The organism is Allobosea minatitlanensis (assembly GCF_964020775.1).
The window spans coordinates 2,961,925-3,016,915 of record NZ_OZ224509.1 but is presented as its reverse complement, the minus strand read 5'-3'; the positions used below and the strand labels follow the sequence as shown (position 1 = coordinate 3,016,915).

The following is a 54,991-nucleotide window of genomic DNA, read 5'->3' as shown; positions in this document are numbered from 1 at the left end:
GGTGTTGCTTTTCCCGGGGCGATGCTGCGATGCTGCGGCAGCGGTCGCAGACAGGGTGACGGATCGACGGTGGAAGAGGCATTCGACGCATCATCGGCCCCGGGCGAGGTGCCGGTCGCGGACGCGAAGGTCCGGGCCGCGTGGCTCTATTACGTCGAGGGGCTGACGCAGGAGCAGATCGCCGAAGCCCTGGGCCTCAGCCGCGTGAAGGTGGTCAGGATGCTGGCGGCCGCGCGCAGCGAGGGGCTGGTCAAGATCAGGATCGATGCGCGCTCGGCGCGGCAGGCCGGGCTCGAGCGCGGGCTGGTCACGCGCTTCGGCCTCGAGGAGGCCGTGGTGGTTCCGGCGGCGCGCGATGCGGCGAGCGTGTCGTCCCTGGTCGGCTATGCCGCCGGGCTCTGGCTCTCGGACAAGATGAGCGACGGCGTCTCGCTCGCCGTCGGCTGGGGCCAGACGCTGAGCCAGGCGCTCCGGGGCATTCCGCCGCGCCAGATCGAATCGATGTCGGTGGTCTCCCTGCTCGGCGGGCTGACCCATTCGCGCAGCATCAATCCTTCCGCGGTGGCGCGTCGCGTCGCGGACCTCTTCGGGGCCGACTGTTTCCAGCTCACGGCGCCGGTATTCGTGTCGAATGGCGAACTTAGGGACGCGCTCTGGCGCGAGCCGGCCTTGCGGGAGCTGCGCCAGCGCGCGCGGAATGCGGATATCGCCCTGGTGAGTGTGGGCGACGTCGTGGCGGGCTCGACCTTGTTCCGCGAAGGGCTGCTGCCGCAGTCGGACCTGGCCTCGCTGAAGAAGGCGGGGGCCGTCGGCGACCTGGTCTGCCATTTCATCGACGCCGCGGGGGAGCTGGTGGACCATCCGGTCAACCGGCGCGTCATGGCGGTCAGCCCCGCGGATCTGAAGGATATCCGGCTGGTCGCCATCGCCGCCGGAGGTGCCGACAAGGAGCTGGCGATCCGCGCGGCCTTGCGCGCGAGCGACGCCAAGGTCCTGATCACGGATGAAAGCGCAGCCGAGGCCCTGCTCAATGGCGGCCTTTCGGAACGCCGTTCGGAAGAGCGGCTGCGCGCATAACGGAGCCGGGAACGACATGGCCAATAATTTCGAGCAATTCGCGCGCAACTCCCTCCAGTTTCGCCCGTCCGATATCCGCCTCATGCTGGAGCGGGTGCATTCCCATGTGGTCAAGCCGCGCATGTCGGCCGAGGAGCTGCTCGAGGTCGTGCGCGGCCTCGGCTTCCAGACGGTCGAGGCCTTCGGCGATCAGATCGGCATCGAGCGGCGAACCGCCGAGAGCTGGGCCCGCTACGGGCTGTCGCGCGATGCGGCGCAGCTTCTGCTCGCGCTGCTGAACTACCGGCGGCGCCTGCTGGATGCGATGGACGATTTCGAGAAGACGACCCAGATTCCGCTCGACGGCTTTTTCGAGAACCAGCACCTTCCCTAGAACCCGCTGATCTTGCGCGGAAACAAGGAGGTCATCCCGGGTCAAGCCCGCGGTGACCCGCGGCGCCACGAAGATGCAGCAGGCTCTGGACCGGGTGTTCCGGTCCCGGAACCGGCATCGCCGGGGCCGCGGCTCAGTCGGGCAGGAGAGCGCGGATCTCCCGCCAGCTCTCCGCATCGGGCGCGCAGAGCAGCCCGGCCGGGCGTTCGGCAGGCGTGTAGGGCCGGCCGTCGAGCAGCCGCGCATGGCCGCCGGCCTCGCGGTGGAGCAGCACGCCCGGCGCATGGTCCCAGGGATTGAGCACGCCGTAGAGCAGGAATTGCAGGCGGCCCGCCGCCGCCAGCCGGTATTCCTGCCCGCAGCAGCGCAGCGAGCCGACTTCGAGGAAAGCCGGGAAGCGGCCGGGGATGGAGCTGCGCAGCGGCTCGGGGAAATACTGCCAGCCCGCCATGCCGTTCATGAGATGCGGCGCGACGGCGGGCGCCACGCGCAGATCCCGCTCCGAACCGTCGGCCTGGCGCAGCCCGGCGCCTTCGCCGCGCAGCGCCATCGCGCTGTCCGCGGCGACGGGATCGTGGATCACGGCCGCGACGGTCTCGCCCCTGACGATGACGGCCGCCATCACCGCAAAGAGCGGGAGGTCGCTGGCATAGTTCAGCGTGCCGTCGATCGGGTCGATGACGAAGGCGAGATCGGCCTGCGCGAGCGCGCCGAGCCGGGAGGGGTCCCTGGTGACGGCTTCCTCGCCGATCAGCGCGGCACCCGGAAAGGCTTTCGCCAGCGCGGCGCAGATGAAGCGCTCGGCCGCCTCGTCGGCCTCGGTGACGACATCGACCGGGTTCTGCTTGGCGCGGATATCGCCGGCCGCCAGGCGCCGGAAACGCGGCATCACCTCGCGGCGGGCGGCCTCGCGCAGGATGGCGTCGAGCCGCTCATGGTCTTGCCGGGTGAAGATCATCCGAGATCGAATTCGACGAGGATCGGCTGATGGTCCGAGGCCCGCGTCTCGATATCGTAGGTGATCGAGCGCGCCCGCGCGGCGAGGTCCAGGGTCGCCAGCACATAGTCGAGGCAGCCCGGCGGCCCGTAGGTCTGGTCGCAGATGAAGGCCGAGGGCGGATGCGGCTCGGTGCCCTTCAGCACCGGCCAGAGATCGACCAGCGGCGGCACGCCGTCCGGGAAGGGCGCGAGCAATTGCGCCAGCCCGGCATCGTCGGGCCGCATGTTGAAGTCGCCGGTCAGAATCGCGCTCGCCGTGTTCGGCGTCGGCGCATAGGTGTGCGGGCCGGGCGCACGCGGCGTCGCCTGCCGCGCGGCGGCCATGCGATGCAGGTGCCGGATGCCCTCGATCTGGGCCGCACGCAGCGCGGGCGAGGAGTATTCCAGATGGGTCGTCATCAGCCGGATCGGGCCGAACGGCGTCTCGACCATCGCCTCGACGAGCACGCGCGGCATGTTGCGCGTCGCCGCCGCCTCCCAGGGCAGGACATGGCGCAGCGCCTGCGCCACCGGCAACCGGGTCAGGATCAGGTTGCCGAAGCGCTTGCGGCCGCCTTCGCCATCCGGAATGTCGACGCCGATCGCCTCGATGGCGGTGAAGCCGGGCAGGAGTTCGCCGAACAGGGCAAACTGGTCGGTGCGGTCGTTGCCGTCCAGATCGGGGAAATTGGCCGCGACCTCCTGCAGGCAGAGCACGTCGAAATCCGCCATCTGCCGGGCGTGGCGGATGATGCGATGCGGATCGACACGCTCGTCGGTGCCGCGAGCCCATTGGATGTTCCAGGTGATCAGCTTCATCGGAATGCCGCTACTTGATGCCTGCGCGCATGAAGCTCTGCACGAACTGGCGCTGGAACAGCAGGAAGCCGACGAGCAGCGGCGCCGAGGTCATCAGGGTCGCGGCGCAGATCACCGCCCAGTCGATGCCCTGGTCGGCCGAGGAGAAGACCTGCAGGCCGACCGTCAGCGGACGCGATTCGACCGAGTTGGTGACCAGCAGCGGCCAGAGGAAGTTGTTCCAGTGATAGCTGACCGAGACGAGGCCGTAGGCGATGTAGGTCGGCTTCGCCAGCGGCACATAGACCCGCATCAGCACCTGCAGCGGGCTCGCCCCCTCGACGCGGGCGGCGTCGTCGAGCTCCTTCGGCACGGTCTTGAAGGTCTGGCGGAGCAGGAAGATGCCGAAGGCCGAGGCGATATAGGGCAGGGCGATGGCGGGGATGGTGTCGATCAGGTTGACCTTGGCGAGGGTGCGGTAGTTCTCGACGATCAGCGCGTCCGGCATGATCATGAGCTGCGCCAGGATCAGCACGAAGGCGATGTCGCGGCCCCAGAAATCCTGCCGCGCCAGCGCATAGGCCGCGAGCGTCCCCAGCACGATCTGGAAGACGAGGATCATGGTGACGAGGATGAAGGTGTTGAGGAAATAGCGCGCGAAGGGGGCGGCCGCCCAGGCGCGCGTGAAATTGTCCAGCGTCAGCGGCGCGGTCAGCACGAAGCGCGTGGTGTACTCGGCCGGATGGACCGCGGCCCAGACGGCATAGGCGAGCGGCAGCACCCATAGGAGCGCGAGCAGGATCGCGCCGGTCGATTCCAGCGTGAGCGCGAGGCCTTTCGGGGCGTAAGGATCGGCGCGCGTCGCGGTCGGGGCGGGGGGCGTCGGGGCGCTCATTGGTAGTGCGTCCTGCGTTCGAGCCAGCCATACTGGACGAAGGCGACCAGCGCCAGCAGCACCAGCAGCACGCAGGTCAGCGTCGCCGCATAGGCCGTGTCCCAGAAGCCGAAGCCGACCTGGTAGATGTAGTAGAGCAGCAGCGTCGTGGCATTGTCCGGCCCGCCGCGCGTCATCACCACGATATGGTCGACCATGCGGAAGGCGTTGATGACGGCGTTGATCAGCACGAACAGGGTCGTCGGCATCAGCAGCGGGAACTGGATGCGGCGGAAGAAGGTCCAGCGCGAGGCGCCCTCGATCGCCGCCGCCTCGCCGAGGCTGGGCGGGATCGCCTGCAGCGCCGCGAGGTAGAAGATCATGAAGAAGCCGGCTTCCTTCCAGATCGCGACGATGGTGATGGCATAGAGCGCGGTGTCCTGCGAGCCCAGCCAGTTGGTCGAGCGCGCGCCGAACAGGCCGGTGATCTGCTCCAGCAGCCCGTATTGCGGCGTGTAGAAGAACAGCCAGATATTGGCGACGGCGATCATCGGCAGGATCGTCGGCGTGAAATAGGCCATGCGCACGAGCGTGCGCCCGGCGATCCGGTCGTTGACCCAGACCGCCATCAGCAGCGCCAGCGCGATCGAGGTCGGGATCGTGCCGAGCGCGAACCAGAGATTGTTGCTCAGCGCCTTCCAGAAGATCGGGTCGGCCAGCATCTGCTCGTAATTGTCGAGGCCGATGAAGCGCGCCGGGCGGCGCGCCTTCGGTGTCGAGTAGAAGCTCTCGATGAAGCTCGCGAGCGCGGGCCAGTGCGTGAACAGGGCCAGGCACGCCATGGCCGGCAGCAGCAGCAGCCAGCCATGGATCGTCGCGGTCGCGCGGTTCGTCATCGGGCGTGCTGCGCTCAGCGATAGGGCTTCAGGATGCGCTCGGCCTCGGCCTGCGCCTCCTCCATCGCCTTCTGCGGCGTCTTGGTGCCGGTCAGGGCCGCCTGCAACCCGTCGTTCAGCGCCTTGGTGACGCGCTGGTTCTCATGGGTCGAGAGCTCGGCCACGGCGCTGGAGAGCTGGTCGCGCGCGACGATCGCCTGCGGGAAACCGGCGACATATGTCTTCATCGCCTCGGTCTCGTAGGAGGCCGGCGTCACGCCGACATAGCCGGTGTCGATGCTCCACTGGGCGGCGCGCTCGGGCGTGGTGATCCAGCGCACGAACTTGAAGGCGGCTTCCTGCTCGGCCCTGGTCGCCTTCTTCGACAGATAGAAATTGCCGCCTCCGGTCGGGCTGCCCGGCTTCTTGCCGGCCGGCAGAACGCCGACGCCGAAGGGGAACTTGGCGTTGGCGCGGACATTGGTGAGGTTGCCGGTGGTGGTCCACATCATCGCGACCTTCTTCTCGAAGAAGTCGCGCGGCGTGGTGCCCCATTCGACGATGCCGGGCGGATGGACCTTGTATTTCTGGGAGAGGTCGACCCAGTACTGCAGCGCCTCGATCACGGCCGGATTGGCGTAGTCGGTCTTGTCGCCGGCGCTGTTGGCGAGGATCGCGCCGGCCTGCGTCGTCAGCCCCTGGAACAGCCAGTAGGGGAAGCCGGAGGAGGGGATCTGGATACCCCATTGCGTGACGTTGCCGGAGGCGTCGCGCTTGGTCAGCTTCTGCGCGAACTCGACCTGCTCGGCCCAGTCCTTCGGCGGCTTCTCGGGGTCGAGCCCGGCCTCCTTGAACAGCTCCTTGTTCCAGTAGAGCACGACCGTGGAGCGCTGGAACGGGATGCCCCAGGTCTTGCCGCCGGTCTGGCTGTTCTCCATGAAGCCGGGATAGAAGCCGGCGAGCCACTTCCTGTCCTCGTCGGTCTTGATGAAGTCGTCGAAGGGCACGATCGCCTCTTCGTCGATCAGCGTGAACATGTCGGTCGAGAGCAGCACCGAGAGCACTGGCGGCGTGCCGCTCTTATGCGCCGTCAGCGCCTTGACGATCGTCTCCTGATAGGTGCCGGCATAGATCGGCTTCACCTTGACGCCGGCATTGTCCTTCTCGAAGCCGGTGGCATAGGCGTCGATCAGCTTGGTGATCGGGCCGCCGACCGCGACCGGATAGAAGAAGGAAAGCTCGGCGCCCTGCGCGCGGGCGATGCCCGGCAGCGCCGTGGCGCCTGCGAGCGCCGCCGCGCCGCCCAAGAATTCACGTCTGTCCATGATGTCCTCTCTCCCTTGCTGGGATGGTTCGAGCGTCCGACTCTCGCGGCCGGTTCAGTTGCGAACCACCTTCCGTTCCGACGCCTGGTCGAACCAATGCAGCGCCGCCTGTGACAATCTGATGTAGACCGTCTCGCCCGCCGTCGCACGGATCTTGCCGGGGCGCTTGACGATGAAGGAATGGCCGTCGACGCGCGTCTCGATCAAAGTGTCGGCGCCAAGATATTCGGCGGTCACCACCTCGGCCGCGATGCCATTCTCGCCGATTTCCGTCATTTCGGGGCGGATGCCGACAGCGAGCCCGGCCGGATCGAGCCCCGGCGGCGCGGCGAGCGTGCCGCCGCGCGCCTGCACGGAAGCGAGCGGCAGCACGTTCATCGGCGGCGTGCCGACGAAGCGGGCGGCGAAGATCGTCTCCGGGTTCTCGTAGAGGGCGTCCGGCGCGGCGTCCTGCTCGATCTTGCCGTTGCGCATCAGCACGACCTGGTCGGCCATCGTCATCGCCTCGACCTGGTCATGCGTGACATAGACCATGGTCATGCCGAGACGCTGCTGCAATTCGCGGATCTCGCGCCGCATCTCGACGCGCAACTGGGCGTCGAGATTGGAGAGCGGTTCGTCCATCAGGCAGACCGGCGCCTCGGCGACGATGGCGCGGCCGAGCGCGACGCGCTGCTGCTGCCCGCCGGAAAGCTGCGAGGGCTTGCGGTCGAGCAATTTGGCCAGCCCGAGGATCGAGGCGGCGCGGGCGAGGCGGGCGTCGCGCTCGGCGCGCGACACTTTCCGCACCTTCAGCCCGAACAGGATGTTCTCGGCGACGCTCAGATGCGGAAACAGCGCGTAGTTCTGGAAGACCATGGCGATGCCGCGCTTGGAGGGCGGGGCACGGGTGACGTCGCGCCCGCCGATGGCGATCGTGCCGGCGCTGGTGTCCTCCAGCCCGGCGATCAGCCGGAGCGTGGTGGACTTGCCGCAGCCGGAAGGGCCGAGCAGGGCGACGAGCCGCCCTCCCTCCACCGTGAAGCCGATGCCGTCGACGGCGGCCGCACCGCCCCAGCTCTTCGACACGTCCTTGAGCTCTACCGAAACCATTCGCGACCCGGCCGTTCCAGAGATCTATCCTGAGCCGGCGCAAGGATGTGCGGCTGCCGGCTCTTCGCGGGGCGGAGCTTGACGGCAAAACCGGCGCGGAGACAAGAGCGGGCCCGGCGCCGGACGGCCGTCCGGCAGGTGAGGCGGTCTGTCGCAGGCTGCCGGCCATGCCGGCTTCCGCCGCGAGCGCGGCAGGCGCAACGCGGGCGCCCGCGCCGGCGCGAGGCTCCGCGAAGTGGCTTCCGGGGCGGAACACCCTACTTTCACCCGGGGCCGTGGCGGTGTAGGTCGAAGCCGCAGCGGCCCAGACCGGCGATCCCCGAAAGCGAGTTCGATCATGGAGATGAAGGCTTCCGCGTTTCCGCCCGCTCAGGGCAGCCTGGCGGCGAAGGCCCTTTCGCTGGCCGGAGGCGCCGCTTTCGCAGCCGGCGAAGGCGATCTGTTCGATCTCGACGGCGTCACCTTCGCCGTGCCCGGCCGCACGCTGCTGGAGCCGCTGAGCCTTACCCTGCCGGCGCGGCGGGTGGTCGGGCTGATCGGGCACAACGGTTCGGGCAAGTCGACGCTGCTCAAGCTGCTCGCCCGCCAGCAGGCGGCCACCGGCGGCACGGTCCGCTTCGAAGGCAAGGCGCTCGAGGCCTGGAACGGCCGGGCCTTCGCGCGCAAGGTCGCCTATCTGCCGCAGCAGACGCCGGCCTCGTCGGGGCTGCTGGTCAAGGAGCTGGTCGCGCTCGGCCGCTACCCCTGGCACGGCGCGCTCGGCCGCTTCGGCGCGAAGGATCGCGAGAAGGTCGCCGAGGCGATGGCGCTCACCGATGTCGAGCCGTTCGCCGAGCGGCTGGTCGACACGCTCTCGGGCGGCGAGCGCCAGCGCGCCTGGCTGGCGATGCTGGTGGCGCAGGACGCCGAATGCCTGCTGCTCGACGAGCCGACCTCGGCGCTCGACATCGCCCACCAGATCGAGGTGCTCTCGCTGGTGCGCCGCCTGTCCGCCGAGCGGGGGCTCGGCGTCGTCGTCGTCCTGCACGACGTCAACATGGCGGCCCGGTTCTGCGACGAGATCGTCGCGCTGCATTCCGGCAGGATGATCGCACGCGGCGCGCCGGACGAGATCATGACCTCGCAGCAGCTCGCCCGCATCTACGGCGTGGCGATGAGCGTGATCGCCCACCCCCAGACACAGCGCCCGATCGCGCTCCCAGCCTGAGCGCGGTCGCCGCGGAGACGGATATGGATCTGATCAAGCGGTTCGCCGCCTATTACCGGCCGCATCGCGGCCTCTTCATGCTCGATTTCGGCAGCGCGGTCGCTGCCGGCCTGCTCGAACTGGCCTTCCCCGTCGCGGTCACCCTCTTCATCGACCGGCTGCTGCCGACCGGCGAGATCGGCCTGATCGCGCTCGCCGTCGCCGGGCTCTTCGTCGCCTATCTGATCAGCGCGGGGCTGCAGGTCGTCGTGACCTATTGGGGCCACAAGCTCGGCATCGGCATCGAGACCGAGATGCGGGCCAGGGCCTTCGACCATCTGCAGAAGCTCTCCTTCGGCTTCTTCGACAACCAGAAGACCGGCCATCTCGTGGCGCGGCTGACCAAGGACCTGGAGGAGATCGGCGAGGTCGCGCATCACGGGCCGGAGGACCTGTTCATCGCGATCATGACCCTGATCGGCGCCTTCGCGCTGATGCTGTGGGTGCATGTGCCGCTCGCCATCGTCACGGCGCTGGTGGTGCCGCTGACCGCCTTCGTCACCATCCGCTACGGCAGCCGGATGACCCAGAACTGGCATGCGCTCTACGGGCGGGTCGGCGATTTCAACGCCCGCATCGAGGAGAATGTCGGCGGCATCCGCGTCGTCCAAGCCTTCGCCAACGAGGAGCATGAGCGCCGGCTCTTCGCCGAGAGCAACCGCCGCTACCGCGACACCAAGCTCGCCGCCTACAAGCTGATGGCCGCCTCGACCTCGCTGTCCTATCTCTCGATGCGCTTCGTGCAGGTCGTGGTGATGCTGGCGGGCGGCTGGTTCGTGGTGCGCGGCGAGCTGACGGCGGGCGGCTTCGTCGGCTTCCTGCTGCTGGTCGGGGTCTTCTTCCGCCCGGTCGACAAGATCAACGCGGTGATCGAGACCTATCCGAAGGGCATCGCCGGCTTCCAGCGCTATCTCGAATTCCTGGCGACCCGTCCGGACGTCGCCGACAGGCCGGGTGCCCGCGCGGTCGAGCGGCTGCGCGGCGACATCGCCTATCGGGAGATGCGCTTCGGCTACAGCGCCGAGCGGCCGATCTTCGACGGGCTCGACCTCGACATCGCGGCCGGCGAGACCGTCGCCTTCGTCGGCCCGTCCGGCGCCGGCAAGACCACGATCTGCTCGCTGCTGCCGCGCTTCTACGAGGTCGCCGGCGGCGCGATCCTGATCGACGGCATCGACATCCGCGACATGACGCTGCAATCGCTGCGCTCGAACATCGGCATCGTGCAGCAGGACGTCTTCCTCTTCGCCGGCAGCATCCGCGACAACATCGCCTATGGAAGGCTCGACGCGACCGAGGAGGAGATCGTCGAGGCGGCCCGGCGCGCCCGGCTCGACGGCGTCATCGCGGCGCTGCCCGATGGGCTCGACACCGTGATCGGCGAGCGCGGCGTCAAGCTCTCGGGCGGCCAGAAGCAGCGGCTCGCCATCGCCCGCATCTTCCTGAAGAACCCGCCGATCCTGATCCTCGACGAGGCGACCTCGGCGCTCGACACCGAGACCGAGAAGGCGATCCAGCAATCGTTGGCGGAATTGTCGCAGGGGCGCACGACGCTGGTGATCGCCCATCGCCTCGCGACCATCGCCAATGCGGACCGCATCGTCGTCGTCGAGAACGGCGACGTCGTCGAGCAGGGCAGCCACGCCCAGCTCCTGGCCCGCAAGGAGGGGCGCTATCGCAGCCTCCACGCCGCCCAGGCCGGCCATGGCGGGGCGGTGCCGGGCAACGCCGTCGCCTGACGCGGTCCGCGCCGGCCGGGGCGGCTTCTGCGGCCGCCCTGCCACATCCCGCGCGATCCTCGCCGGAGTTGCAAAAGCCGATTAGAACATATAGTGAACATTACATGAAGCGTTCACTGAAAGAGCGGCTGGCGATCCTTTCGGATGCGGCGAAATACGACGCCTCCTGTGCCTCGAGCGGGGGCGAGAAGCGCGATTCGCGCAAGGGCGGCATCGGCTCCTCCGGCGGCAGCGGCATCTGCCATGCCTACACGCCGGACGGCCGCTGCATCTCGCTGCTGAAGATCCTGATGACCAATTTCTGCATCTTCGACTGCGCCTATTGCATCAACCGCGTCTCGAGCAATGTCGAGCGCGCGCGCTTCTCGGTCGACGAGGTGGTCACGCTCACCCTCGAATTCTATCGGCGCAACTATATCGAGGGGCTCTTCCTGTCCTCGGGCATCATCCGCTCGCCGGACCAGACCATGGCCGACATGGTCCGCATCGCCCGCACCCTGCGCGAGCGGCACGGCTTCAAAGGCTATATCCACCTCAAGACGATTCCCGATGCGTCGCCGGAGCTGGTGCGCGAGGCGGGGCTCTGGGCCGACCGGCTCTCGGTCAATGTCGAGCTGCCGCGGGATGCGAGCCTGCGCCGCTTCGCGCCCGAGAAGCGGCCGGAGACCATCCGCGCGGCGATGGCCCAGATGCGGCTGGAGCGCGAGGCGGCGAAGGAGAGGAGTTTCACCGGCCGCGCCGCGCCGCGTTTCGCGCCGGCCGGCCAGAGCACCCAGATGATCGTCGGCGCCGATGGGGCGGACGACGTCGCCATCCTGAGCGCGGCGACCCGGCTCTATGGCGGCTATCGCCTGCGGCGGGTCTATTATTCGGCGTTCAGCCCGATCCCGGAAGCCTCCGCGGCGCTTCCCCTGGTCAAGCCGCCGCTGATGCGCGAGCACCGGCTCTACCAGGCCGACTGGCTGATGCGCTTCTACGGCTTTTCGGCCGAGGAGATCGCCACGGGCGCGCGCAAGGGCCATCTCGACCTCGACATCGACCCGAAGCTGGCCTGGGCGTTGCAGCACCGGGCCCGGTTCCCGCTGGATGTGAACCGGGCTCCGCGCGAGCTTCTGCTGCGCGTGCCGGGCTTCGGCGTTCGCACCGTGGACCGCATCATCGCCGCCCGCCGGCACGGCGCGCTGCGCTTCGACGATCTCGTCCGCATCGGCGCGGCGATGAGGAAGGCGCAGCCCTTCGTCAGCCTGCCGGGCTGGTCGCCGCGCGGCCTGACCGACAGCGCCGCGCTGCGGGCCCGCTTCGCGCCGGCGCCGGAGCAGTTGGCGCTGCTGTGAACGTCGTCGTCACGCTGCCGCGCCAGGGCGTCGCCGCGGCCTGGCGGGCCGCGGCCCGGCTGGCGATCAGCCATCGCATCGCGCCCGAGCGGATCGACTGGAACGGCGGAGGTGGGCTGTTCGCGGGCGGGCCGCTGCCGGAGCAGCCCGGCGGGCATCGGCTGCGGGTGAGCCGCGATTTTCTGCGCCTGGCCGACGCGGTCGTCTGGCATGCCTCGCCCGAGCGTTTCGCGCTGCTTTACGAGGCGCTGTGGCGGCTCGACCGGCAGGATGGGGCGCCGCTGTCGCAGGCCGATCCGCTCGGCCGCAGGCTCGGCCTGATGGCGAAATCCGTCGGGCGCGACATCCACAAGCTGCACGCCTTCCTGCGCTTCCGCGAGTTTCCCTCCGGCGGGGAGCGGCGCGCCTTCGGCGCCTGGTTCGAGCCGGAGCACGACACGCTGGAGCCGGCCGTGCCCTTCTTCGTCGGGCGCTTCGCCGATATGGACTGGCTCATCGCCACGCCGCGGCTGACCGCGCGCTTCGAGAACGGCCGGCTTTCCTTCGCGGCCGGCGGGGTCCGGCCCGACTGGCCGGACGACGCTTCCGAGGCGCTCTGGGCCACCTATTTCACCAGCATCTTCAATCCGGCGCGGGTGAAGCTCGCCGCGATGCGGTCGGAGATGCCGAAGAAATACTGGCGCAACCTGCCCGAGACCCGCCTCATCCCCGCCATGCTCGCCGATGCCGGGCGGCGGGTCGAGCGCATGCGCGCGGCAAGCGCCAGCCCGCCGCGTGCCGGGGCGGCGGCGGTCTCGGCGCGCTATCGCGCGGGGCTGCCCGCGCCGGCCGAATGGCCGGACGATCTCGGCCAGGCCCGGCAGGCCGCCATGCAGTGCCGCCGCTGCGGGCTGTGCGAAGCCGCGACGCAGACCGTCTGGGGCGAGGGGGACCCACAGGCGCCGGTCATGGTCGTCGGCGAGCAGCCGGGCGACCGGGAAGATCTCGCCGGCCGGCCCTTCGTCGGCCCCGCCGGCCGGCTGCTGCGCGAGATCATGGCCGCGCAGGGTCTCGACCCCGGCTCCGCCTGGCTGACCAATGCCGTCAAGCATTTCAAGTTCGTGCCGCGCGGGAAGCGGCGCCTGCACCAGAACCCGGACCGCCGCGAGATCGACCATTGCCGCTGGTGGCTGGGGCTGGAGCTGGCCTTCATCCGGCCCCGGATCGTGCTGGCGCTCGGTGCGTCCGCCGCCTTCGCCCTGACCGGCGACGAGCGGCCGCTTTCGCGCCGGCGCGGCGCGTTCGAGGCCGGCCTGCATGGCGGGCCGGTCCTGGTCTCCTGGCACCCTTCCTATATCCTGCGGACGCCGGATCCGGGCGAGCAGGCGCGGCTGCGGCGCGAGCTCGCGGCCGACATCGCGGCAGCACTGGCCCGCGCCGGCGATTCTGCCGCGATGCCTCCTCCGCCCGCCATGCCGCCATGACGGCTTCGTCCTGGCGCGGCTCAGGCCGAGCGGAAGATGTCGACGAAGAGGCCGTGGAACTGGCGCGGCGCGACGACGAGGCTCCGGCAGTCGAGCGGGTCGCCCGCGCCGTCGATCTCGGTCGCGAGGCAGCCGGCCTCGCGCGCGATGATGACGCCGGCGGCCAGGTCCCACAGGTCGAGCTTGGCGCCCGAGGCCCAGAAGCCGTCGAAGCGGCCCTCCGCGACATAGGCGATCTCCAGCGCCGCCGAGCCCGGGCTCCTGATCCCCGAAACCCGGGGCATGATCGCGGCCATCTCGCGGGCGGCCTTCTCGGTGTCGCCCTTGCCGTTATAGGGGAAGCAGGTCCCGACGACGGCATGGGCCAGCGAGGCGCGGCTCGACCCGCTCAGCCGCCTGTCGCCGAGATAGGCGCCTTCGCCGGCGGCGGCCCAGAACAGCTCGCCGCTCAGCGGGTTGTAGGTGACCCCGGCCGTGACCTCCTCGCCCTCCATCAGGGCGAGCGACACCGAGAATTGCGGGATGCCGTGCAGGAAGTTGTTGGTGCCGTCCAGCGGGTCGATGACGATCCTGGGCCCGTCGCCGGCATCGGGCGAGGCGCCGCCCTCCTCGCCCAGCACCGCGATACCGGGCAGGGCCTCGTTCAGGAAGGCGACGATCAGCCGCTCGGATTCGATATCGGCGGCGGAGACGAAATCGGATGGACCCTTCTCGAGGATCGACAGGGCGGAAAGCTGGGCGAAATGGCCGGCGAGCGAGGCGCCGCCGATCCGGGCGGCCTCCTTCATGGCGTCGACGATGGCGCGGCGGGTCCGGGGCGTGCTGGGCATGACGGGGCGACCTGGCTGGGAGTCGGGATGCTGCGCGGCGGGCCTACGCGGCCGGCGTGCCTGCGGGCCGCCGGCGGGCGATCCGGTCGAGGGCGGCCCGATGCAGCGCGGGATTGGCCGCCGCCAGGCAGCGCCCGCTCGAATGCAGCGTCAGCGGGGCGCCCTCCCAGTCGGTGATGACGCCGCCGGCATTGGCGATGACCGGGACATGGGCGAGCACGTCGTGCGGGGTGGTGAAGCGGTCGATGGCGACGTCGATCCCGCCCGAGGCGAGCCGGCCATAGGCATAGCAACTGCCGCCATAGACGCACCAATGCACCGAGGAGCGCAGCGCCTCGAAGACCGGCAGGCTCGCGGGATCGTAGAGCTCGATATTGCTCGTCGACAGCACCGCCTCGGACAGGACGGTCCGGCCGGAGGTCGCGACGCGCCTGCCGTTCAGGGTGGTCGGGAAGCCGTCCGCGCCGATCCAGCGCTCGCGGGTCATCGGCTGGTCGATGACGCCGAGAACCGGGACGCCGCGATGGGCGAGGGCGATCAGCGTGCCGAAGACCGGGATGCCGGCGACGAAGGCCTTCGTGCCGTCGATCGGATCGAGCACCCAGACATAGTCGGCCCCGGTCGCCTGGGCGCCGAATTCCTCGCCCTGGATGCCGTGCTCCGGGAAGGCCTCGCCGATGCGCCGGCGCAGCTCCGTCTCGACGCGCCGGTCGATCTCGGTCACCGGGCTGTCGTCGCCCTTGGAGTCGAAGGCGTTGATGCGGCCGGCCGCCTCGCGGATGATCGCGCCGCTCGCCTCGGCCATCTCCTGGGCGAAGGCGATGAAGTTCCTGATGTCGCTAGTCGGCATGGCGGACCTGTTCGGGCGTCGCGGCGGCGCTCGCGAGCGGCCGCTGGTGCTTGCTGAGGGCGTATTCGGCGAATTTGAAGCAGCGCGTGATGACCAGCGTGATCGCCAGATAGATCAGCGCCGCCATGATGAAGATCTCGTAGGGCGAGAAGGTGCTGGCGACGATGGTGTTGGCCACGCCGGTCAGCTCCATCAGGGTGATCGTGCTGGCGAGCGAGGTGCCCTTCAGCATGCCGATCGCCTGGTTGCTGTAGGCGGGCAGCATCAGCCGCAGCGCGACCGGCAGCACGATCAGGCGCTGGACCTGGAAGGCGGACATGCCGCAGGCGCGCGCCGCCTCGACCTCGCCGGCCGGCACGGCCTGGATCGCGCCGCGCAGGATGTTGGTCGTATAGGCCGCCGAATGCAGCGCGCAGGCGATCAGCGCGCAGACGAAGGGCTGGCGCAGCCAGGGCCAGAGCAAGCTGTGGCGCACGGCCTCGAACTGGGCGAGCCCGTAATAGACGATGAAGATCTGCACCAGGAGCGGCGTGCCGCGGAAGAAATAGACGAAGCCATAGATCGGCGCGCGCACCGCCCGGCTGCCATTCGCGTAGAGGATGCCGAGCGGCAGCGCGAAGACGAAGCCGATGATCTCGGTCAGCAGCAGCAGCTTCAGCGTGACGACGGCCCCTTCCAGCAGGCGGGGGACGCTGTCGATCATGAGCGAGACGTCCACGGTCAGACCCTCCGCACGCCGCGGTTCGCGCGGGTCTCGAGCATGTCGATGATCAGGGAGTTGGCGATGGTCAGCGTGAGGTAGATCACGGCGGCGAGCACGTAGAAATGGAACGGGCTGCGCGTCACCGAGGTCGCGACGTAGCTGACGCGCATCAGCTCCTCCAGCCCGACGATCGAGATGAGCGAGGTGTTCTTGATCAGCGAGATCCAGATGTTGCCGAGCGCGGGCAGGGCGTAGCGCCACATCAGCGGCAGGCGGATATGGATGAACAAGGTCGCCGGCCGCATGCCGAAGGCCCTGGCCGCCTCGATCTGCCCGGCCGGGATGGCGAGGAAGGCGCCGCGGAAGATCTCGGCCGCATAGCCGCCGAAGACGAGGCTGAGCGCCAGCACGCCGGCGCCCAGCGCCGGCATCTCGAAATGGGTGTCGGGTCCGCCGATCCGGCGCAGCGCCGCCGACAGCGCGACCGTGCTGCCGAAATAGACCAGCAGGATGATCAGCAGCTCCGGCGTGCCGCGGATGCAGGTGGTGTAGACGTCGCCCGTGACCCGCAGCAGGCGCGAGGAGGAGAGCTTCGCGAGGGCGACGGCGAGCCCGATCGCCAGCCCTGCCAGCAGCGACAGGAACGCGACCTTGAGCGTGACCATCGTGCCCCAGAAGAGCTGGGTGCCCCAGCCCTGAAACAGGTCTGCCGTCATGCGTCTTTCCGGTGTCGGGCGGAGCGGGGGGCCGGGGCCGCGCGTTCCGCCCGGGCTGCGGGCAGGGGGGAGGGAGGAGAGCGAGGGCCGGCGGCTCAGTCCATCCAGACGCTCGGCAGCACCGTGAACTTCCAGTATTTCTGGTTGATCGCCTTGAAGGTGCCGTCGGCGAACATGCCTTTGAGCGCGTCGTTGACCTTGTCCGCCAGCTCGGGCTCGTTCTTGCGCAGCCCGACGCCCACGCCCGGCCCGAAATACTTGATGCTCTCCAGCTCGGGGCCGATGAAGGCGAAGTCCTTGCCGCGCTCCTCGGTGAGGAAGTCCGCCATCTTGATCGGGCCGGCCATGATCAGGTCGACCCGGCCGGAGCCGAGGTCGAGCAGCAGGGTCTCGTAATTCTCATAGCGCGCGATCTGCACGCCGGGGAACAGCTCGGTGAAATAGCGGTCATAGGTGCTGGCGCGGATCATGCCCACGACCTTGCCGTCGAGCGCCTTGGGATTGGGCTGCCCGTCGGCCGTCAGGGGCTCCAGCTTGGAGGTCTTGGGACCGACGAAGCGCCCGGTCGAGCCGCGATAGGGGATGCTGAAGTCGATGTTCTTCTGGCGCGCCTCGGTGATCGAGAGGCTGGCGAGGACGAGGTCGAACTTGCGCGCCGTCAGCGCCGGGATCAGGCCGTCGAAGGCCTGGCAGACGAATTGCAGCTCGAAGCCGGCCCGCTTGCCGATCTCGCGGGCGATGTCGACGTCGAAGCCGGTCAGGGCGCCGCCGGCGGTGCGGTAGTTGAAGGGCGGGTTGGTGCATTCGGTGCCGACCTTCACCTCGCGGGCGAAGGCGGAGCCGGCCAGCAGCAGGGCTGCGCCGGACAGAAGGGCCAGGGCCGTGTGTCTCATGGTTCCTCTCCTCACAGGACGCGCTGCAGGAAGCGCCTGCATCGTTCCGACGTCGGATTGCCGAAGATCTGCTCCGGCGTGTTCCGCTCTTCGATCTTCCCCTCGTGCAGGAAGAGCACTTCGCTCGAGACCTCGCGGGCGAAGGCCATCTCATGCGTAACGACGATCATGGTGCGCCCCTCTTCCGCGAGCAGGCGCATCACGCGCAGCACCTCGCCGACCAGCTCGGGGTCGAGCGCCGAGGTCGGCTCGTCGAAGAGCAGGAGCTTCGGGTCCATCGCCAGCGCCCGCGCGATGGCGCAGCGCTGCTGCTGCCCGCCCGAGATATGCGCCGGGTAATGGAAGCGCTTGTCAAACAGGCCGACCTTGGCGAGCAGGGCCTCGGCCCGCTCCTTCGCTTCCGCCTTGGGCACGCCGAGCACCTTGATCGGCGCGATCGTCACATTGTCGAGGACGGTCAGGTGGCTCCACAGGTTGAAGCTCTGGAACACCATGCCCATGCGGCTGCGGATCCGGCTGATCTGCCGCGCGTCCAGGCGCGCGGCGCCGTCGCCGCGGCGATCCAGGTTGAGCTGCTCGCCCTCGAAGGCGATCGAGCCGGCTTCCGGCGTCTCGAGCAGGTTGATGCAGCGCAGGAAGGTGCTCTTGCCCGAGCCGCTGGCGCCGATCATGCAGATGACGTCCCGCTCCCGGGCCGCCAGGCTGACCCCCTTGAGCACGGCGAAGTCGCCATAGCTCTTGTGGATGCCGTCTGCCGTGAGGACGGTCTTCGCCTCGGGTCGAGACACGTTCTTCCTCCGCTTGCGCTGGATGATCGGCTTTGTCCCGACCGCGATTGGCAGGGACGGTATCGGCCGCTAAAAACCGCCTCAAGTACCAATTCTGCCGAATCGGGCATACCAATCTGGCCGCGAGCTTGACCGGGCGCCCGCCGGGCCGCTCAATCCACGGCTCCCTCCGCCCGGGCGACGAGCGGCCCGACCCTTCCTGCGACGGGACATGACCGCGAGCTTCAACTACCCCTTCTGGAACACGATCGCGGTGGAGCCGAACGGCCCGGAGCCGCTCTACGACCAGATCGCCGGACAGTTGCGCCTGCTGGTCGTGGCGGGCGCGATTCCCCGCGGCGTGCGCCTGCCGCCCTCGCGTAAGCTCTCGGACGAGCTCGGCGTCTCCCGCTCGACGATCGTGCTCGCCTATAACCGGCTGAAGAACGAAGGCTATGCGCATGGGCGCACCGGCGCGGGCACCTATATCGAGAAGGACCTGCCCGAGGATCTGCACCGCCGGATCGATGCGCCGGTCCCGCCGTCGCCCCGGCGCCAGCCGCGCGCGCCGGCGGCGCGGGGGAGGGCCCTGATGGACCAGTCCCTGCCGAGCGAGCGCGAGCTGGGCTACGATCTCAGCCCCCTGCTGCCGGCGCTGGACGAACTGCCCTTCGCCGACATCCGGCGCAGCACCGCCGAATACTGGGGCTCGGAGCCCTGGCCCCAGTTCAGCTTCAGCGAGCGGCTGGGCCTGCCGGCGCTGCGCCAGCAGATCGCGAAATATCTGGGGGAATATGAGGGGGTGCCCTGCCGGGCCGAGCAGATCGCCGTCGTCGCCAGCACGACGCAGGCCTTCATCCTGCTCGCGCAACTGCTCCTCGACCCCGGAGACGGCGTCGTCGTGGAGGATCCCGGCTATCCGACCCGGGTGGCGGCGATGGTGGCGAACGGCGCGCGCGTCCTGCCGCATCGGGTCGATCTCGAGGGGCTCCGCGTCGACAGCTTCGGCCCGGAGGCGGACGGCGCGCGCATGGTGATCGCCTCGCCGACGAACCAGTTTCCCTATGGCTCGACCATGTCGATGGAGCGCCGGCTGGCCCTGCTGGCCTGGGCCCAGGCCCGCAACGCCTGGGTGATCGAATACGACTACAGCAGCCCGATCGGCATCAACCGCCAGCCGCTCGCCTCGCTGCTCTCGCTCGACACCGACCAGCGCGTGATCTTCATCGGCAATATCAACCGGATCTTCTCGCCGTCTCTCGGCCTGACCTATCTGGTGCTGCCGCCGGACCTCGTCGAGCTGTTCTATCGGGCCAAGCTCGTCTTTTCCTGCTACCTGCCGCCGCCGCTCCAGCAGATGGTGGCCGACATCATGGGGCGCGGGGTGCTGGCGCGGCATGTCCGGCGCATGCGCCTGCTCTATCGCGAGCGCGCCACGATCCTGGTCGACGCCCTGCGGCGGTCGCTCGGCGACCGCCTGCTGATCCCGGACGTCACCGCCGGCCTGCACCTGACCGCGCATGCGCGCGCCCCGCTGGACGACGCCGCGATCACCGACGCGGCCCGGCAGCGCGGCATCGATGCGCCGGCCCTGTCCCGCTACCGGCTGCAGGACGGGGCCGCGACGGGCTTCGTCTTCGGCTTCGGCAATACGCTGCCCGAGCGCATCGGCCCCGCCGTGAGGCGCTTCGCCGAGGTCATGGCCGCCGCCTAGCAGCGGTTGGGGAAACGATCGATTCATCGAGGCGGCCGCGCAGGCCGCAGAGGAGGACAGGGATGGTGGACGTGAACCAGGTGGCCGCGAGGCTGGTCGGCGAGCATGACGGCAAGGCGAGGTTCCGCCCCTTCGCGGCGGCGGCCGGCATCGCCTCGCTCGACGACGCCTATGCCGTGCAGGACCGCTATGTGTCGCTGCTGAAGCCGCGCCGCGGCGCGCCCGTCGGCTACAAGATCGGCCTGACCTCGCAGCGCATGCAGGCGATGTGCGGCATCGACCAGCCGATCGCCGGCGTCGTCCTGGCCGACCGGCTGCATCGCTCCGGCGCGCGCGTCGCCATCGCCGATTACGGGCGGATCGGCCTCGAATTCGAGATCGGGGTGCGCATCGGCCGCGACATCCCGCCCGGCGGCCCCGCCTTCACGGCCGAGAGCATCGCGAGCCATGTCGCGGGCGTCTGCGCCGCCATCGAGATCGTCGACGACCGCGCCGCCGACTATGCCGAGCTCGACGTGCTCTCGCTGGTCGCCGACAATTCCTGGAACGGCGGCGTGGTGCTGTCCGCGTTCCGCAGCGACTGGCCGGCGCTCGATGCGGTCGCCGGCGTGGTGAGCCGCGACGGCGTCGAGATCGACCGCGGCCAGGGGCGGGACGTGCTCGGCCACCCCTTCGCGCCGCTCGCCTGGCTGGCGAACGCGCTCGGCGCGAAGGGCCGCGGCCTGCACGCCGGCGAGATCGTCATGACGGGCAGCCTGGTCACCACCCGTTTCCCGGCCCGCAGCGAAACCTATCGTTTCGCGCTGGACGGCATCGGGGCGGTCGAGCTCGCGGTCCTGGCAGAACCGGCGGACGGCGCCTGAGGGGCGCTTGCTCGCCCCGCCGCGGCGGAGGCCGGCCACGGCGGAGGCGCTGGCCAAGACGGGCGGCCGCTCGCAAGGCGACTTCATCCGAAGGCTGGCGCCGCTGGCCGCGTGATCGGCCGGGAGCCGCGACGCCTCGCCGAAGCGGCAATCCGGGCCGGCGGCATGGCCTCGGCACCGCTGCCCGCCGATGACGCTGGCGCGATTCTTCCGGGGCGGGGCGCCGCGCGGACATGTCGGGACACCAATCGAAACAGTCCGGAAACAAGCGCCCGGTATGGCGGAAACAGGCAGGGTTTATCTGGCTGGCAGCAAAGTCGCCGGAGCCCCATGCCGAAACCCGTTCTCCCGCCGCCGCCGCTTTCGGAGCTTGCCGGGCCTGCCGCGCCGTCGCGCCTGCGCGGGGCGGTCTGCTGGGGCATCGCGATCCTGTGGGCTGTCCTGGCCCTGGCGCGCTTTGTCCTTGCGGGGCCGGAGGACAGTGCCGCGGCCTGCCGCCACAGGATCTACCGCGACCCCGTGACCGGCCGCGAACAGGGCATCGGCGAGGCCCGCATCGCCCGGGACGGCACCGCGATATGCGGCGGTGCGGCCGATCTGGCGGCGCGGCGATGACGGGCGGATGGCAACCGGTGCCCCACCCTGCCCACCCTGCCTGACGCTTCGGACCTCTCCGCGGATGCGATGATGCCGGCGGCGCGGCCCGGAAGGGGCCTGCCGCGTCGCGCCCCGGCCTGCCGAAGGCGCCTGGCGGCTTACAACTTTCAACCCGCCCGAAACATTCGGAAATGCTGGCGCCCGCATTTCGCCCGACCCCCTGTCGAGAGTCCCGCAGCACATAACGGGACAGACATGCTCTCAACCAGCCTTCTTCATCGCCGGGCGGCTTCCTGGGCCGTGGCCGCGACCGGGCTCGCCCTGCTCGCCCTTGCCGTCGCTCCGGCCGGCGAAGCGCCGTCCCCGGCGCAGCCCGGCCGCGCCGCCCTCGAGCTCAGCCCCTCCGGGAAGGTCCTCGACCGAGCCCCGGGGGCCGCGACGGAACCCTCCCGCTTCGCGGTCAGCCCACCGCCCTCGGACTGGAGCAGGCTGGCCATGCCCGCTTCCGGCATCGCACCCGCGACGAGCGCCGCGGAGAGATCCGGGGCAATCGGCGACCCGCGCGCCGGCAGGCCGGTTCCCATCGCGGCTGCGACGGCTCCGGCGCCTGCGCCTCATCCGGCGCGCCTCGTCGCGAGGGCGCCCAAGGCCTCTGTCGCGATCGCCGCGCTGCCGCCGCCGCGCCCGGCCTCGTTCCCCGCATCGCGGGGCATGGCTGCCGCCGCCTCGCCGGAGACCCATCCCTCGGTCGCGTCGCGGATGCTCGCTTTCGTCGGCTCGCTCGCATCGCGGGTCCGTCCGCTATGAGCGCGACCCTTTCGCCGCAGTCTCCCGCGCGCGGGCTGCGACGCTTCAGGAACGCGCTCCCGCTGGCCGCGCTCGCTCTCTTCCTCTTGCCGCTTGCCGTCGGGGTCGGCTGGCTCGCTCATCGCCGGGGGGCGGGCGGCGATCCGGCGCCGGCCTTCGACGGTTTCCGCCAGGTCCGGCTCAAGACGATCCAGGCCCAGCTCGACCAGGTGCAGGGAGATTATCTGGTGATCTTGGGCGATTCCCACGCGGAACGCCTGTTCATGCCGGTCCTCTGCGGCTTGCCGCTCGTCAATGCCGGCATCTCGGGCGCCTCCCTGGCCGATGTGCTCGACCTGACCCGGAAGGTTGCGCCGCCGCGGCAAGCGAAAGGCGTCCTGCTGGTGGTCGGCGCCAACGACATCTGGGTGAAGCGCAACCCGGAAACCGAGGCGGCCGAAGGCGGCTTCCGGTCCGGTCTCGCCGCCTTGAAGCCGCGTCTGGCGGCCTGGGGGCCTCGCCGCGCCCTGATCGCCATCCCGCCGGTCGCCGACAAGGAGAAAGCCCTGTTTCCTCCCGCGGCGGCCGCCCGTTATTCGCAGATGCTGGCCCAGTCATGCGAGCCGGAGCGCTGCGGATATTTCAACCTGTACGGGGAGGCGTCGGACAGGCCGGGGCGGCCTTCCGCCTTCAGCGACGGCGTCCATCTGCGCGATTATGCCGGCTTCGTGCGGAAACGCGAGGCGGAGCTCTGCAGCAGCCTCGGCATCGGCTCGGCCCGCTGAGGTCGCGCCGCGCCCTGAAGGCGGCGCGATCGGTCACGGAGCATCGCGTGGGGCTTCGGCAGTCCTGTGCGCCGATGTTTGCCTTCTCGTTCCAGGCTCAAGCGCTCGACGCGGCGCGCCGCGACGGGGCGCGCTCGCCGGGGAAGGCCGCCTGCCCGGAAGCAACCTGGCGAGGACGGCGCGGCGCTTGCGCGCGGAGGGCCGTGAGGAAGATGCGGCCGAAAGCAAGACCGGAAGCGTTCCTGTCCTCGACCGCTTTTTTCACGCTGTGCCCTCAGCTCCAGAACGCGCTCTGCCACAGGCTCAGCGTCTTGCCGACGCCGTTTTTCAGCGCGTTCTCATAGACGCGATAGCCGCACATCACGTCGTAAATCGCCATGCCGCGGGCGAAGTAGACGATGACGTCGCCGTCTCCGCGGCGCCCGGCGGTCTCGCCGGCGATGACCTTGCCGAGATCGATGATCTCCTCTTCCTTGGCCAGGCCGCGATCGACCATGACGCTCGGCGTCATCGTCTTGCGCTCCATGCTGATCGCCGAATTCATGACATAGCCGTCGGCGCGCGCGAGCGTTTCGAAGGTCGCGTCCCAGATCGACAGATCGACCAGCAGGCTGCCCTTCTTCATCCAGTCCGGCGCGATATAGGCGTCGTCGATCGTCTGGACGTTGGTCGCGGGAATGACGACGTCGGCATCGGCGACCGCCGCGCGGGCGGAATCGACTGCGCGGACATCGATGTGCAGCTTGCGCGAGAACTCGGCGGCGAAGGCCTTGGCGCGCTCGGTATTGAGGTCGTAGACATAGGCGACTTCGAGCTCCGGCATCACCTCGGCGGTGCAGGCGATCGCGGCCTGGTTGATCGGACCGACACCGATCAGGCCGAGGCTGCGCGAGCCCGGGCGGCGCAGATGCTTGACGCCGATCGCGCCGAGCGCGCCGGTGCGCATGCAGCTTATCACCATCGCGTCCATCAGGGCGACCGGATAGCCGGTCTCGGGGTCGAGGATCGTGACCAGGCCCGAGGCGCGGGGCCCCTTGCCGTTGAGCGGGTTGTCGGGGTTGCTCGGGATGTTCTTCAGCGCGACCTTCATCACGCCGTCGTCGTCGAGATAGCCGGCATGGATGTTCGCGCGCTTCTTGCTCGGATAACCGACGAAGTTCTTCAGCTTCTCGGCGGGAACGCCCCAGAACAGCGTGGCGGTCGGCGCCTCGATCGCCTTGCCCCGATAGGCCAGCAGCGTCGTGCGCTCGGTGTCGGCCACGGTGGCGGCGACGTCGCCGGCGCCGCAGCGCACCGCGTCCTCCTGGCTGAGATAGATGAAATTGGCTTCGCTCATGACAAGGCTCCGGGGTGGTCTTCGATGCGCGGGCGGCGGCGTCAGTCGCGCTGCCGCAGTTTCGGATCGGTGGCGTCGCGCAGGCCGTCGCCGAGAAGGTTGAGCGCCAGCACCGTCAGGAAGACGAAGACGCTCGGGAACACCGCCAGCCACCAGGCCTCGAGGATGTTCTCGAAGCCCTCGCGGATCATGCCGCCCCAGGTCGCCGTCGGCGGCTTCACGCCCAGCCCGATGAAGCTCAGCGAGGCTTCCGTGCGGATCGCCGTCGCCATCCACAGCGAACCCATCACCAGGATGTCGGCGATCAGGTTGGGCAGGATGTGGACGCGCATGATGCGCTGATGGGTGCAGCCCATCGAACGCGCCGCCTGGACGAATTCCTGCTCCTTCAGCATCAGCGTCGGCGCCCGCGCCAGCCGCACGAAGGGCGCGATCTCGGTGACGGCGATGGCGATGATCAGGTTCTCGATGCTCGCCCCCAGCACGGCGGCGACCAGCATGCCGAGCAGCAGGCTCGGGAAGGACAGCATCAGGTCGACCAGCGCCATCACGAAGGCGTCGAAGCGCCCGCCGACATAGCCCGAGATCACGCCGAGAGCCGTGCCCAGCGTCATCGCGACCAGGATCGAGACCAGCCCGACGAAGAGCGAGACCCGCGCGCCGTAGATGATGCGCGAAAGCACGTCCCGCCCATAGGAATCGGTGCCGAGCCAGAACTCGCTCGAGGGCGGCAGCAGCCGGTTGACGATGTCCTGCGCGAGGGGGTCGTAAGGCGCGATCAGGGGCGCGAACGCCGCCATCGCCACGATCGCCGCCAGCAGGAAGAGGCCGGCCCAGGCGAAGACGCCGCCGCGGGAGATGAAGCGCGTCGTGTCGCGCAGGATGGCAAGGCTCGCGGTCATTGGCTCAGGCGTTCCTGATCCGCGGATCGACCGCGGCATAGGCCAGGTCGGTGAACACGTTCGCGAGCACCACGAAGGAGGCGAAGATGATCATCAGCCCTTGCAGCAGGGTGTAGTCGCGGGTGTTCAGGGCGCCGAGGATCAGCCGTCCCAGCCCCGGCCGGTTGAAGACGATCTCGGTCAGGACGGCATTGCCGATCAGCGTGCCGAAATAGAGCCCGACCACGGTGATGATCGGCAGCAGCGAATTCGCCAGCACATGGCGCAGCGCAACCGCCGTCGGCCCGATACCCTTGGCCCGGGCCGTGCGGACGAAATCCTCGCCCAGCGTCGCCAGCATCGAGGAGCGCGTCACCCGGGCCACATAGGCGCTCATGATGATGCCGAGATTGAGCGCCGGCAGCGCGACGCCAAGGAAGCGGTCCCAGGGGCCCGCATTCGCGCTCGTCCCGATCACCGGGAACCAGCGCAACTGGATCGCGAAGGCGAGCAGCAGCAGGATGCCGGAGACGAAGGCCGGCAGCGACAGGCCGATCAGCGAGAACAGGCGGCCGACATAGTCCGGCCAGGCATTGCGATGGATCGCGGCATAGATGCCCAATGGAAGGCCGAGCGCCAGCCCGACCAGGATCGAGGCGGCGGCGAGCTCCAGCGTATTCGGCAGGACGCGCAGCGCCTCCTCGAGCACCGGGCGCTTCGTCACCAGCGAGGTGCCGAGGTCGCCATGCAGCAGCCCGCCGAGGAAGCCGAGATATTGCTGGGAGAGCGGCCGGTCGAGCCCCAGTTCGAGGCGCAGCGCGTCCAGCGCCGCGCTGCTGGCCTGGTCGCCGAGGATCACCGCCGCGGCATCGCCCGGCACGACGCGGATGATCACGAAGATCGCCGTGAACATGGCGAGCAGCGTCGGCAGTCCGAGCAATATTCGTTTCAGTGCGTATTGCATGTCGTTTGTCGCAGTCGCGGTGGCGCGACCTCCTTCTGGTGAATATCGGCAGGCGATGCTAAAACGTCCAACAACGTTTTTGGCCCGGTGTATTCCAGAGAGTTATGCCCAGAAGCATCAATCTAAGACAGGTCGAGGCGTTCCGCGCGGTGATCGAGAACGGCACCGTCAGCGCCGCCGCGCTCGCGCTCAACGTCACCCAGCCGGCGGTCAGCAAGCTCATCGCCAATCTCGAATATGATACGGGCCTGCGGCTGTTCGACCGGGTGAAGGGCAAGCTCGCGCCGACGATCCAGGGCGTGCGGCTCTATGAAGAGGTCGACCGCGTCTTCTCCGGCCTGCACCAGCTTCAGCGCGCGGTCGAGACCGTGCGCCGGGAGGAGAGGGGCCGGCTCATCGTCGGCGTGCTTCCGGCCCTGTCCGGCCATTTCATCCAGCAGGTGACAATGCGCTTCCTCGAGAGCGAGCCGCATGTGTTCATTTCGTTGATCGTGCGCGGCTCGCCGGGTCTGACCGACTGGCTCGCCACCCGCCAGGTCGATGTCGGGATTCTCAATGCCAGGGTCGAGCATGCCTATCTCGAGACCGAGCCCTTCCTCTCCCATCCGCTGGTCTGCATCATGCCGCCGGGCCATCGGCTGGCGCGGAAATCGGTGATCGGTCCGAACGATCTCGACGGCGAGCCGTTCGTCGGCTTCGACGAGGGCGTCGAGATCCGGCGCATCGTCGACGAGGTGATGGCGAGCTTCGGTTCGCGGCCGCGGCTGGTGCTGGAGGTGACGACGGCGCCGACGCTCTGCGAGTTCGTTGCCCATGGGCTGGGCCTGTCCCTGGTCCATCCGTTGATGGCGGGGCCGGTGCAGGGGCGCGTCGCGATCCGCCGCTTCGAGCCGGCGATCGACAATCATTTCCTGCTGGTCAAGGCACAGAAGGCCCGCAATGCGGGCCTTCTCGATCTCTTCATCGCGCATGCCCGCCGTTGCGGCGGCGAATTGATGCGGGAGGCGCTCGCAGCCAGGCCCGATCAGGCCGATTGAGCCCGATCGGCGCGTGCTCAGCGCGTGACGGTCGTCTTCTCGGTGATCTGCGGGGCGATGTTGATCGCGCCCTTCAGCTCATAGCCGTAATCGACCTTCCTGCTGCGTGCCCAGACCTGCTGCAATTCGAACAGCGGCACGGCGCAGACATCGCTGTTGATCTTCTCTTGCGCCACCTTCCACGCCGCCATCTGCCTGGCCGCGTCGGTTTCCTTGCGCGCCTGCTCGATCTCGGCGTCGGCGATGGCGCAATGCGAAAAATTGGTGATTGCGGTCGGCTTACCCACCGTCGCGGCCGAGTGGTAGAACTCGGTCAGATAGCTGTCGGCGACCGGGAAACGCGCTGCGCCGTAGAACACCAGCGCGCTGGCGTTCTGGCGGATCTGTTGCTGGTAGGTCGGGTGGTCGACCACCTTCATGTCGAGCTTGATCCCGGCCTTGCCGAGCTGGTTCTGAATCACTTCCATGATCGGCAATTGCGAGGAGATGTTCGAGACGACGACCGTCAGCGTGATGCCGTCGGGATGGCCGGCCTCCTTGAGCAGCGCTTTGGCGCGGTTGACGTCGGTTTTTACCGTCCAGGAACAATCCTCGCCGCGATAGCCCGGCGGCACGACCGAGCAGCCCTTCCTGGCGACGTCGGGGCCGACGAAGCGGACGATCTGATCGACGTCGATGGCGGCTGCGATCGCCTGCCGGACCCGGATGTCGTCAAGCGGCTTGATGCTGCGGTTGATATGCAGCGTGCGGAACTCGCCAAGGCCGAAGATGTCGACCACGGCATCGGGACGTGCCTTGACCTGCGTCACCCAGCGCTGCTCGCGGCGGCCATAGATCATGTCGATCTGGCCGGACTGGAAGGCGAGGTCGCGGCTGCTGTCGGAGAGCACGAAGCGCCAGAACACTTCGTCGATCTTCGGCGCGCCGCGGAAGCTGTCCTTGTTGGCGGTCAGCCGGACATATTGCTGCGGCACATGCTCGGCGATCGCGAAGGGGCCGGTGCCGATCGGCTTGGCCGAGAAGCCGGCGCCCATCTGCTCGGCCGCCTTCTTGCTGACGATGCGCCCGCCGTTGAAGTTCGAGAGCAGCCCGAGCAGGCCGGCATCCGGATATTTCAGCTCGATGCGCACGGTCATCTCATCGACCTTCACGACATTGGCGATCACCGCGAAATTGCCTGCGAAGGAGGAGGTCTTCGGATCCGCGGCGCGCTTCAGCGAGAACACCACGTCATCGGCGGAAACCTCGCCGAAGCCGCCCTGGAACTTGACGCCCTTGCGCAGATGGAAGGTCCAGGACTTGCCGTCGGCGGCCGTCTCCCAGCGCTCGGCGAGGTCGGGCTCGAGCTTGGCCGGGTCGGCGCTGCCCGGCGGGAACCGCACCAGCCCGTCGAAGACGTTGCTGAGCAGCATCGAGTCGAAGCCGTTCGCGCGATGCGGATCGAGATTGGTGATATCGGAGGTGCCCACGGCGACCTGCAGCGTTTCGGCCGCGGCCGGCAAAGTGGCAAGAGCCGGCGCCGCCAGCAGGCCCGCGAGAACGGCCATGGTCGTCTTGTTCATCGTGATGATCCCCATGCTTTGGCACATGAGGCCGATCGCTTTGCATGCCGTCAAATGAAGTTTGGCAAGCGCGTTATAAGCAATGGTTATGCGCAGGCTCGCAAGGCCGCCTGTCAGGGATTTCTGTTGACCGACCGATCCGAGCCCTCGCCTTCCAAAGGCTTAGCGGCATTCGGATCGCGAGCCTCGCGCTTGGACGGAGGGGCTCCCTTTCGTGCGGATGTTTCGATGGCAAGCGGCGTGGTCTGCGGCACGCTACGGCGATGCGGCATCCGGCGACCGTTCGCGCAGACGGGGGGAACAGATGACCTTTGCCGTAGGAGAAGCACGCAACTCCATAAATCCCGCATTGCCGAAGCGGCGGGGATCGGCTATCCAGCGGTCACGGTTAGCGCCCGTAGCTCAGCTGGATAGAGCGTTGCCCTCCGAAGGCAAAGGTCACACGTTCGAATCGTGTCGGGCGCGCCAACCAAGAGACTCTTGCGAGGACCTCTTGCTGGCCCGAGAGGCTTCGCCCGGTTTTCCCCTCCGTCATCATCAGGCGCCTGCGCCGCCCCAATTGATCCGGGCGACTTGCCGTGGCGGCAAGACGGCCGGCGGCGGGGCCTGCAGGCCCACTCGTTGATTGCGGACTTCGGAGCGGCGAGAGCAGGGCAGGGGCGTCGATCGCGCCGGGCTTGCCCGCGCTGCCGGGCCGCGCGCCCGGCATGAGGCGCCGCTGCCGGGGCGTCACGCCGCGATGCGGTTGGCGTTCCATTGCCCGGCCTGGGCCAGAATCATCTCGGGCTCGGCGAAGCGGCTGCGCAGGATGTCGCGATACAGCTTGCTCTCGCGGCCGGGGTCGACCTCGTCCCGGCTGCCGGTCAGCAGCCGCAGCGCCTGGCGCAGCGCCTCCACGGTGCCCGAGCCCTCGTCGAACTGCGCCTTCCTGCGCCAGATCAGATCCTCCGGCAGCAGGTCCCGGCAGGCCCTGCGGAGCAGCCATTTCTCCGTGGTCGGCCCGGTCGCCTCCGCGCTCGCCGGGTCGGTCCGCCGGAGTTTGAGCTGCGCCGGGAGGGACTGGGCGAAGGCGATCAGATCGCGGTCGAGGAACGGCGTCCGGGCCTCCAGCGATTGCGCCATCGTCATGCGGTCGACGCGCTGCAGGTTGATGTTGTGCATGGTGCCGAGACTGCGCGTCAGCTCGTCGGCGAGCGCACGCGGATCGTCGGCATAGCCATGGTGATAGGCGTAGCCGGCGAACAGCTCGTCGGCTCCCTCTCCGGTCAGGACGGCCTTGACGTGCCGGCGCGCCAGCCTGGCGGCGAACAGCGTCGGGACCGCGCTGCGGACCAGGTCGAGATCGGCGCTTTCGAGATGATAGACGACATGGGCCAGGCTGTCGGCGATGTCCTGCGCCGAGAAGGTGAATTCGTGGTGCTCGGTCCCGAGATGGTCGGCGACGCGGCGCGCAGCCAGCAGGTCGGGCGCGCCGGCCGTGCCCACGGCGAAGGTCTTGAGCGGCCCGAGCCCGGCGCCGGTCCTGTGCTTCTGGGCGATGGCCGCGACGAGCGAGCTGTCGAGCCCGCCGGACAGGAATGAGCCGACCTCGACATCGGCGACCATCCATTTCGCGACGGCCTCTTCCAGGGCGAGGCGCAATTCGCCGGCCACGGCGTCGATGTCCAGCCCGGGCTCCGCCGCGCCCGCGCCCGCCGGGATGCGGTACCATGTGCGCAGCCCGGCGCGGCTGTCGAACAGGGTGCCCGGCGGGACCGCGCCGATGTCGTCGAAGCCGAATCCGTCGAAGGCCTTGAGCTCCGAGGCGAAGGCCAGCCCCTTGCCGCGGCGCGCCATGTAGAGCGGCTTGATCCCGAGCGGGTCGCGCGCCGCGACGATCCGCTCCGGCGTCGCCAGCACGAAGGCGAACATCCCGTCGAGCCGGTTGATCCAGCGCTGGGCGCCGCCGCGGAAGAGGCGAAGAATAGCTTCGCTGTCGCTCGATGAATTGAAGTTTTCGGCGCCGAGAATCGCTCTCAGATCGGCGTGATTGTAGATTTCACCGTTGGCGACAAGCATCTCCGCATCCGCTCGGATGGGCTGGATGCCGTCCTCCGCGCCGATGATCGCCAGTCGGCAATGGCCCATCGCGACCGGCGCGTCGTCGAGTTCGGGCGATCCGGGTGGCATCGGGGCCGCGGTGCCCGAGGCGCGAAAGCATCGCTGCGAGCAGCGTTCCACCCCCGTCCTCAATCTCCCAGAGACATACGAAACCGCACATGGAATGTCCTCTTCAGCGACGGCCTTTCACGACCGCAGCGCCTTCTTGGCTTGCGGTTATGGAGGCATAAAGGTTCTTATAAGAAGTTTATTGGGCGAACATTGAAAATCAATTTAGACATAATTCAATATAACTATCATATCTTCATAATAAACCTTTGGCCATAAATAGAATCAGAGAAAAGATTTCACTGAGAATAACTGTCATTTTCCGTCAAAAAAATCACATTCATGGGTTGCCAAGGCCTGATAGGCTGTCCTAAAAGCCGCCGCGAGGCAATGGATATTCTCGATTACATCATTTCGAACTGGGGGCTCATCGTCACCCGGACTGGCGAGCATGTCGCCATCGTCGGGGTCGCCGTGGCTCTGGCGGTGCTGACGGGGGTGCCCATCGGCGTCGCGATCAGCCAGAACCGGCGGCTAGCGGAGGCCGTGCTCTATGTCGCGTCGATGGTGATCACCATCCCCTCGATCGCGCTGTTCGGGATGATGATCCCGATCCTGTCGCTGTTCGGCCAGGGCATCGGCTACCTGCCGGCGGTGATCGCGGTATTACTCTACTCCCAGCTCCCGATCATCCGGAATACATACGCCGCGATCCGCAATCTTGACCCGGCCCTGCGGGAAGCTGCGAGAGGCATGGGCCTGACCAGGGGACAGCGTCTGCGGGAGGTCGAGTTGCCGCTCGCCCTGCCGGTGATCGTGACCGGGGTGCGGCTTGCCGTGGTGATGAATATCGGGGTCACGGCCATCGCCGCCTATATCGGCGCCGGCGGCCTCGGCACCTTCATCTCGCGCGGCATCAGCCAGACCGATCCGCGCCAGCTCGTCACCGGCGCGCTCGCCGTGAGCCTTCTGGCGATCGTCGCCGACCTCGCCCTGCTCTGGCTGCAGCGGAAGCTCACCTCACCGGGACTGAGGACCAGATGATCAGACTGCACCAGGTCAGCAAGACCTTTCCGGGAAGCACCGTGCCGGCCGTCGACCGCGTGTCGCTCGAGGTTCCCGCCGGCGAGATCTGCGTCCTGCTCGGCCCCTCGGGCTGCGGCAAGACGACGACGATGAAGATGGTCAACCGGCTGATCGAGCCGAGCTCCGGCGACATCCTGATCGACGGCCGCAGCACGTCGGATTGCGACGTCACGCAGTTGCGGCGCAGCATCGGCTACGTGATCCAGCAGATCGGCCTGTTCCCGAACAAGACGGTCGAGGACAATATCTGCATCGTCCCCGACATCCTCGGCTGGGACCGGCGCAAGTCGCGGGAGCGGGCGGCCGAGCTTCTCGACATGGTGGCGCTCGAGCCGGGCGCCTTCCTTCACCGCTATCCGCGGGAGCTGTCGGGCGGGCAGCAGCAGCGCATCGGGGTTCTGCGCGCCATCGCCGCCGATCCGCCGGTCCTGCTCATGGACGAGCCCTTCGGCGCCATCGACCCGATCAACCGCGTGATCATCCAGGACGAGTTCCTGAAGATGCAGGCGCAGATCCGCAAGACCATCCTCTTCGTCAGCCACGACATCGACGAGGCGGTGAAGATGGCGGACCGCATCGCGATCTTCCGCGACGGGCGGCTGGTCCAGTACGATACGCCCGACAACATCCTCGCCCATCCGGCCAGCAGCTTCGTCTCCGATTTCGTCGGCGGCGACCGGACGCTGAAGCGCCTGCAATTGCTGACCGTGCGCGACGCCATGCTGGCGGACCCGCCGCGGGTCAGGGCGGCCGACAGCCTGAAGCAGGCGGTGGCGACGATGGAGGAGCACGGGCACCAGACGATCGTGCTGGTCGGGCCGCGGGGTCGGGCGCGCGGCTATGTCCCGCTCCAGGCGGCGCGCGGCGCCGCCGGCACGGTCGGCGAGAACCACGAGGCGCTGCCGACGACGATCAGGCCGAACGAGGATCTGCGCACCGCCGTCTCGACGATGTTCCGGCACGACGTCTCCTGGCTCGCCTGCGTCGACGAGGACGGCATGTATCTCGGCTATGTCACCCTGCGCGGCATCACGCGCCTGCTCTCCGAGACCTACCGGGATGGCTGACGGCGTGCGGCCCATGCTGATGCGGCTGCGCCGGAACGGCGTCCATGTCGGCGTTTTCCTGCTGGGGGCCTGGGCCTGGGCCGGCGGGCTCCTGCCCGGCCTGCTGGAGCAGTGGGACGACATCGCCTTTCTCGGCTGGCAGCATGTCGAGCTGGTGGCCCTGTCGGGAGGCGCCGCCATCCTGGTCGGCGTGCCGCTCGGCATCCTGTTCACCCGTCCGCGCTTCCGCCGTGCCGGCGACATCGCCCTGCAGGTCCTCAATGTCGGGGCGACGATCCCGACCCTGGCCGTGCTGGCGCTCTCGATGGGCCTGCTCGGCATCGGCAACGGCTCGGCGATCTTCGCGCTGTTCGTCGCCTCGCTGCTGCCGATCGTCGCCAACACGATGGCGGGCCTGCGCGCCGTGCCGCCGCCCTTGCTGGAGGCCGCGCGCGGCATGGGGCTCTCCACCCGCCATACGCTCTTCCAGGTCGAGCTGCCGAACAGCCTGTTCGTGATCTACACCGGCATCCGCACCGCGCTGGCGATCAATGTCGGCACCGTGCCGCTCGCCTTCCTGATCGGCGGCGGCGGGCTCGGCGAGCTGATCTTCACCGGCATCGCGCTGAACGAGCTCGGCATCATGCTCGCCGGCGCCATTCCCACCGCGCTGCTGGCGGTGCTGGTCGATTTCATCATGGCCCAGCTCCAGTTCTGGACCATTCCCCGAGGGGTCAACCCGCTGCGCTGACCCGTCGGCCGTTCCCAGCAGTCGCTTCAAGGAGAGTCGGCATGAAGCCTTCGTCCCGCATTTTCGCCCTGGCCGCGCTCGCGGCGCTCTGGGCCATGCCCGTGCAGGCCAAGCCGCTCGTCGTCGGCGGCAAGAACTTCACCGAGCAGTTGCTGCTCGCAGAGGTCACCACGCAACTGCTCAAGAAGAAGGGCTTCGAGGTCGAGAAGCGGGACGGCCTCGGCTCGCAGGTGCTGCGCGATGCCCAGGTCAACGGACAGGTCGACCTCTATTGGGAATATACCGGCACCTCCCTCGTCACCTACAACAAGGTCAAGGAGCGCCTCAGCGCCAAGGACACCTATGACCGGGTCAAGGAACTCGACGCCAAGATCGGCATCACCTGGCTCCAGCCCTCGACGGCCAACAACACCTACGCCCTTGCGGTCCGCTCCGACGATGCCAAGACGGCCGGGATCAAGACGCTTTCGGATCTCGCCGGCGCCTTCAACGCCAAGAAGCCGGTGTCGATCGCCGTCGACGCCGAGTTCTCGGGGCGCCCCGACGGGCTGCCGGGCCTGCAGTCGACCTACGGATTCAGGGTGGGGCGCGCCAATCTGAGGTCGATGGATTCCGGCCTGACCTATCCGGCGCTTCGGGACGGCCAGGTCGACGTCGCCCTGGTCTTCGCCACCGACGGCCGCATCCAGGCGTTCAACTTCCGCGTCCTCGGCGACGACAAGGAGTTCTTCCCGAACTACGCCGCCGTTCCGGTGGTCAGGACCGAGGTGCTCAAGGCCAATCCGGCGCTCGAAGAGGCGCTCAATACGCTCTCCGGCAAGCTCTCGGACCCCGTCCTGCAGAAGCTCAACGCGAAGGTCGACGTCGACAAGACCCCGATCGAGGAGGTCGCGCGCCAGTTCCTGAGCGAAAACGGCCTGAACTGAGCCCCTCCGGCGCCCTGCTGTGACGCGGCGGGGCGCGTTTCGCCGGAGCGGCCCCGGCTCGGCATGAGCCGCATGGCCCAGGACGGCCCTGCTATCGGAGCTGGCCTTGGAGCCGGCTTCGTCTGTTCCTGCGTACCACCCGCGCTCTAATCGGGGCGGCGTGGGGCGGCGCGCGGCGGCACTTCCCCTTTGCCCTCCGTCCGGTCGCGGTAGATCGCGGCGCGGGCGAGCAGCATCAGCGTGACCGGCGTGGTGACGCTGATAAAGACGCCGATCAGGATCTCCTGGACGGCCGGACGCGAGCCCAGGGCCGAGAAGCAGATGATCGAGGCGAGCAGGATCGCGCCGGTGCCCCAGCTCGTGCCCAGGGTGGGCGCATGGATCCGTTCGAAGAAGCTGCGCAGGCGCAAGGTTCCGATCGCCCCGATGAGGGTCAGCGCCGCCCCCAGAAGGACGAGGGCGGCGGTCGCGAGGGCGGCCCAGCCGGGCAGGTCCTGCGCATGGCTCATTCGATCACCTCGCCGCGCATCAGGAACTTGGCGAGGGCGATGGTCGACACGAAGCCCAGCACCGCGATGATCAGCGCCCCCTCGAAATAGACCGTGCTGCCGGTGCGGATGCCGATCGTCAGCACCAGCAGCATGGCGCTGACATACATGGCATCGAGGCCGAGGACGCGGTCCTGCGCGCGCGGCCCGAAGATCAGCCGGTAGGTGCAGCAGCCCATCGCGGCCACGAGCATGGCCTGGGCGGCCGCCACCGACCACAGCAGGATCGCGCCGGTCATTCGAATATCTCCATCAGCAGCCTCTCGTAGCGGTGCTTGATCAGGGAGACCCATTCGGCCTCGTCGACGAGATCGAGGACGTGAATCAGAAGGACCCCCGTATCGGGGGCGTGCTCCACCCAGGCCGTGCCGGGGGTGCTGGTGACGATGCAGGCCAGCACCGCCAGCCCCGTCCTGTCGCGCAGCTCGAGCGGGATGGCGACGAAGCCCGGCCGCCGGTCGCGCCCGCCGCCCCGCAGGATGACGCCGGCCACGGCGATGTTGGATCGCAGGATGTCCAGCGTGACGATGCCGAGCAGCCTGGGGATGATCTGCCAGCGCCTGAGCCGCGGCTTGTCCGGCTGCAGCGACGCCATGGCGCGCGAGGCGCCCATCGCGACCACGGCGCCGAGGATAAGCTGCCCCGGCGAGAAGGAGGTGAGGAGCAGCCACATCAGCAGCAGGGCTGCGGTCAGGAGCGGGTAGGGCAGCACGCGGCTCATCGCGGCGCCCCCCCGGGCTGGACGGTGCCGAGCACGCCCTGGATATAGGCCGCGGGCGCATGCAGGGTGCGGGCCGCCGCCTCGGTATAGCTGAGCAGGGCGCCGCCCTGCACGGCCAAGAGCGCGCAGAGCGCCAGCAATCCGAGGATCGGCGCGACCTCGACGACCAGCACGCGCGGAACGATGGTCTCGAGCGGGGCCCAGAAGGTGCGGATGCCGGTGCGCATCATGGCGATCAGCGCGGCAAGGCCGGAGAGGATGATCAGCGCGACCAGCAGCCAGGTCTGTCCCGGGATCGCTGTCGCGGTTGCGGCCCCGAGCCCGGCCGGGTTGAGCATCCCGGACAGCATGGCGAATTTGGCGATGAAGCCGGAGAGCGGCGGCAGGCCCGCCAGCAGGATCGCGACCAGGCCGAAGCAGACGCCGAGGACGGCGAGGGCGCCCGGCATCACCACGCCGACCTCCTCGTCGTCGCGCTCCTCGGCCTCGCTTTCCTCGGCTTCGTCGCCATAGGCCTCCATGGTCACCGCCAGCAGGTCGGCGCCCGGCTCGCGGGCCCGCTCCACCAGCTCGATCAGCATGAAGAAGGCCGCGGCGCTGAAGGTCGAGCTGACGAGATAGAACAGGGCGCCCGACACGACCGCCGTGTCGCCCATGCCGACGGCCGCGAGCAGGGTTCCCGACGAGACCAGTACGCTGTAGCCGGCGAGCCGGCCCATTGCCTGCGAGGCCAGCACGCCGAAGGTCGCGAAGGCGATCGTCGCCATGCCGCCCCAGATCAGGACCGGCCCGCCGAAGCCCGTCGCCTCCGCGGCGCCGGGGGCGAAGAGCAGCAGGGTCAGGCGCAGCAGCGCATAGGTGCCGACCTTGGTCAGCAACACGAAGATCGCCGCGACCGGCGCCGCCGCCGCCATATAGGCGGACGGAAGCCAGAAGCAGAGCGGCCACATCCCCGCCTTGATCAGGAAGGCGATGCCGAGGATGGCCGCCCCCGCCTGGAGAAGGCCGCGGTCGGCGGCGGGCACCGCCGGCAGGCGCTGGGCGAGGTCGGCCATGTTCAGCGTCCCGGCGACCCCGTAGATCAGCGCGACGCCGATCAGGAAGAGCAGCGACGCGGCCAGGTTGATCGCGATGTAATGCAGCCCGGACCTGACCCGGAACGCGCCCGAGCCGTGCAGCAGCAGCCCGTAGGACGCCGCCAGCATGACCTCGACGAAGACGAACAGGTTGAACAGGTCCCCGGTCAGGAAGGCGCCTCCCAGCCCCATCAGCAGGAAATGGAAGAGCGTGTGGAAATGCGGCCCGGCCCGGTGCCAGCGCGCCATCGAAAAGATCAGGGCGGCGAGCGCCAGCACGGCGGTGAGCGCGAGCATCAGCGCCGACAGCCGGTCGAGCACCATCACGATGCCGAAGGGCGCGGGCCAGCCGGCGACGGCATAGGAAAGGGAGAGGGCGCTTCCCGTCTCGGGCGCCGCGTCCGCCAGGCGCATCAGGGCGAAGGCGGTGCCGACGAGCAGCAGGCAGGAGGCGAGGCTGATCAGCGCCTTGGCCGTATGGCGCAATTCGTCGATCAGCAGCAGCAGCGCCCCCGTGACCAGCGGCAGCAGGATCGGGACGATGAGAAGGTGCCGCGTCCACTCCATCAGCGTGGCTCGCGCCCGTCGACATGGTCGTTGCCCGTCAACCCGCGGGCCGCGAGCAGCACCACCAGCAGCAGCGCCGTGGTGGCGAAGCCGATCACGATGGCGGTGAGGACGAGCGCCTGCGGCACGGGGTCGGCGTAGTCCGCCGGGTTTCCCGAGCCGCCGGGACCCAGCACCGGAGGGGCGCCGAGGCGCAGGCGGCCCATGCTGAAGATGAACAGGTTCACCGCATAGGAGAGCAGCGAGAGCCCGATGACGAGCTGGTAGGTGCGCGGACGCAGAACCAGCCAGACGCCCGACCCGGTCAGGGCCCCGATGGCGATCGCCAGCGTCAGTTCCATCGTTGGCGCTCCTCCCCGAGGCGGGCCGCGCGCAGGCGGCGGATCGATTGGTGGGCGATGGCGATCAGCATCAGCACCGTGGCCCCGACCACCAGGCTGAACACGCCGAGGTCGAACAGGGTCGCGCTCGCCATCGGCACCTTTCCGACGAGCGGCAGCTCACCATAGCGGAAATAGGATTTGAGGAACGGATCGCCGAAGAGGAGCGCGGCGGCCCCGGTGAGGGCGGCCACCAGCAGGCCGCCGCCGATCCAGACCACGGGCAGGATGCGCAGCCGGTTCTCGACCCAGACGGTGCCCGCCGCCATGTATTGCAGGATGAAGCCCGCCGCCATGGCCACGCCGGCCGCGAAGCCGCCGCCCGGAGCGTCGTGGCCGCGCAGGAAGAGGTAGACGGCGAGCACGATGACGACCGGGAACATCCACTGCATGATCACGGACGGCACATAGAGATATTCCGCCTCGGTCGAGCCCGGCTCCCGGTCCGGGTCCGCCTCGTCGTTGCTGCGCTGGATGAGCTGCTGCTCGGGGCGCTCGATCGTGTCCGGCGCCGGGCGGAAGCGCCGCAGCAGCGCGAAGACCGTCAGCGCCACGATGCCGAGAACGGTGATCTCCCCGAGCGTGTCGAAGCTGCGGAAGTCGACGAGGATGACGTTGACGACATTGCGGCCGCCGCCTTCCGCATAGGCCTTGTCGAGGAAGAAGCTCGCGATCGTCTCGGGCGGCGTCCGCGTCATCACGGCATAGGACACCACCGCCATGCCCAGGCCCGCGACGACGGCGATCGTCAGGTCGCGCCAGCGCCGCAGCCGCAGCAGCCAGTCGGTCGGCTCGGCGAGGTCGCGCGAGCGCTTCGGCAGCCAGCGCAGCCCGAGCAGGATCAGCACCGTGGTCACGATCTCGACGACGAGCTGGGTGGCCGCGAGGTCCGGCGCCGACAGCCAGACGAAGGTCAGGCAGGTCACCAGCCCCGTCCCTCCCAGCAGGGCCAGCGCGGCGAGGCGATGGAACTTGGCGAGCCGGGCGGCCGCGATCGCGCAGACGACGCCGACGCCCCACAGGCCGGCGAAGGCGAGGTCCGTCGTGCCGTTGCGGTGGTCGCCGAAGGCGAGGCCGGCCATCACCAGCGGCGCCGCGCCGGCCGCGATGGCGGCCGCGACCGCCAGGCGCATCTGCGGCTGGAGGCGCGTGGTGCCGAAGACCTCCTCGATCAGGCGGGCGAAGCGCCAGGAGATCGCGACCGTGACCCGCTCGAAGATGCGCTGGCCGTCGATCCGGCCGAGAAAGAGCGGGCGTTCGGAGCGTTCCAGCGCATTGCCGGCGACCAGATAGAGCAGCGTGCCGGCGGCCAGCGCGATCACGCTCATCGCCAGGGGGATGTTGAAGCCGTGCCAGATCGCGAGGCTGTAGGACGGCGTGGCCTCGCCGAGCACGGACGAGACGGCGACGTGAAGGAACGGGCCGATGGTCTGGGCGGGCATGATCCCGACGATGAGGCAGGCCATCACCAGGAACATCACCGGGAAGCGCATCCAGAACGGCGGCTCGTGCGGCTCGCGCGGGAAGCTCTCGGGCGGCGCCCCCATGAAGATCGAATGGATCAGCCTGAGCGAATAGGTGACGGCCAGGGCGCTGCCGAGCACCGCCGCATAGGGGGCGGCCGTGTCGAGCCAGGAATCGACATGGGTCAGCACGGCTTCCGCGAAGAACATCTCCTTGGAGAGGAAGCCGTTCAGCAGCGGCACCCCCGCCATCGCGGCGCTCGCCACCATGGCCAGCGTGCCGGTGATCGGCATGTAGCGGAACAGGCCGGAGAGGCGCCGCAGGTCGCGCGTCCCGGTCTCGTGGTCGATGATGCCGGCCGCCATGAACAGCGACGCCTTGAAGGTGGCGTGGTTGAGCATGTGGAAGATCGCGGCGACGGCGGCGAGCGGGCTGCCGAGGCTGAGCAGCAGGGTGATCAGGCCGAGATGGCTGATCGTGGAATAGGCGAGGAGCCCCTTCAGGTCGTGCTGGAACATCGCCAGATAGGCGCCGAGCACGAGCGAGGCCATGCCGGCGATGCCGACGATGACGAACCATTCCGGCGTCCCGGACAGGACCGGCCACAGCCGGGCCATCAGGAAGACGCCGGCCTTCACCATGGTCGCCGAATGCAGGAAGGCCGAGACCGGCGTCGGCGCGGCCATGGCGTTGGGCAGCCAGAACTGGAAGGGGAACTGCGCGCTCTTGGTCAGCGTGCCGAGGAGGATCAGCAGCAGCGTCGGGACATAGAGCGGGTGCGAGCGGATCCGGTCGCCCGCCTGCAGGACGGCGTCGAGGTCGTAGCTGCCGACGATGTGCCCGAGCAGGAGCATGCCCGCCAGCAGGGCGAGGCCGCCCAGCCCGGTCACGGTCAGCGCCATGCGCGCGCCGTCGCGCGCCGCCTGGTTATGGTGCCAGTAGCCGATCAGCAGGAAGGAGAAGATGCTGGTCAGCTCCCAGAACACCACCAGGAGGATGAGGTTGCCCGCGACGATCACCCCCAGCATCGCGCCGGTGAAGGCCAGGAAGAACATGTAGAAGCGCCGGACCGGGTCCTCGGCGGAAATGTAGTAGCGCGCATACATCACCACCAGGAAGCCGATGCCGGTGACGAGCAGCGCGAAGATCCAGGCGAAACCGTCCATGCGCAGGCTGAAGTTCAGCCCGAGCGAGGGGAGCCACGCCCCCAGATAGCGCACGGGTTCGCCGCTGGCGACGGAGGGGTAGAGGGAAACGGTGAGGGCGAAGCAAGCCACCATCGTGGCGCCGGTGATCCAGGTCGCCGGCTCGCGCGAAGTCGATGGAAACAGGACGACGGCCAGGCTGGCCGCGAACGGCAGCGCCAGAATCAGGACTAGCGGGGAAAGCTCCATCGGTCTCCATCATGCGGTGAGTCGTTCGTTCTTAGGCTACTGAAGCTGATCCGCCAATGACGAGGTGATGACCTTCGCCTGCGACCATTGGGCTCGTAGGATCGAGTCGCGGCGCGCGCTGCGCCGGGCGAGGATATCCGGCCGGCGGCCAACCATTGGCGCGCGTCGGGAAAGGCCGCGGGAACGACCGTTCCGGCGCGATCGGGGAGGAGATGGACGATGGATCTGAAGATCGGGGGCTTGCGGGTGCTGGTGACGGCCGGAGCCGGCGGAATCGGGCTGGCGACCGCGCGCGTCTTCGCGGCCGAAGGGGCGAGGGTGCATGTCTGCGACGTCGACGAGGCCGCGCTGGCGGCGCTGGCCGCAAGCGACCCGGCGATCACGCGCTCGCTCTGCGACGTCTCCGACCGCAAGGCGGTCGCGCGCCTGTTCGACGAGGCCCTCGCCGCGCTCGGCGGGCTGGACTGCCTCGTCAACAATGCCGGCATCGCCGGGCCGACCGGCCGCGTCTACGAAATCGCGCCGGAAGAGTGGGATTCCTGCCTTGCCGTCGATCTCACCGGGCCGTTCAACTGCACGCGCCTCGCCGTCGCGCATCTGAAGCAGTCGGGCAACGCCTCGATCGTCAATCTCTCGAGCCAGGCCGGCAAGCACGGCTTCCCGCTGCGCTCGCCCTATGGCGCGGCGAAATGGGGCGTCATCGGCTTCACCAAGGCGCTCTCGGCCGAGCTCGGCGAGTTCGGCATCCGCGCCAATGCGATCTGCCCCGGCCTGGTCGAGGGGCCGCGCATCCAGAGCGTGATCGCCAACAAGGCGCGCAGCTTCAACATCTCGCATGAGGAGATGACGGAGCGCCTGTTCGCGGGCGTCTCGATCAAGCGCTTCGTCGACCCGGCCGACATCGCCCGCCAGATCGTCTTCCTGGCCTCGCCCTTCGGCAAGACCATCTCCGGCCAGGAAATCTCGGTCTGCGGCGATACGCGGATGCTGGCCTGAAGCCGACGGGTTTTACTGGAGAACACGCCGTCGTTCCGGGCTCGATCCGGAAGGACGGCGGTCCCGCGCAAGATCGGCGCGCTGCGGGCGAAGCGCATCCGATCGCGGCGCCGTCGCGCCGCGCCGGAATGGCGGCGAACTCAGGCCTTCATGCCGCGCAGCAGGGCGTCGGCGCCGCGCGCCAGCAGCGCCAGGTCCGAGCCGCAGGCGACGAAGGAGAAGCCCTCGCCCAGCAGGCTCCTGGCGAGGCCCGGATCGAAAACCAGGGTGCCGACCGGGATGCCGGCCTCCATCAGCTTGCGGGCCGCTGGACGGATGACGTCCCAGACGGCCGGGTCGTTCGGCCTGCCCAGGAGGCCGAGATCGGCGGCGATGTCGGAAGGGCCGAAGAAGACGCCGTCGACGCCGTCGACCCGGCCGATCTGGAGCACCTGCTCGAGGGCGGCCCGCGTCTCGACCTGGACGAGGACCGCGGTCTCCTCCTCGACGCGGCTGAAATAGTCGCTCATCCGGGCGAAGCCGTTGGCGCGGTTGCAGCCGCTGACGCCGCGGACGCCACGCGGCGGATAGCGCGTCGCGGCAACCGCCTGCGCGGCCTCGTCGGGCGTCTGCACCATCGGGAAGAGCAGGCCGGGCGCGCCGATGTCGAGCAGCCGCTTGACGAGGACCGTGTCGTTCCAGTCGGGCCGCACGACCGGCGTCACCGGATGGGCGGCGAGCACCTGGAGCTGGGTCATCACCGAGGTCAGGTCGTTGGGGGAGTGCTCGGTGTCGATCAGCAGCCAGTCGAAGCCGGCGCCCGCGACCGCTTCGGTGGCATAGCCGCTGGCGAGGCTCAGCCAGAGGCCGATCTGCGGCTGGCCGCTGCGGATCGAGGCCAGGAACGTGTTCGAGGGCAGCTTCATCGCTCGGCTTTCACGATAAGGGGTGAGACGGCGGGGGCAGGGGGCGGCCTTGCCTGCCGCCCCCGGCTCCGGTCGAACGTGGTTCCTGCGACTGGCGCCGCCTGCGCTCACACGGTGCGCTGGACGAGGTCGGTCGGCAGGTCGCGGTCGTGGAACTTCTTGAACACCGCGTTGAGCTCGCCGCTGGCGAACTTCGCCTTGATCCAGTCGTCGAGCCAGCCCTTCAGCGCGGTTTCGCCCTTCGGCAGCGCGATGCCGAGATTAAGCTCCTGCTGCACGAATTTGGTGACGAGCTTGGCGCCGCTGCGCTTCTCGTTCATCGCCGAGAGCACGGCCGTCTGGGTCGAGACGATGTCGGCCTGGCCCGAGACGACCGCGGTGATCAGGGTCGCGTCGTCCTCGAAGCGAACGATCTCGGCGCCCTTGGCCTGCTGCGTCACCATCTGGTCGTTGACGGTGGCGCGGGTCACCGCGATGCGCTTGCCGACGAGGTCCTTGTACTCCTTGATCGCGACCTGCTCCGGCCCCGCCACGACGATGTTCAGCGTCGCATAGGGCACGGTGAAGTCGACCGCTTGCTTGCGCTCCGGCGTGATCGCGAGATTGGCGACGAGGATGTCGGCCTTGCGGGTCTGGATCGTCGGCACGCGGGCGGCGTTGGTGATCTCGACCAGCTCGAAATCGACGCCGAGGTCCTTGGCGATGAGCTTGGCGGTCTCGACGTCCGAGCCGGTCGGCTTCACATTGGCGTCGACGAAGGCGAAGAGCGGCACGCCCATCGCGACCGCGACGCGCAGCTTGCCGGCCTTCCTGATGTCGGCGAGCTGGTCGGCGAAGGCCGGCCGGCCGCCGAGGGCGAGCGCGGCGCCGGCGGCGGCGAGGCCGAAGGCGGAGCGGCGGGTGATGCTGGTCATGTCTCTCTCCCTGTCATGTCTTTATCGGGTCGTGAGCGGCCGGGCCGGCCGCGGGGTCGTCAGAGCCCGTTGGCGAGAAATTCCTTCAGTTCGGGCGTCTGAGGATCGGCGAGCATGCTGCCGGGCCCGGTCTCCCAGACCTTGCCGGTGTGCATGAAGATGACGCGGTCGGCGACGCGGCGGGCGAAGGCCATCTCATGGGTCACGACCAGCATTGTCATGCCGCCCTTCGCCAGCGTCTCCATGACCTTGAGCACCTCGCCCGTCAGATGCGGGTCGAGGGCGGAGGTGACCTCGTCGAACAGCATCACCTTGGGCTCCATCGCCAGCGAGCGGGCGATCGCGACGCGCTGTTGCTGGCCGCCGGAGAGCTGCTCGGGATAGGCGTCGATCTTGTCGGAGAGGCCGACGCGGGTGAGGACCTCCTCGGCGATCCGGCGCGCCTCGGCGGGCGGCGTCCTGCGCACGCGCCGCGGCGCCAGGGTGATGTTCTCGGCGACGGTGAGGTGCGGGAAGAGGTTGTAGCTCTGGAAGACCATCCCGACATCGCGGCGTAGGGCGCGCAGGTCGAGAGCCGGGTCGTCGACCCGCCGGCCGCAGAGCTCGATCTCGCCGGACTGGATCGTCTCCAGCCGGTTGACGCAGCGCAGGGCCGTCGACTTGCCCGAGCCGGACCGGCCGATGATGGCGACGACCTCGCCCGGCGCCACCTCGAAGGAGACGCCCTTCAGGACCTCGACCTCGCCGAAGCGCTTGTGGACGTCACGCAGGCTGACGGCGGCCGCCATTGAGTTTCCTTTCGAGCGCCCGGCTCAGCCGCGACAGCGGGTAGCAGAGCGCGAAGTAGAGAAGGCCGGCGATCCCGAAGACGAGAAAGGGCTGGAAGAGCGAGTTGTTGATGACCTGGCTCGCCCGCGTCAGCTCGACGAAGCCGACGACCGAGGCCAGCGAGGTGTTCTTGAGGACCTGGACGAGGAACCCGACCGTGGGCGGGGTCGCGATCCGCATCGCCTGCGGCAGCACCACGTCCCGCAGCGTCTGCCAGCGGCTGAGCCCCAGGCATTCCGACGCCTCGGTCTGCGTGCGCGGCACGGATTGCACGCAGCCGCGCCAGATCTCGCCGAGAAAGGCGCTGCAATAGATCATCAGCGAAAGCGCCGCTGCGACGATCGCCGGAAGCTCGAAGCCGAAAAGGGCGAGGCCGAAATAGATCAGGAAGAGCACGATCAGCAGCGGCGTGCCCTGGACGACGTCGACATAGAGGCCCGAGAGCCCCCGGACCCAGCGCACCTGCGCGGTGCGCGCCAGCATGACCAGGAAGCCGGCGAGGCAGCCCAGCACGAAGGCGAGCAGGGTCAGCACCACGGTCCAGCCCGTCGCCTGCAGCAGATAGAGGAAATGGGTGAGGGTGAAGCCGCCCATCACAGCCTCACAGCGGGGTGCCGAGGCGCCGGCGGCGCGGGAAGATGAGCTGTCCGAAGCCGTAGAAGGCGAGCTTCAGCAGGACGGCGAGGGCGAGGTAGAGGACCGCCACGACGATATAGGTCTCGAAGGCGCGGAAGCTGAAGGACTGGACGTTGTTCGCCACCGCCGTCAGCTCCTCGGCCGAGATCTGCGAGGTGATCGAGGAGGCGAGCATCATCAGCACGAACTGGCCGGTGAGCGCCGGATAGACCCGCTCCAGCGCCGGCCGCAGGATGACGTCCCAGTAGATCTGCGGCTGCGACAGGCCGAGCGCCTGGGCCGCCTCGATCTGCCCGGGATGGATCGTGTCCATGCCGGCGCGCACGATCTCGGCCGTGTAGGCGCCGACATTGACGACGAGGGTCAGGACGGCGGCGGCGAAGATCGGCAGGCGCAGGCCGATGCTCGACAGGCCGAAGAAGATGAAGAAGATCTGGATGATGTAGGGCGTGTTGCGGATCAGCTCGACATAGAAGCCACAGAGCCGTTGCAGCAGCGGCGAGGCGCTGCGCCGGCCGATCGCGCAGAGGATGCCGATGGCGAGGCCGAAGACCACTGCGAAGGCGGTCATCGTCAGCGTGGTCAGGGCGCCGTCGAGGAAGTCCCTCCAGTAGGGGAGCAGGGCGCCGAAATCGAACTGGTACCGCATCGGACGCGCTCCTCCTCAGCCTAGCGCGCCAGCCAGCCGCCATCGACCGGCAGCACCACGCCATGGACATAGGCGGCCGCGTCCGAGGCGAGGAACACCGCCGCCCCGCCGAGCTCCTGCGGCTGCCCCCAGTGCCCGGCCGGGATGCGCGCCAGGATCGCCGCGTTGCGCTCCGGATCGGCCCGCAGCGCCTGCGTGTTGTTGGTCGCGAAATAGCCGGGCGCGATGGCGTTGACGTTGATGCCGTGCTGCGCCCATTCGCAGGCGAGCAGCCGCGTCAGCCCGGCGAGCCCGCTCTTCGAGGCGGTGTAGGAGGGGATGCGGATGCCGCCCTGGAAGGAGAGCAGCGAGGCGATGTTGATCACCTTGCCGCCTCTGCCGTCGGCGAGCATCCGCTTCGCCACGGCCTGGGTCAGGAAGAAGCCCGACTTCAGGTTGACGTCCATCACCGCGTCCCAGTCGGCCTCGGTGAAGTCGATGGCGTCGGCGCGGCGGATGATGCCGGCATTGTTGACCAGGATGTCGAGCCGCGAACCGTCCGCCTTCGCCGCGGCTTCCGCCTCTTGCACGATCCGCCCGATCGGCTCCAGCGTGGCGAGGTCGGCCGTGATCGCGTGGAAGGGCCGGCCGGTCGCGGCGACCAGCGCCTGCGTCCCGGCCATGCCCGAGCGGCCGACCGCGACAATGCCGGCGCCGGCCTGCGCCAGCGCCACCGCGATCGCCTGGCCGAGGCCGGTATTCGCCCCGGTGACGATGGCGGTGCGGCCGCTCAGGTCGAAGGGCGAGCGCCCGGACATCAGCGCAGCTCCCCGGTCGCGACCATGTCCATGTCGGTGTAGTCGACATTGTCGCCGCCCATGCCCCAGATGAAGGAATAGGCGCGGGTGGCGACGCCGGAATGGATCGACCAGCCGGGAGAGAGGATCGCCTGCTCATTGGCGACGACGAGGTGGCGGGTTTCCTGCGGCTCGCCCATCAGATGGAAGACGCGGGCATCGGCGGCGAGGTCGAAATACAGATAGATCTCGCAGCGCCGGTCATGGGTATGCGCCGGCATCGTGTTCCAGATGCTGCCTTCCTCCAGCGTGGTCACCCCCATCACGAGCTGGCAGGTCTCGCAGACGCCCGGGATGATGTACTGGCGGATGACGCGCTTGTTGGCGGTGGCCTGCTCGCCCAGCGCGATGGTCTTGGCCTCGGCCTCTCGGATCACCCGCGTCGGGTGCGCGGCATGGGCCGGCGTCGAAAGCAGGTAGAACTTGGCCGGGTCGTCGTCGTCGTCGCTGGCGAAGGAGACCTCGCCGGCCTCCTTGCCGACATAGAGCGCGTCGCGCTTGGCCAGCGCATGGTCCTTGCCGCCGACCGTGACCTTGCCGGGCCCGCCGATATTGACGACGCCGAGCTCGCGCCGCTTCAGGAAGGCGTCGGTGCCGACCGCCTTTGGGGTCGGCAGCACGACGGCGCCGGCCGTCGGCATGGCGCCGCCGACGATGGCGCGGTCGAGATGGCTGTAGGTCAGCCTGACCTCGCCGGGCACGAACAGGGTTTCGATCAGGAAATGCCGGCGCAGCGCCGCGGTGTCGAAATGCTTCACGGCTTCCGGGTGTGAAACCTGGCGAATATCGATGGTCATGTGGTCTCCAGTCGGGTGTTCGGCTGAGGGGAGCGACGTGGCCGCTCCGAGCCTTCGCCCATGTCGAAATAATGCTGGTTCAGCTCCGCCACGGCGGCCAGGTCGTCGGACAATTTGCCGAGATGCTCGCCGATGGCGCGGGCGGCCGCATCGGCGTCGCCCCGGCGGATCGCCGCGAGCACCGCGCCGTGCTCGGCGAGCACGCGCTCCATGCGCCCCTGCTGGGGCAGGGTCAGGCGGCGGAAGCGGTCCATCTGCAGCTTGACCTGCTGGGTGAAGCGCCAGATCCCCGGATGGCCGGCGAGCGCGGCGATGCCGGCATGGAAGGCGTCGTCGGCGCGGTGGAAGAGCTCGCGGTCGCCGCGCGCGGCCAGCCCGGCCATGTCGTCCATGATCCGCGCCAGCGGGTCGGCGAGGCCGGCGCCGCGTTCGGCCGCGAGCCGGGCGCAGGTTTCCTCCAGCGCGCGGCGGATGATCAGCGCCTCGGGCAGGGTCCGGAACGGGATCAGCGCCGCGAAGGTGCCGGACTGCGGAAAGATCGAGACCAGCCCTTCATCGGCGAGCTTCAGCAGCGCCTCGCGGACCGGGGTGCGGCTGACCGAATAGGCTTCCGCGATCTCCTTCTCGGAGATCGGCGCGCCCGGCGCGATGGTCAGCGAGACGATCTCCGCCCGCAGCGCATCGCGGATGATCGAGGCGGCTGTCCGCCGCCCGGCCGCGCTGGTCCCTGCAGCGATCTTGCTGCCGATGGTCAATGGGCGCCCTCCCGAGGCGTGTCTTTCAGCGATTCATATACTAGTATATCAGTTGATGGCAACAGGGGCGGCGCCGCGGCGCGGCGCGGCGCGGCTGCGGGGCCGGCGGCCCCTTCGATCGTCCGGCAAGGGGCGTCGCGCCGCCCGGCGCGGGCCGCCCGTCCGCAGGCCGATCCGGCCTTCGCGGCGAGCGCCGCGCGGGGAGGGCGGCCGCATCCCGCCGCATGCGAAAAGGCCCACCGATACGGATCGGCAGGCCATGCAGATGTCGGGAATGGGGCGGCCGGCGCAGCGCTTTCGGGGCTCGCAGGCTTCCGGGCGGAAAGCCGCCCGGAAGCCTGTCATGCGCGGGAGAGCCCGGGCAGGGCGCCCGGCTTCCTGCCCGACCCGCGGGGCTTCACGCCTTGTTCGGGGGGTCCGGCAGGATGTAGATGCCGGACAGCGGCTCGATCCAGGCGAGCTGGTCCTTGACGCCCTTGACCCCCGGAACGTTCTCGGCGGCGACGCGGGCGGCGTCGCGCGCCCGTTCGTCGAAGATCGCGCCGGAGAGCTCGGCGATCCCGTGATCGACATCGACCCGGATGGCGTTGGACCAGGGCTGCTTCGCCAGCTCCTCGGCGATCGCCCGGCGGATGCGCTCGTCGTCGTTGGCGGCGGGAGCGGAGGCGGGGATGGAGCGCAGCATGGCGCGCATCAGATCCGACCGCGCCACGATGCCGACGAGCTTGCCCTTGTCGACGACCGGCACCCGCTTGATCTTGCGGGCGATCATCAGCTCCACCAGGTCCGCGAGCGAGGCTTCGGCCGAGATCGTCACCGGCTCGGCGGTCATCACCTCCTCGACCTTGCGGCCATGGGACTGGACGTATTCCGCCGCGTCCTTGCCGGGGCTGATGAAGAACTGCAGCCATCGCGGCCGCCTGCGGGCGGTGCCGAGTTCGCCGCGCCGCAGGAAATCGCCCTCCGTCACGATGCCGACAAGATGCCCGTCGCCGCTGACCACGGGAAGGCCGCTGATATGGTTGCCCAGCATCAGCTTGACGGCATCCTCGACCGAGGCGGAAGGCTCGACCCCCACCACCGGCGAGGTCATGATTTCTGAGACGCGCATGTCGATCCTCCGGACAGCCTGCTGATTTCAAACGTCGAACGGTACAAGGCCGGGCCGCTGCCGGGCGTTCGCGCGATCCTGCCGATCGGGTCGAAAGGCCGGAGCGGGCCGGGTTCAATCATCATCGTTCCCCCGGCGGCCGCCGTCCAAGGGAATCCAGCGATCGCCGGCCTTGGCATAGGAGCGCTTGACCGCGGCCCAGGCGATGCGGTGGGCGGTCTCCTCGCGACCGGGATCGGCGGCATGGGCGGCGAAGGCATGGTTGAAGGCCGCGCGGTAGATATCCTGCGCATGCGTCGGCAGGTGGCCACGCACGGAGGGCGGCAGATCGGCATTGCTCGCATAGGGCATCGAGGACATCCTCCAGCTCGGACGCCGCTGCGTCCATGGCGATGGGCGCGCCTCCTCGGCTGACATCCGCCTGGCCTGCGACGACGCCTCGCAGAAAGGCGAGGTGGCGATCTCGATCCGCAGCGAGCACAAGCACAAGGGCACCGGCTGGGAGATGCTCGGCTATGTCTGCGAATTGGCTCGGGCCAGGGGTGTGAAGGTCATCGAGTCCCTCGAGGACCGCCGGAATCGCGAGGCGATCGAGATCGAGCGGGAGCAGGGCCTCGAGGTCGAAGACTGCCCCGACGACGCCCGTCTCGTCATCGTCAGAAAGACGCTCGGATAGCGCCGGGGCGCGGCGGGCCGGGAGGGTCCGCCGCTTCGGCCGGGCGAGATCATCGCGCATCCTTCGGACGCGGTAACAATGATCCATCTCATTGCTGGTGCATCGGATTTTTTGGAAAAGTGGATTCCTCCTTTGGGTCCGATGCTTTAGTGGGCGAGAAGGAGCGGCACGGGGGAGCTTTCGAGCAGGTCCGCGGTCACGCCGCCCAGCACCCATTCCCGGAAGCGCGAATGGCCGTAGGCGCCGACCACGATCAGGTCCGCGGAGATCCTGCGCGCCTCGGCGAGGATGGCGTCGGTCGCGGTGGTGTCCGTGTTCAGCACGGTCGCCGTCGCCTCGACGCCGTGGCGGGCGAGATGGGCGCTGATGTCGGCGAGGACTTCGGCGCCGCCCATCCGGCCATGGGCCTCCTCCCTGACCGCGACGACATGGACCTGCGTCGCCTGCGCGATCAGCGGCAAGGCCTCGGCCACGGCCCGGGCGCTCTGGCGCGTATCCGTCCATCCGATCAGCACGGTCCGGACCGGCGCGCGCGGCGCGGCTTCGGGCGGCAGCAGGTACAGCCCCCGGCCTCCGTCGAACATCACGCTCTCGATCAGGGGGCGCCAGCGCGCCTGGTCCTCGTCGCGCGGGCAGCTCGCGACGAACAGGTCGTTCCAGCGCGCCTCGGTGGCGACGGCCTGCTCGAGAAGGCCGGGGAAGGCGTCGAGGCGGCGCAGCTCATGCGCGGGGCCGAGCCGGGTCAGCCGCTGGCGCAGCCGCTTCTCGCTGGCGTCTCCTTCCTCGGTGACGGCGTCGACCAGTTGCCCGATCGCGGTGATGCCGAAATCGCCGGCGAAAAGAGCGGGGTCGGGCAGGAGATTCGTGAAGATCCCGGTGATGCGCGCGCCATGCTGCTCTGCCAGCGCTTCGGCATGGGCGAGGCGCGCCTCGTCTTCCGGCGAGCCGTCGAGATGGACCGCGATGTCGCGATAGGCCGTGCCGCGAAGGGCCAGCGCCTGTGCCGCGCCGCCCGGGGAGAGAGTGCTGCCGTTCATGCCGACCTCCGCGTCGATGGCTGCTCTTGCGCCGCTATCGAGCGACGAAACCGGGCGGGCCACATTGATTTCCGTCAAACGGCACGGGATCTGCGGCCGTTTTGCGCTGAATCAATGCAGCCGCGCGGTTTTTCGGCAAGCTGGCACGATCTCGACGATTTCGGAGAGCGATCATGTCACCTGTGTTTCAATCCGATGTGCGGTCCGCGCACGAGACGCGGCGGATGAGCCGACCCAAGATGATGTGCGCGGCGGTGTTCGCGGAGCCCGGCCGCATCGAGCTCGAGGACAAGCCCGTCCCGGAGGTGGGGCCGCTCGACGCGCTGCTGCGTATCACCACCACGACGATCTGCGGCACCGACATCCATATCCTCAAGGGCGAGTATCCCGTCGCGCGCGGCCTCACCATCGGCCACGAGCCGGTGGGCGTGATCGAGAAGCTCGGCTCGGAGGTGAAGGGCTTCCAGGAAGGGCAGCGGGTGATCGCCGGCGCGATCACGCCCTCCGGGCACAGCGCCGCCTGCCTCTGCGGCTGCGCCTCGCAGGACGGGCCGGGCGAGCGCCACGGCTTCAAGGCCATGGGCGGCTGGCGCTTCGGCAACACCATCGACGGCGCCCAGGCCGAATATCTGCTGGTGCCGGACGCCATGGTCAATCTCGCGCATGTGCCCTCCGGCCTGACAGACGAGCAGGTGCTGATGTGTCCCGACATCATGTCGACCGGCTTCTCCGGCGCCGAAAGCGGCGGGGTCAAGATTGGCGATTGCGTCGCCGTCTTCGCGCAGGGGCCGATCGGGCTTTGCGCCACGGCCGGCGCCCGGCTGATGGGCGCGACGCGGATCATCGCGGTGGAGAGCGTGCCGGCGCGGCAGGAGGTGGCGCGCCGGCTCGGCGCCGACGAGATCGTCGATTTCTCGAAGGGCGACCCGGTCGACGAGATCATGCGGCTGACCGACGGAAGGGGCGTCGACGTCGCGATCGAGGCGCTCGGCCGCCAGGAGACCTTCGCCGCCGCGCTGCGCGTGCTGCGGCCGGGCGGGACGCTGTCCTCGCTGGGCGTCTATTCGAGCGACCTGACGATCCCGCTCGGCGCCTTCGCGGCGGGGCTCGGCGACCACCGCATCGTCACCACGCTCTGCCCCGGCGGCAAGGAGCGGATGCGCCGGCTGATCGACGTCGTCGCCTCCGGCCGGGTCGATCTGGAGCCGCTGGTGACGCATCGCTTCCCGCTCGAGCGCATCAAGGATGCCTATGAGCTGTTCGCCCATCAGCGCGACGGCGTGCTCAAGGTGGCGATCACGCCTTGAACGTCCGGGCCGTTCGGCCCACAACATGGATCTGGCGCGCCGCTGAGACGGGATCGTGACCGTGGTCGACGGACGCATCGGCGGGAGCCCGGAATGACCATGGAACCCGCCAAGGCGGGCGCGGCCGGCGACGGGGAGTTCTGGCACGAGGGCCGGAACGCCCTGCTGCGCCGCCTCGGGACGAGCGCGGACGGGCTGAGCGGCGAGGAGGCGGCCGAGCGCCTGCGCCGCTGCGGCCCCAATGTCGCCGTGACCAGCCTGCGGCGCGGCCTGCTCTTCAAGATCGCCCGGCGGCTCGTCGAGCCCCTGATCGCGATCCTGCTGATCGCCGCGCTGATCTCGGGCGCCACGGGCGATTGGCAGAGCCTGGTCATCATCGTCGTCATCGTCCTGGCGTCGATCGCCCTCGATGTCTTCCAGCAGACCGAGGCCGAGAACGCCGTCGACGCGCTGCGGCGCACCGTTGCGGTCGAAGTCACGGCCCTTCGCGGCGGCAAGCCCGTCGAGATCCCGGTGCGGGAGGTGGTGGCGGGAGACGTGGTCGCGCTTCACGGCGGCGACCTGATCCCGGCCGACGGGCTGATCCTGGAAAGCCATGACGCGATGGCCGACGAGGCCGTGCTCACCGGCGAGCCCTTTCCGGTCGAGAAGCTGGCGGCTCCCTCCGATCCCGGCGGCGGGAGTGCCGATGCCGCGCTGTTCGGCGGAACGAGCCTGGTCGCCGGCACGGTGCGGATGCTGGTGGTCGCGACCGGCGCCGACACCAGGCTCGGCGCGATCTCCCGCTCGATGCAGGCCAGCGAGCCGCCGACCGCCTTCGAGCGCGGCGTCCACGGGCTCGGGATGCTGATCCTGCGCCTCACCGGCTTCCTGGTGCTGTTCGTCCTGCTGACGCAGCTCGTGCGCCAGGGGCTGTCGATCGAGAGCTTCCTGTTCGCCGTGGCCCTGGCGGTGGGGCTGACGCCGGAGCTGCTGCCGGTGGTGATGACGGTGACGCTCGCCCGCGGCGCCCTGCGGATGGCGCAACGCAAGGTCGTGGTGAAGCGCCTCTCCGCGATCCACGACCTCGGCGCCATGGACGTGCTTTGCACCGACAAGACCGGAACGCTGACGGAGGCGCGGATCGCCCATGTCGGCAGCTTCGGCTGCGACGGCTCGGACAGCGCCCATGTCACCGCGCTCGCCCGCCTGAACAGCCGCTTCTGCAGCGGGCTGCGCAACAATCTCGACGGTGCCCTGCTCGCCGCCGCGGCAGAGGATGACGGGGCCTGGCGCCCGCTGGCCGACCTGCCGTTCGATTTCCAGCGGCGCCGCTCCTCGGTGCTGGTGGCGCGGGGCGACGAGCGGGAGATGGTCGTCAAGGGCGCTCCGGAGGCGCTGCTCGCCCTCTGCGACCGGTTCGAGCGGGCCGATGGCGGCGTCGAACCGCTGGACGACGCCGGCCGGGGCAGGATTCTCGCCCTCTTCGAGGCCAAGGGAGCGGAAGGCCTGCGCCTGCTCGGCGTCGCCCGCCGCACGATGCCGCCGGGAACCGGAGAGCTGCGCCGGGAGGACGAGGCCGGGCTGGTCTTCGCCGGCTGCGCCGCCTTCATCGATCCGCCCAAGGCCTCCGCCGGTGAGGCGATCCGCCAGCTCGCGCAGGCCGGCGTGCGGGTCAAGGTCATCTCGGGAGACGCCGCTCCGGTCGTCCGCCATCTGGCGGAGAGCCTGGCCCTGCCGGCGCGGGGCCTGATGACCGGGGACGAGATCGCGGCGCTCGGCGATTCCGCGCTGAGCTCCCGCGTCCGCCATGTCGACCTGTTCGTCCGGGTCGCTCCCGAGCAGAAGGCGCGCATCGTGCTGGCGCTGCGCCGGGCGGGCCACACCGTCGGCTTCATCGGCGACGGCATCAACGACGCGCCGGCGATCCATGCCGCGGATGTCGGCCTCTCGGTCGAGGGCGGCACCGAGGTGGCGCGCGAGGCGGCGGCGATCGTCCTGCTCGCGCCCGATCTCGGCGTCCTGGCGCAGGGCATCGCCGAGGGCCGGCGCACCTATGCGAACATCATGAAATATGTCCGCATGGGCACGAGCTCGAATTTCGGCAACATGCTCTCGATGGCGCTGGCCTCGATGGTGCTGCCGTTCCTGCCGCTCAATCCGCTGCAGATCCTGGTCAACAACATGCTCTACGACCTCTCAGAGGTCGGCATCCCCTTCGACGAGGCCGATCCCGGCGACCTCGCGAAGCCGCAGCACTGGGACATGCGCGCCGTGCTGCGCTTCACCCTCGTCATGGGACCGCTCTCCTCGGTCTTCGACGCGGTGACCTTCGCGGTGCTGCTCGGCGTCTTCGGCGCCGGCGTCGAGATGTTCCGGACGGCCTGGTTCGTCGAATCGATCCTGACCCAGATCCTGGTGATCTTCGTCATCCGCACGGCGGCGCCGTGCTGGCGCAGCCGGCCGCATCGCTTGCTCGTGCTGACCTCGCTCGGGGCCCTCGCCGCCGCGCTGATCCTGGCCCTCACGCCGCTCGGCCATCCCTTCGGCTTCGTGGCGGTGCCGGGGCCCGTCCTGCTCTCGATCCTGGCGATCGCGGCCTGCTATCTCGTGCTCGCCGAGCTGCTGAAGCCTCTGGCGATGCGGGCGGCCAGGGGCCGGGGAGCGGCAGGCAGCCACCGCCCCGGTGCGGGCCGCGCACGCGCCTTCTAGGCGGTAGTGGCGATTGAAGGAATTGGGATTCCTAGGAGGGTGCCAATCAGCTTCAACGCTGATTTTGGAGATCGGCGATGGATTGCGATGCGCTTCGGGACGATCAGCGGGAGCGGATCAAGGGTTTGTGCCTGGCGGTCGCAAGGGCAAGCGCGGCCCGCGCACCGACAACCGCAAGTTCCTCGACGCGCTGTTGTGGATGGCGCATTCAGGCGGCCGTTGGCGCGATCTGCCGGAGCGGCTTGGCGACTACCAGTCGGTGAAGCGACGTTACCATCGCTGGATCGC

53 protein-coding genes, 1 tRNA gene and 1 pseudogene (1 of these 55 cut by a window edge) are annotated in these 54,991 nt (G+C 69.1%); 21 read left to right on the top strand and 34 right to left on the bottom strand.

The window, feature by feature from the left end; translation table 11 throughout:
- Positions 1-69: 69 nt before the first annotated feature.
- Positions 70-1,077: a sugar-binding transcriptional regulator gene (locus ACWH43_RS14805; RefSeq protein ID WP_377785405.1), complete on the top strand. Its 1,008-nt coding sequence runs from the start codon at positions 70-72 to the stop codon at positions 1,075-1,077.
- Between the two features lie 16 nt (positions 1,078-1,093).
- Complete coding sequence (locus ACWH43_RS14800; RefSeq protein WP_158446326.1) at positions 1,094-1,450, top strand: hypothetical protein; 357 nt, start codon at positions 1,094-1,096, stop codon at positions 1,448-1,450.
- A 133-nt stretch (positions 1,451-1,583) separates the two neighbouring features.
- Here ACWH43_RS14800 and ACWH43_RS14795 read toward each other — a convergent pair whose 3' ends face one another.
- From ACWH43_RS14795 to ACWH43_RS14770, 6 genes are read right to left on the bottom strand one after another with little or no spacing between them, the layout of a single operon-like run.
- Complete coding sequence (locus ACWH43_RS14795; RefSeq protein ID WP_158446327.1) at positions 1,584-2,408, bottom strand: inositol monophosphatase family protein; 825 nt, start codon at positions 2,406-2,408, stop codon at positions 1,584-1,586.
- Positions 2,405-3,247 (bottom strand): endonuclease/exonuclease/phosphatase family protein, encoded by an 843-nt coding sequence (locus ACWH43_RS14790; RefSeq protein ID WP_158446328.1) that lies wholly within the window; start codon positions 3,245-3,247, stop codon positions 2,405-2,407. The genes ACWH43_RS14795 and ACWH43_RS14790 overlap by 4 nt, the downstream gene beginning before the upstream one ends.
- Positions 3,248-3,257: 10 nt before the next feature.
- Positions 3,258-4,121, bottom strand: a complete 864-nt coding sequence (locus ACWH43_RS14785) for a carbohydrate ABC transporter permease (protein WP_158446329.1) — start codon at positions 4,119-4,121, stop codon at positions 3,258-3,260.
- Positions 4,118-4,996, bottom strand: coding sequence for a carbohydrate ABC transporter permease (locus ACWH43_RS14780; protein ID WP_158446330.1), 879 nt, complete (start codon positions 4,994-4,996; stop codon positions 4,118-4,120). The genes ACWH43_RS14785 and ACWH43_RS14780 overlap by 4 nt, the downstream gene beginning before the upstream one ends.
- Positions 4,997-5,010: 14 nt before the next feature.
- On the bottom strand, positions 5,011-6,300 hold the full coding sequence (locus ACWH43_RS14775) for an ABC transporter substrate-binding protein (RefSeq protein ID WP_158446331.1): 1,290 nt from the start codon (positions 6,298-6,300) through the stop codon (positions 5,011-5,013).
- Between the two features lie 54 nt (positions 6,301-6,354).
- Complete coding sequence (locus ACWH43_RS14770; protein WP_158446332.1) at positions 6,355-7,392, bottom strand: ABC transporter ATP-binding protein; 1,038 nt, start codon at positions 7,390-7,392, stop codon at positions 6,355-6,357.
- Positions 7,393-7,735: 343 nt separating this feature from the next.
- On the opposite strand from ACWH43_RS14770, the gene ACWH43_RS14765 reads away from it, so the two are divergent.
- The 4 genes from ACWH43_RS14765 to ACWH43_RS14750 all read left to right on the top strand — a co-directional run bounded on the left by ACWH43_RS14765 (position 7,736) and on the right by ACWH43_RS14750 (position 13,174).
- A complete protein-coding gene (locus ACWH43_RS14765; protein WP_158446337.1) occupies positions 7,736-8,599 on the top strand; it encodes an ATP-binding cassette domain-containing protein in 864 nt (287 codons plus the stop codon).
- A gap of 23 nt (positions 8,600-8,622) precedes the next feature.
- A complete protein-coding gene (locus ACWH43_RS14760; RefSeq protein WP_158446333.1) occupies positions 8,623-10,377 on the top strand; it encodes an ABC transporter ATP-binding protein in 1,755 nt (584 codons plus the stop codon).
- A gap of 104 nt (positions 10,378-10,481) precedes the next feature.
- Positions 10,482-11,711 carry a putative DNA modification/repair radical SAM protein gene (locus tag ACWH43_RS14755; RefSeq protein WP_158446334.1) on the top strand — a complete coding sequence of 410 codons (1,230 nt, stop codon included), beginning with the start codon at positions 10,482-10,484 and terminating at the stop codon, positions 11,709-11,711.
- On the top strand, positions 11,708-13,174 hold the full coding sequence (locus tag ACWH43_RS14750) for a UdgX family uracil-DNA binding protein (protein ID WP_158448256.1): 1,467 nt from the start codon (positions 11,708-11,710) through the stop codon (positions 13,172-13,174). Before ACWH43_RS14755 ends, ACWH43_RS14750 begins: the two co-directional genes overlap by 4 nt.
- A 20-nt stretch (positions 13,175-13,194) precedes the next feature.
- Here ACWH43_RS14750 and ACWH43_RS14745 read toward each other — a convergent pair whose 3' ends face one another.
- From ACWH43_RS14745 to ACWH43_RS14720, 6 genes are all read right to left on the bottom strand, one after another.
- Positions 13,195-14,004 (bottom strand): inositol monophosphatase family protein, encoded by an 810-nt coding sequence (locus tag ACWH43_RS14745; protein WP_158446909.1) that lies wholly within the window; start codon positions 14,002-14,004, stop codon positions 13,195-13,197.
- Between the two features lie 43 nt (positions 14,005-14,047).
- Positions 14,048-14,854, bottom strand: coding sequence for an inositol monophosphatase family protein (locus ACWH43_RS14740; RefSeq protein WP_158446910.1), 807 nt, complete (start codon positions 14,852-14,854; stop codon positions 14,048-14,050).
- The gene (locus tag ACWH43_RS14735) at positions 14,844-15,572 is read right to left on the bottom strand and encodes an ABC transporter permease (protein ID WP_158446911.1); all 729 of its coding nucleotides are present in this window, start codon (positions 15,570-15,572) and stop codon (positions 14,844-14,846) included. Before ACWH43_RS14735 ends, ACWH43_RS14740 begins: the two co-directional genes overlap by 11 nt.
- Positions 15,573-15,574: 2 nt before the next feature.
- Complete coding sequence (locus ACWH43_RS14730) at positions 15,575-16,273, bottom strand: ABC transporter permease (protein ID WP_260347902.1); 699 nt, start codon at positions 16,271-16,273, stop codon at positions 15,575-15,577.
- Positions 16,274-16,368: 95 nt separating this feature from the next.
- Entirely contained in the window at positions 16,369-17,166 is a 798-nt protein-coding gene (locus ACWH43_RS14725) for a transporter substrate-binding domain-containing protein (protein WP_158446913.1), read from the bottom strand.
- Between the two features lie 11 nt (positions 17,167-17,177).
- Positions 17,178-17,954: an ABC transporter ATP-binding protein gene (locus ACWH43_RS14720; protein ID WP_260347901.1), complete on the bottom strand. Its 777-nt coding sequence runs from the start codon at positions 17,952-17,954 to the stop codon at positions 17,178-17,180.
- A gap of 211 nt (positions 17,955-18,165) precedes the next feature.
- Here ACWH43_RS14720 and pdxR point away from each other — a divergent pair, with 211 nt between their 5' ends.
- The 4 genes from pdxR (at position 18,166) to ACWH43_RS14700 (ending at position 22,678) form a co-directional block, all read left to right on the top strand.
- Complete coding sequence (gene pdxR / locus ACWH43_RS14715) at positions 18,166-19,647, top strand: MocR-like pyridoxine biosynthesis transcription factor PdxR (protein ID WP_260347900.1); 1,482 nt, start codon at positions 18,166-18,168, stop codon at positions 19,645-19,647.
- A 62-nt stretch (positions 19,648-19,709) separates the two neighbouring features.
- Positions 19,710-20,510, top strand: a complete 801-nt coding sequence (locus ACWH43_RS14710; RefSeq protein WP_377785404.1) for a 2-keto-4-pentenoate hydratase — start codon at positions 19,710-19,712, stop codon at positions 20,508-20,510.
- A 330-nt stretch (positions 20,511-20,840) separates the two neighbouring features.
- Positions 20,841-21,125: a hypothetical protein gene (locus ACWH43_RS14705; protein WP_158471768.1), complete on the top strand. Its 285-nt coding sequence runs from the start codon at positions 20,841-20,843 to the stop codon at positions 21,123-21,125.
- A gap of 785 nt (positions 21,126-21,910) precedes the next feature.
- Positions 21,911-22,678: an SGNH/GDSL hydrolase family protein gene (locus ACWH43_RS14700; RefSeq protein WP_158444054.1), complete on the top strand. Its 768-nt coding sequence runs from the start codon at positions 21,911-21,913 to the stop codon at positions 22,676-22,678.
- 274 nt (positions 22,679-22,952) lie between these two features.
- Here the strand turns inward: ACWH43_RS14700 and ACWH43_RS14695 are convergent, their stop codons facing one another.
- From ACWH43_RS14695 to ACWH43_RS14685, 3 genes are read right to left on the bottom strand one after another with little or no spacing between them, the layout of a single operon-like run.
- Positions 22,953-24,014: a hypothetical protein gene (locus ACWH43_RS14695; protein WP_158444055.1), complete on the bottom strand. Its 1,062-nt coding sequence runs from the start codon at positions 24,012-24,014 to the stop codon at positions 22,953-22,955.
- Positions 24,015-24,055: 41 nt separating this feature from the next.
- Positions 24,056-24,916, bottom strand: a complete 861-nt coding sequence (locus ACWH43_RS14690; protein WP_158444056.1) for an ABC transporter permease — start codon at positions 24,914-24,916, stop codon at positions 24,056-24,058.
- 4 nt (positions 24,917-24,920) lie between these two features.
- A complete protein-coding gene (locus tag ACWH43_RS14685) occupies positions 24,921-25,859 on the bottom strand; it encodes an ABC transporter permease (RefSeq protein WP_158444057.1) in 939 nt (312 codons plus the stop codon).
- A 104-nt stretch (positions 25,860-25,963) separates the two neighbouring features.
- Here ACWH43_RS14685 and ACWH43_RS14680 point away from each other — a divergent pair, with 104 nt between their 5' ends.
- Positions 25,964-26,896 (top strand): LysR substrate-binding domain-containing protein, encoded by a 933-nt coding sequence (locus tag ACWH43_RS14680; protein WP_158444058.1) that lies wholly within the window; start codon positions 25,964-25,966, stop codon positions 26,894-26,896.
- Between the two features lie 17 nt (positions 26,897-26,913).
- On the opposite strand, the gene ACWH43_RS14675 is transcribed toward ACWH43_RS14680, so the two are convergent.
- The gene (locus ACWH43_RS14675) at positions 26,914-28,458 is read right to left on the bottom strand and encodes an ABC transporter substrate-binding protein (protein ID WP_448153529.1); all 1,545 of its coding nucleotides are present in this window, start codon (positions 28,456-28,458) and stop codon (positions 26,914-26,916) included.
- A 391-nt stretch (positions 28,459-28,849) separates the two neighbouring features.
- Here ACWH43_RS14675 and ACWH43_RS14670 point away from each other — a divergent pair.
- Positions 28,850-28,926: transfer RNA gene (locus tag ACWH43_RS14670), tRNA-Arg, on the top strand.
- A gap of 261 nt (positions 28,927-29,187) precedes the next feature.
- Here ACWH43_RS14670 and asnB read toward each other — a convergent pair.
- On the bottom strand, positions 29,188-30,627 hold the full coding sequence (asnB, locus tag ACWH43_RS14665; protein ID WP_448153528.1) for an asparagine synthase (glutamine-hydrolyzing): 1,440 nt from the start codon (positions 30,625-30,627) through the stop codon (positions 29,188-29,190).
- Positions 30,628-30,996: 369 nt separating this feature from the next.
- Here asnB and ACWH43_RS14660 point away from each other — a divergent pair, with 369 nt between their 5' ends.
- Genes ACWH43_RS14660 through ACWH43_RS14645 form a run of 4 tightly spaced genes read left to right on the top strand, consistent with a single transcriptional unit; the run spans position 30,997 to position 34,415 of the window.
- Positions 30,997-31,650: an ABC transporter permease gene (locus tag ACWH43_RS14660; protein WP_158447983.1), complete on the top strand. Its 654-nt coding sequence runs from the start codon at positions 30,997-30,999 to the stop codon at positions 31,648-31,650.
- Positions 31,647-32,759 (top strand): ABC transporter ATP-binding protein, encoded by a 1,113-nt coding sequence (locus ACWH43_RS14655; protein ID WP_158447982.1) that lies wholly within the window; start codon positions 31,647-31,649, stop codon positions 32,757-32,759. Before ACWH43_RS14660 ends, ACWH43_RS14655 begins: the two co-directional genes overlap by 4 nt.
- Positions 32,752-33,489, top strand: a complete 738-nt coding sequence (locus tag ACWH43_RS14650) for an ABC transporter permease (protein WP_260347897.1) — start codon at positions 32,752-32,754, stop codon at positions 33,487-33,489. Before ACWH43_RS14655 ends, ACWH43_RS14650 begins: the two co-directional genes overlap by 8 nt.
- A gap of 41 nt (positions 33,490-33,530) precedes the next feature.
- On the top strand, positions 33,531-34,415 hold the full coding sequence (locus tag ACWH43_RS14645) for a glycine betaine ABC transporter substrate-binding protein (protein WP_158445754.1): 885 nt from the start codon (positions 33,531-33,533) through the stop codon (positions 34,413-34,415).
- Between the two features lie 146 nt (positions 34,416-34,561).
- Here the strand turns inward: ACWH43_RS14645 and mnhG are convergent, their stop codons facing one another.
- Genes mnhG through ACWH43_RS14615 form a run of 6 tightly spaced genes read right to left on the bottom strand, consistent with a single transcriptional unit; the run spans position 34,562 to position 40,565 of the window.
- A complete protein-coding gene (mnhG, locus tag ACWH43_RS14640; RefSeq protein WP_158445755.1) occupies positions 34,562-34,924 on the bottom strand; it encodes a monovalent cation/H(+) antiporter subunit G in 363 nt (120 codons plus the stop codon).
- Positions 34,921-35,202 carry a K+/H+ antiporter subunit F gene (locus ACWH43_RS14635; RefSeq protein ID WP_158445756.1) on the bottom strand — a complete coding sequence of 94 codons (282 nt, stop codon included), beginning with the start codon at positions 35,200-35,202 and terminating at the stop codon, positions 34,921-34,923. Before ACWH43_RS14635 ends, mnhG begins: the two co-directional genes overlap by 4 nt.
- The gene (locus ACWH43_RS14630; protein WP_158445757.1) at positions 35,199-35,684 is read right to left on the bottom strand and encodes a Na+/H+ antiporter subunit E; all 486 of its coding nucleotides are present in this window, start codon (positions 35,682-35,684) and stop codon (positions 35,199-35,201) included. The genes ACWH43_RS14635 and ACWH43_RS14630 overlap by 4 nt, the downstream gene beginning before the upstream one ends.
- Positions 35,681-37,327, bottom strand: coding sequence for a monovalent cation/H+ antiporter subunit D (locus ACWH43_RS14625; RefSeq protein WP_158445758.1), 1,647 nt, complete (start codon positions 37,325-37,327; stop codon positions 35,681-35,683). Before ACWH43_RS14625 ends, ACWH43_RS14630 begins: the two co-directional genes overlap by 4 nt.
- Positions 37,327-37,668, bottom strand: coding sequence for a Na+/H+ antiporter subunit C (locus ACWH43_RS14620; RefSeq protein ID WP_158445759.1), 342 nt, complete (start codon positions 37,666-37,668; stop codon positions 37,327-37,329). Before ACWH43_RS14620 ends, ACWH43_RS14625 begins: the two co-directional genes overlap by 1 nt.
- The gene (locus tag ACWH43_RS14615; RefSeq protein ID WP_158445760.1) at positions 37,659-40,565 is read right to left on the bottom strand and encodes a monovalent cation/H+ antiporter subunit A; all 2,907 of its coding nucleotides are present in this window, start codon (positions 40,563-40,565) and stop codon (positions 37,659-37,661) included. Before ACWH43_RS14615 ends, ACWH43_RS14620 begins: the two co-directional genes overlap by 10 nt.
- A 219-nt stretch (positions 40,566-40,784) precedes the next feature.
- Between ACWH43_RS14615 and ACWH43_RS14610 the strand changes: the two genes are divergently transcribed.
- A complete protein-coding gene (locus ACWH43_RS14610; RefSeq protein WP_158445761.1) occupies positions 40,785-41,561 on the top strand; it encodes an SDR family oxidoreductase in 777 nt (258 codons plus the stop codon).
- 140 nt (positions 41,562-41,701) lie between these two features.
- Here the strand turns inward: ACWH43_RS14610 and ACWH43_RS14605 are convergent, their stop codons facing one another.
- The 10 genes from ACWH43_RS14605 to ACWH43_RS14560 all read right to left on the bottom strand — a co-directional run bounded on the left by ACWH43_RS14605 (position 41,702) and on the right by ACWH43_RS14560 (position 49,343).
- Positions 41,702-42,466, bottom strand: a complete 765-nt coding sequence (locus ACWH43_RS14605) for an HpcH/HpaI aldolase family protein (protein ID WP_158445762.1) — start codon at positions 42,464-42,466, stop codon at positions 41,702-41,704.
- Between the two features lie 107 nt (positions 42,467-42,573).
- Positions 42,574-43,380 carry a transporter substrate-binding domain-containing protein gene (locus ACWH43_RS14600; protein ID WP_158445763.1) on the bottom strand — a complete coding sequence of 269 codons (807 nt, stop codon included), beginning with the start codon at positions 43,378-43,380 and terminating at the stop codon, positions 42,574-42,576.
- A 59-nt stretch (positions 43,381-43,439) separates the two neighbouring features.
- A complete protein-coding gene (locus tag ACWH43_RS14595; RefSeq protein WP_158445764.1) occupies positions 43,440-44,168 on the bottom strand; it encodes an amino acid ABC transporter ATP-binding protein in 729 nt (242 codons plus the stop codon).
- A complete protein-coding gene (locus tag ACWH43_RS14590) occupies positions 44,143-44,802 on the bottom strand; it encodes an amino acid ABC transporter permease (protein WP_158445765.1) in 660 nt (219 codons plus the stop codon). Before ACWH43_RS14590 ends, ACWH43_RS14595 begins: the two co-directional genes overlap by 26 nt.
- Positions 44,803-44,809: 7 nt before the next feature.
- A complete protein-coding gene (locus ACWH43_RS14585) occupies positions 44,810-45,493 on the bottom strand; it encodes an amino acid ABC transporter permease (protein WP_158445766.1) in 684 nt (227 codons plus the stop codon).
- Between the two features lie 20 nt (positions 45,494-45,513).
- The gene (gene kduD / locus ACWH43_RS14580) at positions 45,514-46,290 is read right to left on the bottom strand and encodes a 2-dehydro-3-deoxy-D-gluconate 5-dehydrogenase KduD (protein ID WP_158445767.1); all 777 of its coding nucleotides are present in this window, start codon (positions 46,288-46,290) and stop codon (positions 45,514-45,516) included.
- Entirely contained in the window at positions 46,290-47,126 is an 837-nt protein-coding gene (gene kduI / locus ACWH43_RS14575; protein WP_158445768.1) for a 5-dehydro-4-deoxy-D-glucuronate isomerase, read from the bottom strand. The genes kduD and kduI overlap by 1 nt, the downstream gene beginning before the upstream one ends.
- A complete protein-coding gene (locus tag ACWH43_RS14570) occupies positions 47,123-47,881 on the bottom strand; it encodes a GntR family transcriptional regulator (RefSeq protein WP_260347896.1) in 759 nt (252 codons plus the stop codon). Before ACWH43_RS14570 ends, kduI begins: the two co-directional genes overlap by 4 nt.
- A 397-nt stretch (positions 47,882-48,278) precedes the next feature.
- Positions 48,279-48,992 (bottom strand): CBS domain-containing protein, encoded by a 714-nt coding sequence (locus tag ACWH43_RS14565; protein WP_158445769.1) that lies wholly within the window; start codon positions 48,990-48,992, stop codon positions 48,279-48,281.
- Positions 48,993-49,106: 114 nt separating this feature from the next.
- Entirely contained in the window at positions 49,107-49,343 is a 237-nt protein-coding gene (locus ACWH43_RS14560; RefSeq protein WP_158445770.1) for a ChaB family protein, read from the bottom strand.
- Between the two features lie 103 nt (positions 49,344-49,446).
- Here ACWH43_RS14560 and ACWH43_RS14555 point away from each other — a divergent pair, with 103 nt between their 5' ends.
- Positions 49,447-49,668, top strand: a complete 222-nt coding sequence (locus ACWH43_RS14555) for a hypothetical protein (protein ID WP_448153526.1) — start codon at positions 49,447-49,449, stop codon at positions 49,666-49,668.
- Positions 49,669-49,814: 146 nt separating this feature from the next.
- Here ACWH43_RS14555 and ACWH43_RS14550 read toward each other — a convergent pair whose 3' ends face one another.
- The gene (locus tag ACWH43_RS14550; protein ID WP_158445772.1) at positions 49,815-50,705 is read right to left on the bottom strand and encodes a universal stress protein; all 891 of its coding nucleotides are present in this window, start codon (positions 50,703-50,705) and stop codon (positions 49,815-49,817) included.
- 224 nt (positions 50,706-50,929) lie between these two features.
- Here ACWH43_RS14550 and ACWH43_RS14545 point away from each other — a divergent pair, with 224 nt between their 5' ends.
- From ACWH43_RS14545 to ACWH43_RS14535, 3 genes and pseudogenes are all read left to right on the top strand, one after another.
- A complete protein-coding gene (locus ACWH43_RS14545) occupies positions 50,930-52,012 on the top strand; it encodes an NAD(P)-dependent alcohol dehydrogenase (RefSeq protein WP_158445773.1) in 1,083 nt (360 codons plus the stop codon).
- A gap of 93 nt (positions 52,013-52,105) precedes the next feature.
- Positions 52,106-54,703, top strand: a complete 2,598-nt coding sequence (mgtA, locus tag ACWH43_RS14540; protein WP_158445774.1) for a magnesium-translocating P-type ATPase — start codon at positions 52,106-52,108, stop codon at positions 54,701-54,703.
- A 77-nt stretch (positions 54,704-54,780) separates the two neighbouring features.
- Positions 54,781-54,991, top strand: a pseudogene (locus tag ACWH43_RS14535) (IS5 family transposase); its annotated part runs 241 nt beyond the window's last position; the annotation flags it as partial.

Coding starts and splice junctions, on each gene's coding strand:
- ACWH43_RS14800 (WP_158446326.1), top strand. CDS start 1,094: ATGGCCAATAATTTCGAGCAATTCGCGCGCAACTCCCTCCAGTTTCGC.
- ACWH43_RS14795 (WP_158446327.1), bottom strand. CDS start 2,408: ATGATCTTCACCCGGCAAGACCATGAGCGGCTCGACGCCATCCTGCGC.
- ACWH43_RS14790 (WP_158446328.1), bottom strand. CDS start 3,247: ATGAAGCTGATCACCTGGAACATCCAATGGGCTCGCGGCACCGACGAG.
- ACWH43_RS14785 (WP_158446329.1), bottom strand. CDS start 4,121: ATGAGCGCCCCGACGCCCCCCGCCCCGACCGCGACGCGCGCCGATCCT.
- ACWH43_RS14780 (WP_158446330.1), bottom strand. CDS start 4,996: ATGACGAACCGCGCGACCGCGACGATCCATGGCTGGCTGCTGCTGCTG.
- ACWH43_RS14775 (WP_158446331.1), bottom strand. CDS start 6,300: ATGGACAGACGTGAATTCTTGGGCGGCGCGGCGGCGCTCGCAGGCGCC.
- ACWH43_RS14770 (WP_158446332.1), bottom strand. CDS start 7,392: ATGGTTTCGGTAGAGCTCAAGGACGTGTCGAAGAGCTGGGGCGGTGCG.
- ACWH43_RS14765 (WP_158446337.1), top strand. CDS start 7,736: ATGAAGGCTTCCGCGTTTCCGCCCGCTCAGGGCAGCCTGGCGGCGAAG.
- ACWH43_RS14760 (WP_158446333.1), top strand. CDS start 8,623: ATGGATCTGATCAAGCGGTTCGCCGCCTATTACCGGCCGCATCGCGGC.
- ACWH43_RS14755 (WP_158446334.1), top strand. CDS start 10,482: ATGAAGCGTTCACTGAAAGAGCGGCTGGCGATCCTTTCGGATGCGGCG.
- ACWH43_RS14745 (WP_158446909.1), bottom strand. CDS start 14,004: ATGCCCAGCACGCCCCGGACCCGCCGCGCCATCGTCGACGCCATGAAG.
- ACWH43_RS14740 (WP_158446910.1), bottom strand. CDS start 14,854: ATGCCGACTAGCGACATCAGGAACTTCATCGCCTTCGCCCAGGAGATG.
- ACWH43_RS14730 (WP_260347902.1), bottom strand. CDS start 16,273: ATGACGGCAGACCTGTTTCAGGGCTGGGGCACCCAGCTCTTCTGGGGC.
- ACWH43_RS14725 (WP_158446913.1), bottom strand. CDS start 17,166: ATGAGACACACGGCCCTGGCCCTTCTGTCCGGCGCAGCCCTGCTGCTG.
- pdxR (WP_260347900.1), top strand. CDS start 18,166: ATGACCGCGAGCTTCAACTACCCCTTCTGGAACACGATCGCGGTGGAG.
- ACWH43_RS14710 (WP_377785404.1), top strand. CDS start 19,710: ATGGTGGACGTGAACCAGGTGGCCGCGAGGCTGGTCGGCGAGCATGAC.
- ACWH43_RS14705 (WP_158471768.1), top strand. CDS start 20,841: ATGCCGAAACCCGTTCTCCCGCCGCCGCCGCTTTCGGAGCTTGCCGGG.
- ACWH43_RS14700 (WP_158444054.1), top strand. CDS start 21,911: ATGAGCGCGACCCTTTCGCCGCAGTCTCCCGCGCGCGGGCTGCGACGC.
- ACWH43_RS14695 (WP_158444055.1), bottom strand. CDS start 24,014: ATGAGCGAAGCCAATTTCATCTATCTCAGCCAGGAGGACGCGGTGCGC.
- ACWH43_RS14690 (WP_158444056.1), bottom strand. CDS start 24,916: ATGACCGCGAGCCTTGCCATCCTGCGCGACACGACGCGCTTCATCTCC.
- ACWH43_RS14685 (WP_158444057.1), bottom strand. CDS start 25,859: ATGCAATACGCACTGAAACGAATATTGCTCGGACTGCCGACGCTGCTC.
- ACWH43_RS14680 (WP_158444058.1), top strand. CDS start 25,964: ATGCCCAGAAGCATCAATCTAAGACAGGTCGAGGCGTTCCGCGCGGTG.
- ACWH43_RS14675 (WP_448153529.1), bottom strand. CDS start 28,458: ATGAACAAGACGACCATGGCCGTTCTCGCGGGCCTGCTGGCGGCGCCG.
- asnB (WP_448153528.1), bottom strand. CDS start 30,627: ATGCCACCCGGATCGCCCGAACTCGACGACGCGCCGGTCGCGATGGGC.
- ACWH43_RS14660 (WP_158447983.1), top strand. CDS start 30,997: ATGGATATTCTCGATTACATCATTTCGAACTGGGGGCTCATCGTCACC.
- ACWH43_RS14655 (WP_158447982.1), top strand. CDS start 31,647: ATGATCAGACTGCACCAGGTCAGCAAGACCTTTCCGGGAAGCACCGTG.
- ACWH43_RS14650 (WP_260347897.1), top strand. CDS start 32,752: ATGGCTGACGGCGTGCGGCCCATGCTGATGCGGCTGCGCCGGAACGGC.
- ACWH43_RS14645 (WP_158445754.1), top strand. CDS start 33,531: ATGAAGCCTTCGTCCCGCATTTTCGCCCTGGCCGCGCTCGCGGCGCTC.
- mnhG (WP_158445755.1), bottom strand. CDS start 34,924: ATGAGCCATGCGCAGGACCTGCCCGGCTGGGCCGCCCTCGCGACCGCC.
- ACWH43_RS14635 (WP_158445756.1), bottom strand. CDS start 35,202: ATGACCGGCGCGATCCTGCTGTGGTCGGTGGCGGCCGCCCAGGCCATG.
- ACWH43_RS14630 (WP_158445757.1), bottom strand. CDS start 35,684: ATGAGCCGCGTGCTGCCCTACCCGCTCCTGACCGCAGCCCTGCTGCTG.
- ACWH43_RS14625 (WP_158445758.1), bottom strand. CDS start 37,327: ATGGAGTGGACGCGGCACCTTCTCATCGTCCCGATCCTGCTGCCGCTG.
- ACWH43_RS14620 (WP_158445759.1), bottom strand. CDS start 37,668: ATGGAACTGACGCTGGCGATCGCCATCGGGGCCCTGACCGGGTCGGGC.
- ACWH43_RS14615 (WP_158445760.1), bottom strand. CDS start 40,565: ATGGAGCTTTCCCCGCTAGTCCTGATTCTGGCGCTGCCGTTCGCGGCC.
- ACWH43_RS14610 (WP_158445761.1), top strand. CDS start 40,785: ATGGATCTGAAGATCGGGGGCTTGCGGGTGCTGGTGACGGCCGGAGCC.
- ACWH43_RS14605 (WP_158445762.1), bottom strand. CDS start 42,466: ATGAAGCTGCCCTCGAACACGTTCCTGGCCTCGATCCGCAGCGGCCAG.
- ACWH43_RS14600 (WP_158445763.1), bottom strand. CDS start 43,380: ATGACCAGCATCACCCGCCGCTCCGCCTTCGGCCTCGCCGCCGCCGGC.
- ACWH43_RS14595 (WP_158445764.1), bottom strand. CDS start 44,168: ATGGCGGCCGCCGTCAGCCTGCGTGACGTCCACAAGCGCTTCGGCGAG.
- ACWH43_RS14590 (WP_158445765.1), bottom strand. CDS start 44,802: ATGGGCGGCTTCACCCTCACCCATTTCCTCTATCTGCTGCAGGCGACG.
- ACWH43_RS14585 (WP_158445766.1), bottom strand. CDS start 45,493: ATGCGGTACCAGTTCGATTTCGGCGCCCTGCTCCCCTACTGGAGGGAC.
- kduD (WP_158445767.1), bottom strand. CDS start 46,290: ATGTCCGGGCGCTCGCCCTTCGACCTGAGCGGCCGCACCGCCATCGTC.
- kduI (WP_158445768.1), bottom strand. CDS start 47,126: ATGACCATCGATATTCGCCAGGTTTCACACCCGGAAGCCGTGAAGCAT.
- ACWH43_RS14565 (WP_158445769.1), bottom strand. CDS start 48,992: ATGCGCGTCTCAGAAATCATGACCTCGCCGGTGGTGGGGGTCGAGCCT.
- ACWH43_RS14560 (WP_158445770.1), bottom strand. CDS start 49,343: ATGCCCTATGCGAGCAATGCCGATCTGCCGCCCTCCGTGCGTGGCCAC.
- ACWH43_RS14550 (WP_158445772.1), bottom strand. CDS start 50,705: ATGAACGGCAGCACTCTCTCCCCGGGCGGCGCGGCACAGGCGCTGGCC.
- ACWH43_RS14545 (WP_158445773.1), top strand. CDS start 50,930: ATGAGCCGACCCAAGATGATGTGCGCGGCGGTGTTCGCGGAGCCCGGC.
- mgtA (WP_158445774.1), top strand. CDS start 52,106: ATGACCATGGAACCCGCCAAGGCGGGCGCGGCCGGCGACGGGGAGTTC.